We start from the raw sequence: 57671 nt of genomic DNA, 5'->3' as shown, positions 1-57671 counted from the left end.
GGCTGAACAAGCCTTGCACTGAGTGCCGACAATCCCGGCGCAGGCTCGGTCTGCGCCGTCACGGAGAATTGTGTATGGCCAGTTTCGCTCACACGGTCGGCGCCCAGACCTATCGCTTCGACAGTCTCAAGGACGTCATGGCCAAGGCCAGCCCGGCGCGCTCCGGGGACTTCCTCGCTGGCGTCGCCGCGCTCAATGACGGCGAGCGCGTGGCTGCGCAAATGGCGTTGGCCGACATTCCGCTCACGCATTTCCTGCAGGAAGCGCTGATTCCTTACGAGTCCGATGAAGTCACCCGGCTGATCATCGACACCCACGACAAGCAAGCCTTCGCCGTGGTCAGCCACCTCACCGTGGGTGGTTTCCGCGACTGGTTGCTCAGCGACGCCGCCGACGAAACCAGCCTGCGCAACCTCGCCCCCGGCCTGACCCCGGAAATGGTCGCCGCCGCATCGAAGATCATGCGCGTGCAGGATCTGGTGCTGGTGGCGCAAAAGATTCGCGTGGTAACCAAGTTTCGCGGCACTCTCGGCCTGCGCGGACGGCTGTCGACGCGCCTGCAACCCAATCACCCGACCGACGAACCGTCCGGCATCGCCGCGAGCATTCTCGACGGTCTGCTCTACGGCAATGGCGACGCGATGATCGGCATCAACCCGGCCACCGACAGCATCGCCTCGATCTGCGCGATGCTGGAGATGCTCGACGCAATCATCCAGCGCTACGACATCCCGACTCAGGCCTGCGTGCTCACCCACGTCACCACCTCCATAGAGGCGATCAACCGTGGCGTGCCGCTGGATCTGGTGTTCCAGTCCATCGCCGGCACCGAAGCGGCCAACGCCAGTTTCGGCATCAACCTCAACGTGTTGCAGGAAGGCTACGACGCCGGTCTGAGCCTGAACCGCGGCACTCTCGGGCAGAACCTGATGTATTTCGAAACCGGTCAGGGCAGCGCACTGTCGGCCAACGCCCACCACGGCGTCGACCAACAGACCTGCGAGACCCGGGCCTACGCCGTAGCACGACATTTCAAGCCGTTTCTGGTGAACACCGTCGTAGGATTTATCGGCCCGGAGTATCTCTACAACGGTAAACAGATCATCCGCGCCGGCCTCGAAGACCATTTCTGCGGCAAGCTGCTCGGCGTGCCGATGGGTTGCGACATCTGCTACACCAACCATGCCGAAGCCGATCAGGACGACATGGACACCTTGCTGACGTTGCTTGGGGTCGCCGGGATCAACTTCATCATGGGCATCCCCGGCTCCGACGACATCATGCTCAATTACCAGACCACTTCGTTTCATGACGCGCTCTACGCCCGGCAGACCCTGGGCCTGAAACCGGCGCCGGAGTTCGAGCAATGGCTGGCCAACATGGGCATCTTCACGCAAGCGGACGGCAAGGTTCGCTTTGGCAACAACTTGCCGCCGGCCTTCCGCCAGGCGCTGGCGCAACTGGGATGAGTCACATGGAAAAACCGCCCATCGACCCGCAAAACCCGTGGCTGGAACTGCGCCGCCTGACCCCGGCACGCATCGCTCTCGGCCGCACCGGCACCAGCCTGCCGACCAGCGCGCAACTGGATTTTCAATTTGCCCATGCCCAGGCACGTGATGCCGTGCATCTGCCATTTGATCATGCCGGACTCAGCGCGCAACTGAACGAGCGCGGACGCGAATCCTTGTTACTGCACAGCGCCGCCGTGGATCGCAACAGCTACCTGCAACGCCCGGATCTGGGGCGCAAGCTCAGCGAAGAATCGGCGCAGGCCTTGCGCGAGTACGCAGCGGCGCATCCGGGCGGTGTCGATCTGGCAATTGTCGTGGCTGACGGTTTGTCGGCACTGGCGGTGCATCGGCATACCTTGCCGTTTCTCACGCGACTGGAAGAGCAGATGAGCGCCGACGGCTGGTCGATGGCGCCCGTTGTTCTGGTGGAACAGGGCCGCGTTGCCGTCGGTGATGAGATCGGCCAACTGCTCGGCGCAAAAATGCTGGTGATGCTGATCGGCGAACGCCCGGGACTCAGTTCACCGGACAGCCTCGGTTTATATTTCACCTACAATCCAAAGATCGGCCTGACCGACGCCTACCGCAACTGCATTTCCAATGTACGGCTCGAAGGCTTGAGCTACGGCATGGCGGCGCATCGCTTGCTGTACTTGATGCGGGAAGCTTGTCGCAGACAGCTGTCGGGCGTGAATCTGAAGGACGAAGCACAGGTTCAGACGCTGGAGTCGGACGCCGGTGCGGACATGAAAGGAAACTTCCTACTCGGCCCGCCCCCTGCCTGAACCGTTTCCGCATTGCGTTTCTGCGCAGGTTTCAGGCAGGATCGATGCACGGCCGCACGGGTTTCCCATCGCCGTCAGAGCAGTTGAAGACAGCCACTTGAAGACGAGACCTATCATGCGGATTATTCAAGCGACCCTCGAACATCTGGATTTGTTGACCCCGTTGTTCGTCAAATATCGCGAGTTCTACGGTTCCCTGCCTTACCCGGATTCCTCCCGCGCCTTCCTCGAAAAACGCTTGCGCCGCAAGGAGTCGGTGATCTATCTGGCGCTGGCCGATGATGACGACAAGAAGCTGATGGGGTTCTGTCAGTTGTACCCAAGCTTTTCTTCGCTGTCACTCAAGCGCGTCTGGATCCTCAACGACATCTATGTCGCCGAAGACGCCCGCCGCCAACTGGTCGCCGATAACCTGATCCGCACCGCAAAAAAAATGGCCAAGGAAACCCAGGCGGTGCGTATGCGCGTCTCCACCAGCAGCAACAATGAAGTCGCGCAGAAAACCTACGAGTCCATCGGGTTCAAGGAAGACACCGAGTTCAAGAACTACGTGCTGCCGATCAGCGAAGAGCTCTGACCGCACAGGCAACGTGTGATGAGGGAGCCCGCTCCCTCAGCCACGCCGAATGCAGCCTGACAATTGTTCACATCCCGACATCCCCCGCTACAAAACCAACGCGCTTTTCATCCTTCAGACCGTATAATCCCGAGCTTTCCGGCTTGTAAGAAAAACTACACCCCGCTGTAGGCTTACACGAAGTCATCCGCACAGGCCTGCCGAGTCGGGCCGTCACACAGGTGCCCCCATGGATTTCAACCCGCTCGACCTTATCCTGCATCTCGATGTGTACCTCGATTTGCTGGTGAACAACTATGGGCCATGGATCTACGCCATCCTGTTTCTGGTGATCTTCTGTGAAACCGGTCTGGTAGTGATGCCCTTCCTGCCGGGTGACTCGTTGCTGTTCATTGCCGGTGCCGTTGCGGCTGGCGGTGGCATGGATCCGGTGCTGTTGGGCGGCCTGCTGATGCTCGCGGCGATCCTTGGCGACAGCACCAACTACGTGATCGGACGAACGGCTGGCGAGAAACTGTTCAGCAACCCGAACTCGAAAATCTTCCGTCGCGATTACCTGCAAAAAACCCACGACTTCTACGACAAGCATGGCGGCAAGACCGTAACCCTGGCGCGCTTCCTGCCGATCATCCGTACCTTTGCGCCGTTCGTCGCCGGCGTAGCGAAGATGCCATACCCGCGCTTCTTCGGTTTCAGCGTGCTGGGCACCATCCTCTGGGTCGGCGGTCTGGTGACGCTGGGCTACTTCTTCGGCAACGTACCGTTCATCAAGAAAAACCTGTCGTTGCTGGTGGTGGCGATCATTCTGTTGTCGCTGGTGCCGATGATCCTCGGCGTGGTTCGCAGCCGTTTCGGCGGCACCAAAGCCCAATCGCACTAAGCCGATGTGGTCGCTGAGCGCCTGGCGTCGCCGGCGCATTCTGGCCAGGCACCCGATTGCCGACGAGATGTGGCAGCGGGTGCGCCATCACCTGAGTTTCCTTGACGGTATCAGCGCTACCGAAGACCAGTGGCTGCGCGAAGCCTGCGTGCTGTTCCTCGAGGACAAACACCTGAGCGCCCTGCCCGGCGTCGAACTGCATCAGGAACAACGCCTGCTGCTCGCCGCCCAGGCGCAATTACCACTGCTGAATCTGGGCGACCTGAACTGGTATCAGGGTTTTCACGAGATTGTTCTGTATCCCGACGATTTCCTCAGCCCGCAACGTCATCGCGACGCCAGCGGTATCGAGCACGAATGGGACGGTGAACACAGCGGCGAAGCCTGGCAACAGGGGCCAATCATCCTCGCCTGGCCGGGCGTGATGGCCAGTGGTGGCTGGGAAGGCTATAACCTGGTGATCCACGAACTGGCGCACAAACTCGACATGCTCAATGGCGACGCCAACGGCCTGCCGCCACTGCATGCTGACATGCGCGTCAGCGACTGGGCCGAAGTGATGCAACACGCCTACGACGATCTCAACCGTCAGCTCGATCGCAATCCTGACGCCGAAACCGCCATAGATCCCTACGCCGCCGAGAACCCGGCCGAATTCTTTGCCGTTACCAGCGAGTACTTTTTCAGCGCCCCGGATCTGCTGCACGAGGCTTATCCACAGGTCTATGCGCAGCTACAGCTTTTCTACCGTCAGGACCCGTTGAGCCGGTTACGGCAACTTCAGGCCACAGACCCGGTCTATCAGGCGCACGACTAAGCTCTGCACGACTTTCGGTACATGGCGCCGACGGCAGAATATGCCTATAATCGCCGCCACTTTTTGGTCAATCCGGCCAAGTGTTTTTGGTCAACTACGGGGGCAACGCCCAATGAGCTACAGCAAGATTCCGGCTGGCAAAGACCTGCCGAACGACATCTACGTCGCGATCGAGATTCCGGCCAACCACGCGCCGATCAAATACGAAATCGACAAAGACAGCGATTGCCTGTTCGTTGACCGTTTCATGGCCACCCCAATGTTCTACCCGGCCAACTACGGTTACATCCCGAACACCCTGGCTGACGACGGTGATCCCCTCGACGTGCTGGTTGTGACCCCTTATCCGGTTGCGCCAGGCTCGGTGATCCGCGCGCGTCCAGTCGGCATCCTGAACATGACTGACGACGGCGGCGGCGATGCCAAAGTCATCGCAGTGCCACACGACAAGCTGTCCCAGCTGTACGTCGATGTGAAGGAATACACCGACCTGCCGCCACTGCTGATCCAGCAGATCGAGCACTTCTTCGCGAACTACAAAGATCTCGAGAAAGGCAAATGGGTCAAGATCGAAGGCTGGGCCGGTGCAGACGCCGCCCGCGAAGCGATCACCAAGTCGGTTGCCGCCTACAAAGGCTAAGCACCTGCGCTACGCGCGAGGCTTGAAGAAAACCCCGGTTGATCCGGGGTTTTTTGTGCTCGGCAAAAGCCGTCTTAAACAGAGTGTTTATGGCGGACTACAGAAAAGTTTTAGCCTGTGTAATTTCCCACAAGATCGTCTTACATCCCGTCGCAAAATTCAGCCCGTTTTTGAACGTCCGGTTTATTCAAACCGCTCTGGCACGGCCGTAGACTCCGTGTTTATGAGAAAGAACACTAGCGGTCCAAGATTCAAGGCACTCCTGGAAGCTGCGAACATCTCGACAACGGGTTTCGCAAAGTTCTGGGGCACGGAAGCCCAAAATGTCCACAACTGGTACACCCGGGGCGTCCCGGCGTATCGCATGGAAGAAGTCTCACGCCTGCTGTCCGTCAACAGCGAATGGCTGAAAACCGGCGAAGGCACAAAAGAGCTGCCGAGCCTCACTCCGCCTGCCAGCAACGGCGACAGCTTCGACGCCCACGATCCCCAGGGCGCCTACCGTTTTATCCATCCCAACGACATTGAACTGGCCTTCTTCAAAGAAACACCCCTGACCAACGGCTCCGACAAAACCCACGTCATTCAGGACCCGGACCTGTCCATCCGCCTGCTGCGTGCACCACTGGATCAACTGGAAATCCGCCACGCCGACGCCATCTGCGCGCACATGATCGGCAACAGCATGGCCGAACGCATCGAAGACGGCTCCATCGTCGCCATCGACCGCGGCCTGACAAAAGTGGTGGACGGCGAAATCTACGCCATCGAACACGACGGCATGCTGCGCATCAAATACCTGCACCGTATGCCCGGCAACGGCTTGCGCCTGCGCAGCCACAACAGCGCCGAATACCCGGACGAAGTGTTCCACCCGGCGCAGATTGAAGAGCAACGGATTCACATATTGGGCTGGGTGTTCTGGTGGTCGACGGTGAGCAAGCGGCGGCCGGTGGTGCCGTTTCTCTGACTTGATGCAGCTTTTCGAGTTCGCACTGAACCTGTGGGAGCGAGCCTGCTCGCGAAGAGGCCCGGACATTCGGTACAAATCCCGGATTTCTGACGCAGAAGTCGCTCTAAACCGCACTTCAGACTGGGAATCCCAAGCAAAACTCAGTATCCTGCGCCCCACATTTGCGCATCGACCCGCCCCGCGGCTCAGAGAGCGCCCGACGCGGCAGACCAACGTCTGACCAAGTCCCACAGCCGGACGCAGATCCGGATGTACGTTTTGAAGGCTGGCAAGGCTTACCAAAAATAGGCCAAGCCAGTCCCCGAGAAGCCGGCCACAAGCCGGCTTTTTAATGCCTGCAAAAAAACGTTTACCTTGGCGAGCTTGACTCAACACTTGCCAACCTCAACCCCTCAGTGCTAAATCCCGCCCAACACCCACCCCCTCTGTTTTTACCCGCATCCCCGACCCCGGCCGGATTCCGGTATTGAGCCTCACGGGAATCCATGGAATGGCCCTGCATATCCCGACCCTGTTGGTCGTTTCGGTCTTCGTCTTCTTTTTGATGGGGCTTTTGACGCTGCACGCCTGGTATCGCGAAACCCGCGAGCCGCCACTGGCGTACCTCGGAAGCATGATGCTGCTGGGCGCCTTGGGCGTGGTATTGGTCAGTTGGCGTGATCGAGGGGTCGACTTCATTCCCATTGTGTTCGGCAATGTTGTTCTGTTACTCAGTGCAGCGATGAACTGGACGGCCATGCGCACGCTGGTCGGGCGCAGACCGTCAGTGTCCGGCATTCTGGCAGGCGCGTTCGCCTGGCTGACCTTGTGTCTGATTCCCGCCTTCTACGAGTCGATGCCAAATCGGGTTCTGATCTACTCCTTGCTGGCATTCGGTTACGGCGTGCTGACAACGCTGGAGCTCTGGCGCAGCCGCCACACTCTGGACGTCGCGTTTATGCCGGCGCTGGTGCTGACCGTTCTGCACACTGTGTTCTACGCCGTTCGCAGTGCGACCGATGAAGGGCTGCCGGTGACAAAGGCGCTGCTGGGCACTGGCGAGGGTGTGCCGTTTTTCTCGTTCATGCTGTTCGAGTCGATGCTATATGTCATCGGCATTGCCTACATCACCCTGGCGATGGTCAAGGAACGTGCAGAGCTCAAGCTCAAAGCGGCGGCGTTCAGCGATCCGCTGACGGGCATTGGCAATCGTCGCGCGTTCATGATGAACGCCGGGGAGTTGCTTGCCGAAAGTCAGCAATACGGGGAACCGGCGGCGTTGTTGCTTTGCGATCTGGATAACTTCAAGCGTCTGAATGACACCTATGGCCATCCCGTTGGGGATCAGGCGTTGATCGCGTTCGGCCGGATCGTGGCCGAGAGCCTGCGTAAGGAAGATGTTTGCGGGCGGATTGGCGGTGAGGAGTTTGCCTGCCTGCTTAACGATTGCGATGAGCAGACTGCACTGGAAATTGCCGAACGGATCCGCCGTTCGTTCTCGCAATTGTCGATTCTTGAGCCGGGGCTGCTCAGCGTCAGCATCGGAGTTGTGACTACCCGTGAATCCGGCTACGACTTGTCACGCCTGCTATCGGAAGCGGATCAGGCGCTGTACGGCGCCAAAGACAAGGGGCGTAATCGTGTACAGACTTTGCGTTCGCTGTACTTGAGCCTTGCCGATAATTAATGCCCAACAAACGGCCATTTCAATAAGCCATTAGCACATCCGCCCTAATTGCCCCAGCCGGCACCCGCCACTAAATTTCCATTCTGTTTTTGTGCATTACAAAAGCGCCAAGGAATGGAGCAACACCATGTCATCATTTTTCAGATTGAGTAAATCCCTCGCTCTACTGACTGCACTCTTGACTGCCACCTCAGCGTCAGCGGAAGAGCCGAACCCCGTCGGCGACTGGTGGATCATTTACGGCAACGGCGTTCCGCACAAGAACATCATGTATGTCGCCGACAGCACATCAGTTGTGCCGTCGACGCTTACCAAGGGTGCGCAAATGCTGGCGGTGACGCTGGTGTATGAAGAGCCGGGCAAGCCAATGATCGATGCCTACAACCTGGAAGTTCAGTGCAAGACCAACAAGGTGCGGTTTGTTAATGGCCAGTCGGTGGATCGAATTGCCTACATGCTGCGGCACCTGAAAGTAAACGAGCAATGGCAACAGCCGAAAGAATTCTGGGTCCAGCGCGCTTTGGCTTTCGTTTGCACTCCAGAGAAAAAAGACATGATTGCATTGGGCAAGATGGAGCACTTGCTGATGATTCAGGGCATGCAGCAGATGTTCTTCAAACTTGCACCGATTCAAGAGAAAGGCCAGATGATGGACAACCTCGACTCGATACTGGGCAACAAGTAACAGCCTGATTTCTGGGCGCTGCAGCGCGCTATTTCGTCTCGCACATGACACCGGGAGTCATGATGAATCAATGGACTAAAACGTTACTGACGTTGCTGATAACAGCCACAGTCTCAATGATTAATGGCTGCCACCTGATTGCACAGTCGCGCTGGGAAGGACGGGATGTTCAGGAAGCACTCGATCTGTTCGGTAAACCTGACTCAATGAAAAAACAGACCGGTGCCAACGGCGAAAATCTGGCCGTCCTGACCTGGTTCAAATCCTCCAGCTGGACCACCACCGAAGCGGCCGGCACTTCAATGAATCACACCGGCAACGGCATGGTGTACACCGAGTACTACGAGACGGTCGGGCATAGCTCTGACTGCAAACTGGAAGCGACCGTCAATAAAGCCAAAAAGATCGTACTGTTCAGGATCGAGGACGGAAAAATCATTCATGGCAAATGCATCAACGTTCCGTTCGTACCCGGTTACATTCCGCCCGGTTTCTAGTGCTATCCCTGAGCGAGTACCTGCTCAGGGATAACTGAATGACTTCACCAGCGTCAGCTCTCCCACCGCGCGCATAGGGATCAGAAACGTCTCCATCTTCTCGCTCGGCGTACCTTCCTCAGTAATCACCGTGACCTGCGCCGTGGTCAGCGCCTGCACCGCTTCATCGCCGCCCTCGTCATCCCCGCGATAGCCACCGCCGTAGTAATTCACATACACCAGATACTGGCCCTTGATCGGCGCCGGCATGGCGAAGATTTCCGGGCCGTAGCCGGTGGTGACGTCGACGTCAAGCGCGGCACCGTTGGCGGCGCTGCGGTTGCCGTACCAGATGTGCGCGCCGTCGGGGGTGACGAGGTGCAGGTCGAGGTCGGTGCCATCGCTGTCCCATGCCAGCAGTACGCGCAATTTCGCTGGGGTGGCGCCGCCGCTGGTGTTGAGGAATTGCGTGCGGTGACGTTGCTGGCCGTCGGGGCTGCGCACTTCGACGCTGTTGCTGCCGTTGGGGAAGGAGAACGGGCGGTCGTAGCGGCCACTGTCGTCGATTTTCAGCGGCATGCTCACGCCGTTGACGATCAAACGACCGGGTTCGTTGTCCTTCCGCGCAGCTTTTATCTCGCCGCTGATGCGCGCGGTGTTGGCTTGGCCCACCGGGGTGCTGACCGATGAGGCCGGGTAGTTGACGGTCTGGCGGAAGCTTTCGCCCTCGCCTTCGGGAGCGCCACTGCGCCAGCCGCCGACCGGGGTGTCGAGTTTGACGCCACCGGCAGCGATGGCCGGCGAGAGCGCGGTCAACGTGCAGAGCAGCAGCAAGACCTGTGGATAACGGAGTGTCATGGTCTATTCCAGCAAAAGGTGACGGGCGAGCCCTTCGATGTAGGTTTCATCCTGGCCGTTGGGATGTGCTTCAAAAGCCAGGTGCAGATATTCGTGGGTCAGATCGAGGCGATCCTGCAGAGTCAGCACGCCGCGCACGTAGATGCGTTGGCGTTCACGGTCGACAAACGGGCGACCGAACGCCAGTTTGCACACGGCGAATGTGCTGACTTCGTTGTAGCCGGTTTCGCTTTCCAGCTTCGGACGCCAGCCGCGTCGCTGTTTCTGCAGCCAGTCTTGTGCGGCGGGCAGCGCTTCGCAGGAAGCGACGGGGTTGTCCCAGCGGCTGAGGCTGGCGCGCGGATAGGCGTGCAGCAGAATCGCGTCGTAACGTTGACCGGCCTTGGCTTGCTCGACAGCTTGTTGCCAGGCGAGTTTGTCCGGGCCGGGTTGATCGGAGTGATAGGTGACGGTGCTGCCGGCCAACACCAGGTCTGCGGTCCACGCCGCGATGTTGCGTGATTCCAACGAAGCTGGCCGTGGTGCGACGCGCTGGCGATTGCTGCTGTCGTCGATACTCAGGCAGTCGCCGTTGCGCGTGGCGTTTTGCAGCAGATACGTGCGAATCGCCACGGCCAACGCCTTGGCGGCTTCGGCAGGTTCGGGTTTGGCTTCACGTTCCAGTACTCTCGCGACGTATTCTTCGCGATCAAGCCTTGCGACGAGTTTGTCGTTGAGCAGAAACAGTTCGCCGTCGCTGTGGATATCCAGCGCGTTGCCGTTGGCGAATTCGACGCGGTAGTCGCCCTGCAACGGGCCGGAAGTGACCACCCGCTCGCCAGTCAAAACCCGCGAAACCGGATAGCGCGAGAACAATCTGACTTCAACACAACGCCCCGCCTCTGCTGGCCATGCCGCTGGCAACACCGTCGCCAATGCCTGTCCATAATGGCGCAAGACCATCTGGCTGGTGCCACGTCCGCCCGCCCAGATCGGAGCATCATCCGCCGTCCAACCAGCAAACCCGCCCTGCCGCGATTGTGGGTCCTGATCACCGAGCCAGCTCCAGGTTTTCACCCGCAAGCGCCCGCCCAGTTCACCAACGACATTGCCGTCCGCCGCGTTCAGCACCACGTCGAGTAGCACTCGACGCGCCTGATCCTGCGCCGGCAACGAGGCCATAACCTTCAGCAGTTCAACCACGGAAACCCGTTGAGCCGGTTGCACCGAAGGCAGATCCAGCAACCAGGACGGCGCCCTCCGCGCCTGCCAATAGGTTCGCCAATCCGCCGCCGAAATCCCTAACCGCGCAGGCTCGAAATACAACCCGCAGGATTTCACCAACGCCTGATCACGCTCGATCTTGCCACCCGCCGAGCAGCAATAAATCTCGTCTTTCGATTGCCCGCGACATTCATACGCCGGCTCCCGCGCTCCGGTATCCACCAGCCATGCGTAGACAAACAACTTCCACAGACTGCCCAGCGGCGTATCCAGCGATGACGGCAACGGTTCACGCTTGATCAGTTGCGTCTGACTCAACGACAACAATTCGCCCTTGTAGGCCACGCGCAACGGCTCGTCCTGCGCCGTTGCCAGCGCAGGGATCACACACATCAGCAGCCACAGCAGCGGCCGGCTCATGTCAGTTGACCGTGACCTGACCGAGGGCGGCTTTCGCTTCCTGGGCCTGATGCTGCGGTGCGTAGACTTGCTTGAAACGCACCGGCGGCAGGCTGAACTGGCCCTTCTGCGAGAAGCGCACCAGATGGCGCAGGCGCAATTCGCCGCTCAGCGCATCGACCGGCACGGCGTAGGCCAACTGGCCCGGTTCGAATCGCGCCTTCTCCAGCGCGGTCGGCTCGGTGCCGTCCTTGCCTTGTAACTTGATGCCCCAGGTGGTGCGCTCGACATCGGCGCCCGGTGGCAGCGGCACTTCAAGCATGCCGTAGCGCAGTGGTTTCGGCGCTTTGCTGGTGAGGATCACTTCGTCCAGATACAGACTGTCACTGGACAACGGCTTGGACCCGACCGGCTCCAGTTTGAAGGTGAAGGCTTCATCGCCCGGCACCAGTCGCGACAGGCGACGAGTGATGGTCACGGCCATCGGATCGACCGCCGGTTGCTGGGTCTGGAAGCTCAACGCCGCGCGCAGCGGACGCTCTTGCGTACCGGACACCGTCAACACGCTCGGCACCGGAGTGGCGCCTTGCCAAGTCCAGTACATCTCACCGGTAGCACCGTAGTTTTTCTTCCAGCCTTCACCCGGTGTCAGCGCGATGGTCGGCGATGCCTGGGCGATGCTGCGTTGCAACCAGGTCAGTGCCAGCGCACGTTCGAGGGTCGATTGCTGCGGCAACAGTCGTTGCAACAGCGCTTGCGCACGGGCCTGATCGAACGGTTGCAGCGACAGGTTCAGCGCTTCGGCAAACGGCTGCGAGCTGACCGACAGACGCTGTTGCGCCGAAGCCAGCTGACGATTGAACGCGTCAGGCAAGGCCACTTTCGATTGAGTGGCCAACGAAGCGGTCAACACCCGCGCCGCCGCCAGACCAAGCGCCGAATCCGGATCACTCATCACCAGACTGTCTTCGCCGTCGTCCATCAACGTCTCGGCGTTACCCTCACCGGCCTTGGCCAGATCGTCCATCAACCCGCTGAGCAAGGTGTTCACCGGCAAATGCATCTGCTTGGCAAACGACAGAATCAGCGCCCGTTGCAGCAATGGCGTGTTCGGCGCTTGCTTGGCGTACACCTCCAGCACCCGCTGCCAGTGCTCCGGTGGCAAGGTCAACTCCAGCACTTGGCTGGCATTCCAGTCGGCGTAGTAGGCGTAAGCAGTGAGGAACGCATCCGGCTCACCGTCGTAACCCCACCAGGTGAAGCTCGCCGATGGCCCGGCCATTTGCACCAGACGCAGACGACTGTTCTGCATGATCAGGCGCAAGCGATCGCGGATCTGCGGGTTCGACGCCAGCGATGGATAGGCGATGCTCAACGGCAACAGACGACTGGCCGTCTGCTCAACACCACCATACGGATAGCTGAGCAGATCATCGAGTGCGAAACGGAACAGCGCTTGCGGACTGTCATCCAGACGCAGGCGAATATCGGTGGCATCGGTCGGCAGACTCAACGGTGTGTCACCGCTGGCCACGTCGAGGCTTTGAGTCTGAGTGACTTGCCAGCCGTCACCGGTCGCACTCAGGCGCACGGCGAGGGAGTCGGCGGTCTTGCCGTCCTGCACCAACTCCGCCGTCCATTCGCCGGAAGCCAATGTGAACGCCGGCAGCGGCAGGTAGTTGATGCCGTTGTTCAGGGTCACCGGCAGACGCTGTTCGGCGCCCGCATAGTGAGTGACCAGTTCAGCCTTGACCGGCTTTTCGGCCTGACTGAACGCAAACACACCGAGTTGCGGCTGATCGCCCTTGCGGAATTTGCTCGGCCCACTCCACTTCAGGTACAGCGGTTTTTCCGAACGCACGAACTGCTTCTTCTGCCCGACCTGACCGTCATCGGCGATGGCGCGGGCGGTAATGCGCCAGCGGGTCAGCGAGTCTGGCATCTTGAAAGTGAAACGGGTTTTGCCATCGGCACCGGTCAACAACTCCGGCTGCCACGCAGCGGTGTCGACGTCTTCACGACGCGGCCGCTCCAGCACTTTCACCCCGCGCTCGCTGCGGTTGGCTTTGCCCGGTGCGCCGGGGCTGCCCGGTAACGCCACGTCGTAACTGATGAACGATAGGCTCGCACTGGTGCGCACGTTGTTACGGCGCGGGTGATAGAAGAACTGGTCGATGGTCGGCGCAACTTCGGGTTGCAGCGCGTAGACCATTTCGTCGACGACGCTGACCGTCAGATGCGCCGGAACGGCTTTGCCGGCGAACTGCGTGCTCAGGTCAACCGTGACCGTGTCGCCCGGCAGATACACCGCTTTGTCGGTGCTGATCGCCACGTCGATTTGCGGCGCGACCACTTTGATCCCGGCGTTCTGGAAGCTGTACTGACCGCCCTTGGTGTACAGCACCGAGAACGTAAGGTTCGGCGCAAAGTTGTCCTTCACCGGGATGCGTGCGCGGTATTGGGTGTCGCTGAGTTTTTCCAGTTTCAGCCAGTCGGCGCCCTTGGCCAGCAGCGCAGTGGCTTCGACCTTGTCGCGTTCCAGCGAGAGCAATGCGTCGCTAACCGGTTCCGGGAACGTGATCAGCGCCAGCGCTTCATCACCGGCCTTGTACTCAGGCTTGTCGAGGACGATTTCCACAGTGCCCGGCACCGCTTTCACACCGTCACCAGTGACCGAATGCCCGGTGGCACCGAGTACGCGACCGTGTTGATCTTTCAAGGTCAGGTTGTAAGTGCCTGGACGCTCGAAAGCGAGGCTGAAGCCTTTATCAGTCGCCGCAAGTTTGCCTTCGCCCGTGCTCTGGTCTTCCAGACGCACCCAGCCATACGTGCTCGGCGTCACCGCTTTGCCTGGCTCGCTGCCGCCCTCGTTGGCGTAGCTGAACGCAACCTTGTCACCGACCGCGCTGAAGCGTTGCGGCGCGTTCAAACGAAAGCTCGCCGCGCCACGGTCGATGAGGATTTCCTTGGTGGTCTTGACCCGATACGCCGCACCATCGCTGGCAAACACGGTGAGCATGTAGCGGCTCGGTTTGTCGGCGGCCGGCAGATCAAGGATCGCGTTACCTTTGCTGTCGGTGGTCAGTTCGGTGCTGGTCAGTTCCACCGGGAATTGCCCGAGGTATTGCAGCTCGTTGTCGACCATCGACAGTTGCTGGGCACGCAGGCTCAGGGTCAGTTTGGCGTTAGCCACCGGTTTGCCGTCCGGATACAGCAGCACCAGACTGCCTTTGACCGGCTCGCCGGTGCGGTAATCCTGCTTGGCCAGATTCAGCGAAATCTCGAAGTGCGGCTTGATGTACTCGGCTACACGGAAGGCGCTGCTGTAAGCCTGATCCTTGTAGTTGAAACGAATCTCGTAACCGCCCGCGACGGCGTTGTCCGGCAACTGGAAGCGGCCCTGAGTGCCAGCCTTCGAATCGAGTTTCAGGTCGAGATGCTGCAACTCGGTACCGGTGGCATCGAGCACGCTGACCGTGACATCTGCAGCGCCCGGCAACACCGAATCCCGCGCATTCTTGAATTCGCGACCGACGATCTTCAGCGATACCCAATCACCTGGGCGATACAGCGGCCGGTCGGTGAAGGCATAGAGTTTGGTGTCGTAGATTTCGCTGTCGTAATAGAAATTTTCCGAGACGAAGACGCCGCCCTCTTCATCCTCGCCAATCACGAACGAACGCTCCGGACTGACGTGTTTCAGACGCAGCAAACCATCGGTATCAGTCGCACCGCTGCTCATCACGCCGAGGCCGTCAGTCCACAACACATTGACCTTCGGTACCGAGCTGCCTTCGTGTTTGCGTGCGGCCCAGACCAGCAATTCATCGCCGGCAATCTTGCTCACCGCCACAGTGTTGGAAACGAAAACCATGGTGGTCGCGCGGTATTTACCGATCAGCGCTTCAACCAGATACAGACCCGGCTTCAGATTGCCCAGCGGGATGTAAACGTTACCCGGCGCGACACTGACGAAATCGCTCGAAGACCCGGCCAGATTGACCCCGGCCGGCGGTTGAATCGGCTTGGCCTGCCACAGCGGATAACGGAACTGGCTGACCACCGGCAGACCCGGGATCAGCGCAAATTGCGGCTGCGCGTCATACGGAGTAGGCGCGGCGATGGCGTTGCCCATCTTCAGTTCCGGCACTTCTTCGGTGACCTGTTTGCGCGATTCATAGGAGAACGCGCGCTGCATCACCCGCCGGGATTTGCGGTACCAGTTGTCCCACAGGTACGCGAGGGTGTTGGACAGGCCTTCGCCCTTGAACTGGCCATCGCTGACCACGCGGTGCAGGTTCTTCTGGCGCTTGAGGAAATCCAGCGGCTTGTCGATGCGGTACACACGAATGTCGGCGCCGCCATACGGTTCCATGCGGAAACGACGGTAATCACGGCCCGGCGCTTCGAGGCGCACCATCGCCTGTTCGTCGGCAGCGAAACTGCTATCGGCCAGCAGGAAGAAGCTTTCACCGGAGACCGGCGTGTAGCCGCTCGGCCCGACCGAATCTTCGGCGCTGACGGTAGCCACTGGCAGCAACAGCGCCAGCAGCAAAGGAATTCGGGAACAGAGTCGCAACATGCGGGCACCGGTCATTGGGAGAGAAAGTTCAGTCGATAGACGCCGATGAAGTTGGGGTTGGCTGCGTCGGGTATCCATCGGGTGTCCTTCCATGTCATGAGTTGCTGCAGGCTTGCCGAACGCATGCCGTTGTCAGTCGGGGTAGTGGTGCCGGTGTGATAGGCGATGTAACGGCCCATCCAGATCATCAAGTGCTGGTCGTCGCCCTGATCGAAAAACATCAGATCACCGGGCCGCGCCTGCGACACGTCGCGGCTGACCAGATGGCTGTTGAACTGAATCAGTTTGATCGCGTTGACGTACGGCCCGACCTTGCCGCCACCCTGCTGCCATTGCTGGGCGAACTTGCGCTGGTCATCGCTGAGCGACAGCTCCGGCGGCAAATAGCGATTGGACAGGCCATTGCTGCGCAGCCATTTTTCGTCATGGACTTTCAGCGCTTCGTTGGCGGCGAAACGCACCAGCCCGGCACAGTCCTGCTGATACCAGCGCGGGCTCGGCCCTTGGCTCAGTTGCTCTTGGGCGATGCGCACGAACCAGGCGCGGAACACCTGGGATTGCGCCGGATCCAGCGCTGGTGCTTCAACGGCTCGGGCGCCCGCACTGAGTAACAGCGCGAGCAGGCCGAGGCTGCGGATCAGTGTGGTCACAGCGCTTTCCATTCCAGCGGCAACCACTGCCAGTGGCCGTCAGGCTCGCTGCCTTCCGGCAGGGTCAGCGCGTATTTGCCGTAGCCACCAAGGGTGCGCAATTTCGGGATCAGATAGGTTTGCGCGGCGTTGTAAAACACCGGTTCCATGTCCTGCGGCAGGCTGTCGAGGGTTTCCTGCTGCATCAGTTGCGCCATCGAGTCCGGGCCGAAGTAGATCGGCATCAGCACGTCTTTGGGCAGCACGTCAGCCATCGGCGGGAAGCGTTTGTCGAGGGTGTCGAGGGCCTTGTCGACCAGTTTGTCGTCGAGGGAAAACAGCAGCGTCGAGCCGTGACGGGCGAGGCTGACTTTCATGAACGCCTTGCCGCTGATTGCGTCCGGGTTCTCGGCAGTCTTCGCCGCATACGGGCCGAAGTTGGAGCTGACCTGACGCTGCCAGACGTGGTTCTGACCTTCCTGTTTCTCGACCACGGGGAAGACGTTTTCTTCAACGTTGGCTTCGAACGCGCCGACCATCGAACCGAACAGTTTGCCGAGGTCACCATCGAGTTTGCTGCTGTCTTCGTCTTTAAGGCTGGCGACCAACAGCGGCGTATATAAACGCGAATCGGCGTACCAGCAAAGGCCCGCCGCGCCGGCCACGTGTTCGGTGAGGGTTTGCGCCACGGCTTCTTCGGCGCCGAGTTTTACCAGCAATGGTTTTTGCGGTTCGGCCGCGACCGGCAGGGTTACGCAGGCACTGGCGCCCAGCGGCATCGCTTGCCAGACCGGTTTGAAATCGAAGTCGGGCTGGTTTTCCAGTTCGTCCATGGCGAGGTAGCTGTGCCAACCCTTGTCATCCATGTCGAAGCGCAGCCCGGCGAAGTTCGGAATGAAGCGCTGATAGCCCATGGCGAGAACGCTGGAGTTGACCGACAGGCGTTGCTTGGTTTCCGCAGTTTTCGCCGGCAGACCGAAGGCTTCAGGGAACAGTTTTTCGCCATTGAGCAGCGCCGCCAGCGCTTGCGGTGAAACGTGGCCGGACTCTTCGGACACGCCGCTTTCCGGATCGTAGTACTTGGCCGGATTGGACAGCACCACCAGCTTGTCCCCGTGGGAGGCGAACAATAGGGCTTTGCTGGCGTTATAAGTCAGTTGGAACAGCGGTACGCTATCGCCGCCGACTTTGAGTTCGCCCATCTGACTGAGCTGCGTGTCATCCAGCGCGACTTTCGCCAACGGCTCGAGCAGTTTCGCCAGACCACCGCGATCCATCACCAGCAGGAAATCCTTCAAGCGACCATCCGCGCCACGCCACAGCGCGACATCGGCTGGCTGATCGAAAAGTTGCTCGATCAGGCTGTCCTGCAACTTCAGATCATGCTCGTAGATGATCCGGCGCAGACTGCCGATCAAGCCGAGGCGATCCGCATGGGTCTCGTAATAGAAGACGAAATCTTCGGTGAGCGTGGCCTTGAGGAACGGCACCGTCAGCAAGTCCTTGGGCAACTGGCTCAGCGAGCGGGTTTCCAGCAGTGCATCGGGGCGGCTCAGGCCAAGTTTGTCACTGGCCAATTCCGCCGGCGGTGCCTTGGGCTTGAGCAGCAGCCAGCCAAAACCACCCGCTACACCGGCCACCAGGCACAGCCCGGCCAGCAGCAACGGCCATTTCCGGGAAGGTTGAGTCGCTGGCGTATCGGCAGCTGGAGTCACAGTGTTATCACTCATCGTTAACAAAACCCGATTTCATCCGTGGCGGGATGCTTAATAGTTGAAAGTCTTGACCAGCAGCAGATCACCGATTGCCCGCAGGGGCACGATGAACGTTTCGCGTTTTTCGTCGACGGTGTTTTCGTTGAGCACCAGCGTGATTTGCGAGGTGATTACCTCGTTCTGGTTGCTGGTCTCCTCGAAGTTATAGCCGCCGTTGCCGAAGTTGCCCCAATAGTTGACGTAAACCAGATAGGTGCCGTGCAACGGCGCGGTCATGGTGAACATTTCCGGGCCGGGGCCATCAACGCCATCCGGGTCAAGACCGCCGCCATTGCTCAGCGCTGGCCGAGCCCAGAACGCATGCTGACCGTCGGGCGTGACAATGTGCAGATCGAGCTCGGCTTTCGGATCGTCCCAGCCCAAGACAAGACGAATCCGCGCCGGCGTGCGCAAATTGTTTGCTTCATAAAATTGCACACGCTTGAGCGACTGGCCTTCGGCGCTGATCACTTCGACGCTGTTGGAGCCAGCGCCGAACGCGTACGGCCGGGCAAAACGGCCCTGGTCGTCGGTGTACAGATTCAGTGGATTGCCATTCACCGCGAGACTGTGCGGCGGGCGCATATGGCCGATGGCCTTGAGCTGGCCCTGGATCATCGTGCGATTGCGCTGGATGCCGCGATCGATCGGCGGCGTCGGGTAGGCGACTTGCGGGTTTTCCGTGCGATCGAGCAAGCCGTGATAGCGCCAGCCACCCACCGGCTCCGATACCTCGGCCGTCGGCGCCGCCAGCAGCGCGGGCGCGCAGGCCAGGCCGATCAGCAGCCAAAGAAATGAACGCATGTAATGCCTCCTGCCATGCCTGAACGAAACCTTGCACCCGATCCTCGGTACTTCACAGCGGTGAAAACTGCGTTTCGTCTGAAAGACCCGTGACTAAGGGGTCGTAGAAGGCGCGAAGATTAGCGATTCGGCGGTTTTTTAACAATCGGATACATGTGCTATTGCTGTAGGAATCAAGCCAATCCGGTGGACGGTGAGCCGAATAGGCGTCATATTCGGCTCACAAAATGAGCCGAATAGCATTTCTATTCGGCTCACGGACTCAAGGCAGGCAACGAATGGCAACTTACTGGATCTGGCAGCAGCCCGATTGGCCCTACTTCAACTGGCAGGCGGAACGCCTGGCACCGTTGTTGCGCGAGTGTGTACAGGCCCAAGGTCAGTTGATGGGGATGGCCGGTTCAGTAGGTGACTCTTTGGGGGCTCAGACCGAACTGGACGCCCTTTTGCAGAATATCGTGACGTCTTCGGCCATCGAAGGAGAGCAACTGAATGTCGGCTCCGTGCGGTCATCGTTGGCGCTACGTTTGGGCCTGGAGTTGATCGACGGCGATAAAGTCAGCCAACGCAGTGAAGGTCTGGCGCAGCTTATGCTGGATGTCACCCGTCGATTTGCCGAACCGTTGACGCTGGAACGCCTTCTGGAATGGCACCAATGGCTGTTTCCCGATCAAGAGGCTGACCTTACTGCACGCCGCATGCATGTGGGTGCACTACGCGGTGACGAGCCTATGCAGGTGGTATCGGGTCGCATTGATCGTCCAACGGTTCATTTCGAGGCGCCACCTCGCCAAGGTATTGAGCAGCAGCTCGACCAATTTCTCCAATGGTTCGAGGCCAGCCAGCATCAGACAGCACTGGACCCGATGCTTCGTGCGGGCATCGCCCATTTCTGGTTCGTCACCTTGCATCCGTTCGACGATGGCAACGGCCGTCTGACCCGCACCATCACTGATCTGGCGCTGGCACAGGGCGAAGCGCAAGCCATCCGTTTCTACGCCATGTCGGCGAGCATTCTGGATGATCGGTCCGGCTACTATCGGATTCTTGAATCGAGTCAAAAAGCCACACTGGACATCACTGAATGGCTTACATGGTTCCTGCAAACCTTGCTACGCAGTCTGCAACAAGCCATCACCCGCATTGAAAGCGTGCTGGGCAAGACGCGTTTCTGGCAGGCACACCGCGAGTCCGAACTTTCGGCGGAGCAGGTCAAAGCGCTCAATCGTCTGCTCGACGGCGGCGAGCGGGGCTTTGAGCACGGCATCAGTGCCGGGCAATATCAAGCGGTGGCGAAAGTGTCGAAGGCCACAGCAACCCGACACCTTGCGGAGTTGCTGGAGAAAGGTTGCCTGCAACGCTTGCCGGGTGGGGGGCGTAGCACCCGCTATCAGATCAACTATCCCGACAGAGCTACACATTAATCTCACCCAGCACAGAGCCATTTCTGTCCTTGGGAGCCGGCCCGCTCATTTGCCCATAACCCCCCTATCTGCTAGTGTCGCGCCGGTTTAACGTCAACCGGAAATCGCCGCCATGGCCCGCAAAAAAGCTGCACTGGATTTCGAACAGTCCCTCGCCGACCTGCAAACATTGGTCGAGCGTCTGGAGAACGGTGAATTGTCGCTGGAAGACTCGCTGACCGCTTTCGAGCAGGGCATCGGTCTGACCCGTGACTGCCAGGCAGCGCTGGCGCAAGCCGAGCAGAAGGTGCAGGTGCTGCTGGAGCGCGATGGCGAACTCGCCGAGGAACCCTTCGACGCGGAACAGCCAGAATGATTGCAGCGTATACGGCGACCAGTCAGACCCGGGTTAACGCAGCGCTGGAAACCCTGTTCAACGCACCGTTGCCGGAGTTGGCGCGGCTTTACGAAGCCATGCGCTACAGCGTGATGAACGGCGGCAAACGCGTGCGACCGTTGCTGGCCTACGCGGCGTGCGAAGCGCTCGGTGGCAAGGCTGAGCAAGCCAACGGTGCGGCCTGCGCGGTTGAGCTGATCCACGCCTACTCGCTGGTTCACGATGATTTGCCGGCGATGGACGACGACGATCTGCGTCGCGGCCAGCCGACCACTCACAAAAAATTCGATGAAGCCTGCGCGATCCTGGCCGGTGACGGTTTGCAGAGTCTGGCGTTCAGCGCCCTGCTCGACCCGCGCCTGAGCGATTGCAGCAGCGACATCCGCCTGCAAATGGTCACCGCACTCGCCCAGGCTGCGGGCCCGGCAGGCATGGTCGGCGGTCAGGCGATCGACCTTGGATCGGTCGGCCTCAAGCTCGATCAGAAAGCCCTCGAGCAGATGCACCGGCACAAGACCGGCGCGCTGATCGAAGTCAGCGTCAAACTCGGCGCTCTGGCCAGCGGCCGTGCCGAGCAGGATGAACTCCGTGCCCTGCAGACTTATGCACAGGCCATCGGCCTGGCCTTTCAGGTGCAGGACGACATTCTCGACGTCGAAAGCGATACCGCCACCCTCGGCAAACGCCAGGGCGCCGACATTGCCCGTGACAAGCCGACCTACCCGGCGCTGCTCGGTCTCGACGCCGCCAAGGCATACGCCCTGGAACTGCGCGATCAGGCCCTGCACGCCCTGCGACCGTTTGACGCGGCCGCCGAGCCGTTGCGCGAGCTGGCCCGGTATATCGTCGAGCGGCGTCACTGATCAGCAATCGGTCAAAAAAGACCAACGCGTGGGCAGGGGGCGATGCATCAGGTAAACTGCCGCATCTTCTATACCTATAACGATTCGCCTGATGCCCACGACGTTTCATGAGATTCCCCGCAAGCGCCCGACCACGCCCCTGCTCGACCGCGCGAATACGCCGGACGGCCTGCGCCGGTTAGGCGAAGCCGAGCTGGAAACCCTGGCCGATGAGTTGCGCCTGGAATTGCTTTACACGGTCGGCCAGACCGGTGGGCATTTCGGTGCAGGCCTGGGCGTGATCGAGCTGACCATCGCGTTGCATTACGTCTTCGACACGCCGGACGACCGGTTGGTGTGGGACGTGGGTCATCAGGCGTATCCGCACAAGATCCTTACCGGTCGCCGTGAGCGCATGGAATCGCTGCGCCAGAAGGACGGCATTGCAGCCTTCCCGCGTCGCGCCGAGAGCGAGTACGACACCTTCGGCGTCGGCCACTCCAGCACTTCGATCAGCGCTGCACTGGGCATGGCCATCGCCGCCCGCCTGCAGAACAGTGATCGCAAGGCAATCGCGGTGATTGGCGACGGCGCACTGACCGCCGGCATGGCTTTCGAGGCGCTGAACCACGCGCCGGAAGTCAACGCCAACATGCTGGTGATCCTCAACGACAACGATATGTCGATCTCGCGCAATGTCGGCGGTCTGTCGAATTATCTGGCGAAGATCCTTTCCAGCCGCACTTACGCGAGCATGCGTGAGGGCAGCAAGAAAGTCCTGTCGCGCCTGCCCGGCGCTTGGGAAATCGCTCGTCGCACCGAAGAATACGCCAAGGGCATGCTGGTCCCCGGCACGCTATTCGAAGAGCTGGGCTGGAACTACATCGGCCCGATCGACGGCCACGACCTGCCAACGCTGATCGCCACGCTACGTAACATGCGTGACCTCAAAGGCCCGCAGTTCCTGCACATCGTCACCAAGAAAGGCAAAGGCTTCGCCCCGGCGGAAGTCGACCCGATCGGTTACCACGCCATCACCAAACTCGAACCACTGGACGCTCCGGCCGCCGCGCCGAAGAAGGCCAGCGGGCCGAAATACTCAGCGGTGTTTGGCGAGTGGCTGTGCGACATGGCTGCCGTCGATCCACGTCTGGTCGGGATTACCCCGGCGATGAAGGAAGGCTCGGATCTGGTGGCGTTCAGCGAACGCTTCCCACTGCGCTATTTCGACGTGGCGATTGCCGAACAACACGCCGTGACGTTCGCTGCCGGTATGGCCTGCGAAGGCGCAAAACCGGTGGTGGCGATCTACTCGACATTCCTGCAACGTGGTTACGACCAGTTGGTACATGACGTCGCGGTGCAGAACCTCGACGTGCTGTTCGCCATCGACCGCGCCGGTCTGGTCGGCGAAGACGGCCCGACACACGCCGGCAGCTTCGATCTGTCGTACCTGCGCTGCATCCCGGGCATGGTCATCATGACCCCGAGCGATGAAAACGAACTGCGTAAAATGCTCACCACCGGCCACCTGTACAACGGTCCGGCGGCTGTGCGTTACCCCCGCGGCAATGGCCCGAATGCGGCCATCGACAAAGATCTTGAGCCGATTGAAATCGGTAAAGGCATCGTCCGTCGTCAGGGCAGCAAAGTCGCCTTGCTGGTGTTCGGTGTGCAACTGGCCGAAGCGCTGAAAGTCGCTGAAAAAATCGATGCCACTGTGGTCGACATGCGTTTCGTCAAACCGCTGGATGAAGCGCTGGTGCGCGAGATTGCCGACAGCCACGAATTGCTGGTGACCATCGAGGAGAACGCGATCATGGGCGGCGCCGGTGGCGCGGTCAGCGAGTTCCTCGCGCGCGAGAATATTCTCAAGTCGATGCTGCATCTGGGCTTGCCGGATATCTACGTCGAGCACGCCAAGCCTGCGCAGATGCTGGCCGAGTGCGGGCTGGATGAGGCCGGGATCGAAGCGTCGATTCGTGAGCGTCTGGCCTTACTCGACAAATAAACGCATTACCCTTGTGGGAGCGAGCCTGCTCGCGAAAGCGGACTGTCAGTCAATACATTGCTGACTGATACACCGCATTCGCGGGCAGGCTCGCTCCCACATTTGATTTGTGTACATCTGAAACACCAGTGGACTGTCCATGAAACTCTCGCGCCTCGCCCTGCCCTTCTTCCTGCTGCCGACCGCCAACGCCCTCGCCGACACCTTCGAACGTGATCAAGCATTGAAGCTGCCGGACATGCTGATCTCCGCCAACCGCCAGGTCGAAGCCCGCAACGACAGCAGCGCCGCCAACACGGTATTCACCCGTGAAGACATCGACCGCCTGCAACCGAGCGATGTGCCGGACCTGCTGCGGCGCGTTCCCGGTGTGCAAGTGGCGCAGGCCGGCGGGCGCGGCAGTCTGCCAGGGATCTACATTCGCGGCACGCAGTCGGCGCAGAGTCTGGTGCTGGTCGACGGCCAGCGCATTGGCAGTTCGACGTCCGGCGACAGCAACCTGCAGCATCTGAACATCGAGCAGATCGAGCGGGTGGAAGTGCTGCGCGGTTCGCGTTCGGTGATTTACGGCAGCGACGCGATTGGCGGGGTGATCCAGATCTTCACCCGCCGCGGTACCGAGCAGGGTTTGCAGCCACGGATGCACGTTGGTTTCGGCAGCAACCAGACGTGGGAGCGTAGTCTCGGCTTGTCCGGCGGCGATGACAAAACCCGTTTCAACCTCGGCGCCAGCCTGGATGAAACCGCCGGAATTGACCGCACTCACGAGTCGTATCCAAGTGATGGCGATCATGACGCTTACCGCAATAAATCCGTCAGCCTGAGCCTCAGCCATGCGCTGACCGATGACATCGAAGTCGGCGCCAATCTGCTGGATAACCGGGGCAAGGGCGAGTTCGACAACCCGTTCGGCCGCTTCGACATGAACACTTTCGAATCGGTCCAACAGCAGCCCTACAGCGATTTCAACGTCAGCAGTGTCAGCAGTTACGTCGATGCCCGGGTCAACGAAATCTGGAAAACCCGCGTCGAGTTCGGCCATACCGAGAACCGCGAGAAGACCCTCGACAAGCTCAGCGACGAACGCACGGTGTTCAACACCTACCGCGACTCGGTGAACTGGCAGAACGACCTGACACTGGACGCACGCAACAGCCTGATCCTCGGCGGCGACTGGTACGAAGACCGCGTCAACAGCAGCACCGCATTCGACGAAGACAGTCGCTGGAACCGCGCCGCATTCATCCAGCATCGTTATCAGGCCGACAGCTTCTCCACCGAACTGGGTCTGCGTCACGACGATAACCAGCAGTTCGGTAGCCAGAACACTTGGAGCGGCACCTTCACATTGCCGCTGAACCCGGACAACGATCTGTTGCTGAGCTACAGCGAAGGTTTCCGCGCGCCGACCTTCAACGACTTGTACTACCCGGACTTCAGCAATCCGGATCTGAAACCGGAAACCTCGAAAAGCTACGAGCTGCAATGGCGCAGTCAGTTAAGCGACAGCAGCCGCCTGGAAGCGTCGATTTACCGTACCGACCTGGAAGACGCGATCATCTTCGGCAGCAACTCACGTCCGGAGAACGTCGCTTCGGCGCGAATCAACGGCTTTGAAGCAGCGCTGAAACAGGAACTGTTCGGCTGGCAGAGCAACCTCGGCGTGGCGATCATCGATCCGCGTGATCGCGATACCGGGCACACCTTGGCACGGCGTGCGCGGCGGACGTTGAGTTGGGATCTGGATCGACAGTTTGATCAGGTCAGCCTCGGCGCCAGTTGGCAGGCGGTCAGCAGCAGTTATGACGACCTGAAAAATGAGCAGGCGCTGGGTGGCTATGCGCTGTTCGGCTTGCGCAGCAGTTGGGCGCTGAACCGCGAGATCAAGCTGGATCTGAAGGTCGATAACCTTTTCGACAAAGGCTACAGCCGGGCGAATTACAGCTACGACGGCAGCCAGTATGGTTATCGCGAGGAAGGTCGGGTGTGGATGTTTGGTGTCACCTGGACTCCCGAAATCCACTGAAACCCCCTGTAGGAGCTGCCGAAGGCTGCGATCTTTTGATCTTGATCTTCGGCGATTCCGACTCAGTCAAACAGCAAAATCAAAAGATCGCAGCCTTCGGCAGCTCCTACAGGGTTACCTGTCCGGCGCGATCAATTGGCAGAGTTTGGCGGTAGCGCTGATCATTTGGCCACTTGGGCGCTCAAGGCCTTTGTCGGTGACCAACAGCAATTTCCCCTGTTTGACCGCGACTACTTGCGACCACGACTTCCAGGCATTCAACTGCGCCTGATCCCCCGCCAGAATCACCTCTGGATCGCGCTGCAACACCGCCTCAATACTCACCTGCGGCGCCGGCAGACTCAAATCAGCGAACACATTGCGCGCCCCGCACACTTCCAGCGCATCACTGATGATTTGCCCGCCACCGACGGTGTACAGCGGTTTGTCCCAGACCTGATAGAAGACCCGCAACGGCAGGTCCCGGCGATAGCGCTGGCGCAACTCCGTGAGTTGTTGGCGCAACGCCGCCGCCCGTATCACCCCACGTTCAGGTCGCCCCAATTGCGTGGCTATGGCTTCTATCTGGGTAGTGAGTTGCTCGAAGGAATGCGGCTCGGCGACGAAGGTCGGGATACCCAGACGGTTCAATTGATCGCGCTGCCCCGGGCCGACACTCCCGGGCCACAGCAACAACAAATCAGGCTGGAGGCTCAGCAGCTGTTCCATATCGAGTTGGCCATAGCGGCCGACAGAGGGGACGTTGGCAATTTCAGCAGGACGCTCCCCGGCATCGAGCACGCCGACCAGCAGGTCAGCCGAATCCAGCTCAACGACAATTTCAGAAAGCGACGGTGCGAGGCTGACCACCCGCAGTTGCGCCAGCGCAGGGCCACTGACGGCCAGCAGCAGAAGCGCCAGCCACAGACGACGCATCAGCCGAGTTGACGCGGGATACGGTAGAGATAAAACAGTACCGCCGTGGACAACGCCAGCAACATCAACGGTACGGCTTCAAGACCAACAAACACCGCCAGTGCGCCGATCCACGCTGGCAAAGCTGCCGCGAGAAAAGCCGCACGACGACGGGCTGCGAGGGCAATCCACGCGGCCGGTTCATCCGGGGTATCGAGGGCTTTTTGCGTGGCGATCAGCGCATGTTTATAGCGACCGAAAAACTTCAGGCTGACAAACATCGACGCGACGCCGGCAATGAAAAAGGGCATCGCCAGTACTGGCAGAAGCCCTTCGCCCTGACCAAACAGCGCGTTGAGCACGAACAACGGCACCAGCGCCAGCGCGAGGTATTTCCACCAATCGACCGACAATCGGCGCCGCACCTGACCGCGAGTCACGCGCGATCAACCTCGCCCTGATGCTCATTGCCCATCATGTGGTCGAGCTTGCTGGCCTTGGTCGCCAGGTAGAGCTTGTTGTGCGGGTTGTGGCCGGTGTGCAGCGGCACGCGCTCGGCGACGGTGATGCCCATGTCGGTCAAGGCTTTGACCTTGCGCGGGTTGTTGGTCATCAGGCGCAGGGATTTCACGCCCAGATGCTCGAGCATCGGCAGGCACATGGCGTAGTCGCGCTGGTCGGCGGCAAAGCCCAGACGTTCGTTGGCTTCAACGGTGTCGGCGCCGCCGTCCTGCAACTCGTAAGCACGGATCTTGTTCAGCAGACCAATGCCGCGACCTTCCTGACGCAGGTAGAGCAACACGCCACGGCCTTCACGGGCGATGGCTTTGAGGGCGCCTTCGAGTTGCGAGCCGCAGTCGCAGCGCTGGCTGAACAAGGCGTCGCCGGTCAGGCATTCGGAGTGCAAACGGCCGAGTACCGGGGCACCGTCGGCAATTTCACCCAGGCTCAGCACGACGTGCTCACGGCCGGTGGCTTCATCGAGAAAACCGTGCATGGTGAATTGCGCAAAAGGCGTTGGCAGCTTGGAAGCGGCGACAAAGACGACAGGCACCGGTGTGCTCCTGATCTAAAGAGTCTGAAAATTCGCAGGCCGGCATTGTAACAGCAGGTTCCTACCGGCGCTTAGGCTGAATTATCGGGCATAACGATCAAAAAGTTTGATAACTACCCGGTCGACATGGATCCCTGTAGGAGCTGTCGAGTGAAACGAGGCTGCGATCTTTTGATCTGGTTTTAGAATCAAGATCAAAAGATCGCAGCGTGCCGCAGCTCCTACAGGGGATTCGTCGCGCCCCTAGTGAAGGGATACGGCTGCTGCCACTTCTCAAAGATCGGCTTCAACTCGCCGCTCTTCACCAACTGCTCCATACGCTGGTCAAACAGCGCCATCAGCGCCCGTGCCTGTGGCGTGTCGGCAAAGCCGAGGAACAGCGGCAGCTCGGCCAGGTGCGAATAGCGATACTGTGCCGGATCGGCTGCGGTTTTCACCACCGCTTCAATCTCGGTCAGCGCATCGATGTAGTAATCCGCCCGCCCCTGCTTGAGCATCGACAGAATCCCGGTGCGACGCTCGATCTGGTTGTAGCGCTTGATGTTGGGCAAGTAGTTTTCGTAGCGATAACCGCGCACCCAGGCCAGTCGATACTTGCCCAGCGTCGCCTGGGTCGGCACCGGATTGCTCGCCAGGCCCAACGCGTAGATGTGGTCGGAATCGAAATTCCAGCGCGGATACAACACCTGCTCGGCTTCGTCGCGATAGGAACCGACCAGCGCGTCGACTTCCTTCAACTGCACCAGCCCGACCGAACGGGTGTAAGGCACGCTGCGGATATCGAGCTTGACCCCAGCCGGCTCGAACACCTTGCGTAGCACGTCCCAGCCTAGGCCATGGCCATCAGCGGCGGTGTAGTCTTCCCAGTCTTCACTGACCAGATGGATGACCGTCGGCGTCGGCGCGGCGTCCTGCGCACCGGCCACGGTGCTCAGCAAAGCCAAAACCACTAGCGCCAACCAGCGTCGAGCCATCCCTAGTCCCCTCACTTGCCCCTGATATCCCTTGGAATCAGGCGAAAATCCACACCAGACCCTGCATCGCCAGCCAGGCGAACACACCGGCCAGTACGTCGTCGAGCATGATCCCTACACCACCGTGGACATGCCGGTCGATCCAGCGAATCGGCCATGGCTTGAGAATGTCGAAGAAACGGAACACCAGAAAACCCGCGAGCAACCAGTACCAGCCTTCCGGCACCAGCCACAGGGTGATCCACATGCCGACCATTTCGTCCCAGACGATGCCTTCGTGGTCGTGGACCCGCAGATCGTCAGCCACTTTGCCGCACAGCCAGAAGCCGAACAGCATGGTGATCCCGAGCATCAGCCAGTAACCCCAGTCGGGCAGCATCTGCCACAACGGGATAAAGGGTAGCGCAACCAGCGAGCCCCACGTGCCCGGCGCCTTGGGCAAGGTGCCGGAACCGAAGCCGAACGCAAGAAAATGCCAGGGATTGCGCCAGACCGACGGCGGAACGAATTCGGCCGGAACCTGTTTCGGGTGATCTGTCACGGTGTCTCCTGAAAATGTTGATAACCCCGAATTTTCGGGGTGATGTCGTGCCCTTCGCGATCCAGCAGAACCACGCCCTGACCTTCTGATACGCGACCGATCACATGGATCGGCCAGCCATTGGCCAGCAGCGACGGCAACTCGACGGACGGTAGCGTAAACGCCAGCACGTAATCATCGCCACCGCTCAGCGCGGCACGCTCGGCGCCGCGCTGACCGAGAAACGCTACTAATGCATCCGACAGCGGTACGCGCTCGCGTTCAATCTCAAGTCGCACCTGCGACGCCAGCGCAATGTGGCCACAGTCGGCGAGCAAGCCGTCGGAGATGTCCAGTGCCGAGGTGGCTTTGCCACGCAGGGCCTGGCCGAGGGCCAGTTGCGGTTGTGGCGACCAGTAATGATCGAGCAGCGGTTGGGCGATGTGTGCTTCGGCCTCACGCTGACCGAGCACCAGTGGCAAGGCGCCGGCCGCATTGCCCAGCTCACCACCGACACATAACAAGTCGCCCGGTTGCGCGCCGCTGCGAGTCAGCGCCTGACCCGCAGGCACACGACCAAACACGGTTACCGTCAGGCTCAACGGTCCACGCGTGGTATCGCCGCCCACCAGCGCAACGCCGCAGCTCTGCGCCATGCGGTTCAAACCGTGGGCATAGGCTTGCAGCCAATCGGCGGTCACCGTCGGTACAGTCAGGGCAAGGGTAAAGGCAACGGGCGCGGCGCCCATGGCGGCCAGATCGCTGACCGCAACGGCCAGCGAGCGCTGACCGAGCAGAAACGGATCGCAGGGGTCGGCAAAATGCACGCCGGCCACCAGCGTATCGGTGGAGATCGCCAGCTGTTCCCCAGGGGGAACAGCGAGCAAGGCGCAGTCATCGCCGATTCCCAGAGCAACGCCTTCGCCGCCCTGCGCACAAGGCGCGGCGGCGAAGAAATTGCGGATCAGCTCAAACTCGCCCATGGCTGAGACAAAGGATTCAAGCGCCGATCAGCGCTTGAACGCCTTCACTTCAGCTTCACGCAGGCGCGGGGCCAGCTTGTCGAGTACGCCGTTGACGAACTTGTGGCCGTCGGTCGAACCGAAGACTTTCGCCAGCTCGATACCTTCGTTGATCACCACGCGGTACGGCACATCAACGCGCTTGAGCAGCTCCCAGGTCGACAGGCGCAGAACGGCCAGTTCAACCGGGTCGAGCTCTTCGATCGCCAGATCCAGGCAAGGCGTCAGAGCGGTGTCGATTTCAGTCTTGAACTGCGGAACCCCGTGGAGGATTTCGCGGAAGTAAGCACCGTCGACATCGGTGAAATCGTTATCAACGCGAAACTGCGCTTCGATCTCGTTCAGCGATTGCCGGGCCATGTGCCACTGGTACAGCGCTTGAGTCGCGAGCTGACGGGCTTCGCGACGCTTGACGCTTTTCGAGGGCTTGCCGGCATCCGCAGGTTTCGGATCGCGCGGGTTGAAACGATCGCTTTCGTCGCTAATCACTTGGCCTCCAACTGCGCCAGCAGGCTGACCATTTCCAGAGCGGACAGGGCAGCTTCGGCACCTTTGTTACCGGCCTTGGTGCCGGAACGTTCGATGGCTTGCTCGATGGAATCAACGGTCAGGACGCCGAAAGCAACCGGAACGCCGAACTCCATGGAGACCTGGGCCAGACCCTTGGTGCACTCGCCTGCCACGTATTCGAAGTGCGGGGTGCCGCCACGAATGACCGCGCCCAGCGCAATGATTGCAGCGAACTCGCCTTTCTGGGCGACTTTCTGCGCAACCAGCGGGATTTCGAAGGCGCCAGGTGCGCGGATGATGGTGATGTCGCTTTCGCTCACGCCGTGGCGAACCAGGGCATCAACTGCACCGCTGACCAGGCTTTCAACGACGAAGCTGTTGAAGCGGCCCACTACCAAAGCGTAGCGGCCTTTAGGGGCGATGAAGGTACCTTCGATGGTCTTCAGGGTCATTCGTCAGTTCTCTTAAAGAGCCGGGACGCGTCTGCTACGCGTCCCTCAGTGATTTATTTGCCGCGAATTCGGGTCCGGAAACAACCGGTCATTATTCGGAGGGCACGTATTCTACAACTTCCAGATCGAAACCGGATATCGCATTAAATTTCATTGGTGCAGACATCAAACGCATTTTGCGCACACCGAGGTCGCGCAGGATCTGCGAACCGGCACCGACGATGCTGTAAGTCGTCGGTTTTTTCGGCGCGGCCTGATCGCCGGTTTCACGGATATGTGCCAGCAGCACGTCGCCGTCGAGCGGGTGACCGAGCAACAGCACCACACCGCTGCCCGCCTCGGCAACCGCAGCCATGGCGGCGCGCAGGCTCCAGCGGCCCGGTTGCTTGACCATCAACAGGTCGCGCAGCGGATCCATGTTGTGCACGCGAACCAGCGTTGGTTCTTCGGCGCAAACAGTGCCCAGGGTCAGCGCCATGTGCACGTCGCCCTCCACGGAATCACGATAGGTCACCAGGTTGAATTGGCCCAGTTCGCTGTCCAGTGGCTGCTCGGCAATCCGCTGAACGGTACGTTCGTGGATCATCCGGTAGTGAATCAGGTCGGCGATGGTGCCGATCTTGATGTTGTGTTCAGCGGCAAACTCTTCGAGTTCGGCACGTCGAGACATGGTGCCGTCGTCGTTCATCACTTCGCAGATCACGCCACTTGGCTCGAAACCGGCCATGCGCGCCAGGTCGCAAGCGGCTTCGGTATGGCCGGCGCGAGCGAGGGTGCCGCCGGCCTGCGCCATCAGCGGGAAGATGTGGCCCGGGCTGACGATGTCTTCAGCCTTGGCATCCTTGGCGGCAGCCGCTTGCACGGTGCGCGCACGATCAGCGGCGGAGATGCCGGTGGTCACGCCCTCGGCGGCTTCGATCGAAACGGTGAACTTGGTACCGAAACCGGAACCGTTGCGTGGCGCCATCAGTGGCAGCTTCAACAGTTCGCAGCGCTCGCGGCTCATCGGCATGCAGATCAGGCCACGGGCGTGCTTGGCCATGAAATTGATGTGCTCGGCCTGGCAGCATTCGGCGGCCATGATCAGGTCGCCTTCGTTCTCGCGGTCTTCGTCATCCATGAGGATGACCATCTTGCCTTGGCGGATGTCTTCAACCAGTTCTTCGATGCTATTGAGCGCCACAAGGCACCCCCTTCAGTCAGGATTTGAGATAGCCGTTGGCGGCCAGAAAGCTTTCGGTGATGGTGCCGCCAGGCTTTTGTGACGAGCCCGATTCTGCAGCCTTGTCGCCAAGCAGAAGGCGCTCCAGATAGCGCGCCAGCAAATCGACCTCCAGATTCACCCGGCGACCCGGCGTGTACGACGCCATAATGGTTTCGCTCAGGGTGTGCGGAATGATCGTCAGCATGAACTCGGCGCCATCGACGGCGTTCACGGTCAGGCTGGTGCCGTCGACGGTGATCGAGCCTTTATGGGCGATGTACTTGGCTAATTCTTTCGGCGCGCGGATGCGAAATTCCACGGCGCGGGCGTTGTCGCTGCGCGAGACGATTTCGCCGACGCCGTCGACGTGACCGCTGACCAGATGCCCGCCGAGACGGGTGGTCGGGGTCAGGGCTTTTTCCAGATTGACCGGGCTGCCGCTTTTCAGGTCATTCATGGCGGTGCAGTCAAGTGTTTCACGGCTGACGTCGGCGGCAAAGCCGTCGCCCGGCAGCTCAACGGCAGTCAGGCAAACGCCGTTGACTGCGATGCTGTCGCCGAGTTTGACGTCGCTCAGGTCGAGCTTGCCGGTGGCGACGTGGACCCGCACATCACCGCCCTTTGGGGTCAGTGCGCGGATACTGCCGATGGATTCGATGATGCCGGTAAACATGGGGTTCTCCTTGAGAACTGAGCCAGCGCTAACGCGATGGCCGGGAATTATACGCTCGCCGGTCGAGCAGGGATGGCAGTGACTCGCCAGTCATCGCCCACCGCACGAATTTCAGTGATTTTCAGCTCGGGAGCGTCCTTCATATAGGCCAACGGCCAGTCGAGCAGCGGACGCGCCGAAGAACCGAGGAACTTGCCGGCGATGAAGATCACGAATTCGTCGACCAGACCAAGCTGAGCAAAAGCGCCGGCCAGACGCGGGCCGGCTTCAACCAGCACCTCATTGACGCCACGGTTGGCCAGTTCAATCAGCAACTGATGCAGATCGACCTGACCGTCATCACCCGGCACGATCAGGCACTCGGGGCCGTGAGCGTATTGCTCTTCGATCGCGACACAGGTGGCGACCAACGCCGGGCCGGCCTTGAAGAACGGCGCATCCAGCGGCACCCGCAGGCGGCCATCGATCAGCACGCGCAGTGGTGGACGGCTCATGGCCAATGCGGTTTGTTCGGCATCCAGACCCAACTCGTCGGCCCGCACAGTCAACCGCGCGCCATCGGCCAGCACTGTGTCGGCGCCGGTCAGCACCACGGCGGCCTGAGCGCGCAAACGCTGGACTGCCGAACGAGCAGCAGGACCGGTGATCCATTGACTCTCGCCGCTCTCCATTGCCGTGCGACCATCGAGGCTCATGGCCAACTTGACCCGCACGAACGGCAAGCCGTGTTCCATGCGTTTCAGAAAACCTTGATTGAGCTTGCGCGCTTCGGCTTCGAGCACACCGCTTTCAGTGGCGATGCCGGCATCGGTCAAGCGCTGCAAACCACGCCCAGCCACTTGTGGATTCGGATCACGCATCGCTGCGACCACGCGGCCTACGCCAGCATTCACCAGCGCATCGGCACACGGCGGTGTGCGGCCATGGTGGCTGCACGGTTCGAGAGTTACATAAGCGGTCGCGCCCCGGGCAAGCTCACCGGCGGCGCGCAGGGCATGGACTTCGGCGTGCCGTTCGCCGGCGCGTTCATGCCAGCCTTCGCCGACAATCTGCCCGTCACGCACCACCACGCAGCCAACCCGAGGATTGGGGTGAGTGGTGTAGTGACCTTTGCGCGCCAGTTCCAGCGCGCGCGCCATGAAGTGGGCGTCGAGGATGGCCTGCTCGGCGGCGGTGGTCATTCTTTCACCGGTTCGCGGGCGAGGCGGTCGATTTCTTCGCGGAACTCGTTGAGGTCCTGAAAGCGCTTGTACACCGAAGCGAAACGGATGTAGGCAACTTCATCAAGCTTTTGCAACTCGGCCATGACCAGTTCGCCGACCACGAGGGATTTGACCTCGCGCTCGCCGGTGGCGCGCAGCTTGTGCTTGATGTGAACCAGAGAGGATTCGAGGCGCTCGACGCTCACCGGACGTTTCTCCAGCGCGCGTTGCATGCCGGCGCGGAGTTTTTCTTCGTCGAACGGTTGGCGGCTGCCATCGGTTTTGATCAGGCGCGGCAACACCAGTTCGGCCGTCTCGAACGTCGTGAAACGTTCGCCGCAGGCCAGGCATTCACGCCGGCGGCGCACCTGTTCGCCCTCGGCGACCAGACGCGAGTCGATGACCTTGGTGTCGTTGGCACCGCAGAAGGGACAGTGCATGGTGGCTGGCAACAAAAAAAGGGAGGGCCATGGTAGCGCATCCCGGTGGCAAGACAAGCCATAGGCTTTGCGGTATACAGAACGGCATGATCGTTTGATCCATGGATTTCATTTTGCCGGAGCATCCAATGCCGTTACGTCCGCTCGTTTTGCTCAGTCTTTTCAGCCTGCTGGTGGCCTGTGGCAGCGATGCACCCAAGCCTCAGCCGCCAACGCCAGGCCCGGCGCCGCAGCAAGCGCAGAAAAAAGCCAAAGAGGCTGCCGAACTTGGCCCGCTGCCGGCCTATCAACGCGAACTGAGCGGCACCCTGCAAGGCGTGCCGGCCGGTGCCGAAGTGGAATTGGCGCTGCTGGTGATCGACGAAAAGGATCGCCCGCAACAATTGCTCGCCAGTTCCAGCCTGATCGGCAACAACCAGATCCTGCCATTCCGCCTGCGCTTCAACCCGGATGCTTTTCCGGCCGGTGCGCGGGTCGAGCTGCGTGGCCGCGCCAGCCAGTCCGGCCAGCTGATCCTGCATTTGCCGTCGCAAACCATCAGCCAGCCAACCACTCACGCGTTGGGCCAACTGCAATTTGTCAAAGCACCATGAATGCACCGCTCGACCTGCAACAGGCGCTGGGTGAATTGCTCGGCGACGCCAGACTCAAGGTCTGTGCCTTGCCCGACACTGATTTGCAGTTGTGGCTGATCGATGGCGACAACATGGATCGCGAATTCAGCCAGGAAGAAATTCAGCGAATTCTGCACGAGCCACCGTACTGGGGTTTCTGCTGGGCCAGCGGTCTGGCAGTGGCGCGCTATCTGGCGGAGTTTCCCGAGTGGGTGCGCGGCAAGCGTGTGCTGGATTTCGGCGCAGGTTCCGGGATTGCCGGGATTGCGGCGGTGAAAGCCGGGGCTCTGGAGGTGGTGGCGTGCGATCTCGATCCGCTGGCGATTTCCGCCTGCCGGGCGAATGCCGCGTTGAATGATGTCGAGATGGGTTATTCGACGGATTTTTTTGCCGAAGCCGATCGCTTTGATCTGATTCTGGTGGCGGATGTGTTGTATGACCGGGCGAATCTGCCGTTGCTCGATGCGTTTTTGAGCCGTGGGCGAGAGGCGTTGGTGGCGGATTCGCGGGTCAGGGATTTTCGCCATCCGTTGTATGAGCGCATTGAAATGCTTGAGGCGTTGACCTTGCCGGATCTGGCGGAGCCTGAGGAATTTCGGCATGTCAGCCTGTACCACGCGCGGCGTGATTGGAATCGTTAAAAGATCGCAGCCTTCGGCAGCTCCTACAGTGATCGGCTTTGTCGTCCATATTGCGGGCGGACGCTGAACCTGGAGCTGCCGAAGGCTGCGATCTTTTGCGCCACCGCTTATAGTGCGTTCATTAACGCTTTGACGAGATCCCCCATGAGCGAGCAAACGCCATACATCTTCGACGCCACGACGGCCGATTTCGACCAGTCGGTGATCGAGGCTTCCTTCAACAAACCGGTGCTGGTGGATTTCTGGGCCGAATGGTGCGCGCCGTGCAAGGCGCTGATGCCGATGCTGCAAAGCATTGCCGAGAGCTATCAGGGCGAGTTGCTGCTGGCCAAGGTCAACTGCGACATCGAGCAGGACATCGTCGCCCGCTTCGGTATTCGCAGCCTGCCAACCGTGGTGCTGTTCAAGGACGGTCAACCGGTCGACGGTTTTGCCGGTGCGCAACCGGAATCCGCCGTGCGTGCCTTGCTTGAGCCGCACGTGCAAATGCCGCCACCGGCCGCGGCCGATCCGTTCGAGCAGGCTCAGACATTGTTCGATGACGGTCGTTACGCCGACGCCGAAGCGGCGCTGGTGGTGATGCTCACCGAAGACAACACTAACGCCAAGGCGCTAATCCTCTACGCGCGCTGCCTGACTGAACGCGGCGAGCTGGACGAAGCGCAAACCGTGCTGGATGCGGTCAAGAGTGATGAGCACAAAGCCGCACTGGCCGGCGCCAAGGCGCAGATCAAATTCCTTGGCCTGGCGCGTGATCTGCCGGATGCCGCCGACCTGAAAGCGCGCCTGGCGAAAGATCCGCAGGACGATGAAGCGGTGTATCAACTGGCGATTCAGCAACTGGCGCGTCAGCAGTACGACGCGGCGCTGGATGCACTACTGAAGCTGTTCATCCGCAACCGCAACTATGGCGAAGGTCTGCCGCACAAAACCTTGCTGCAGGTGTTCGAGTTGCTGGGCAATGATCATCCGCTGGTGACGGTGTATCGCCGCAAGATGTTTGCTGCGCTTTATTAAGATCAAAAGATCGCAGCCTGCGGCAGCTCCTACATTGGGATCGTGTACACCCTTGTAGGAGCTGCCGCAGGCTGCGATCTTTTGCAACTCACTCGATCCAGCTGTAGAGCGGTGTATCCCCGCCGCTCACCACTTTCACGTCCGAGCTATGGCGCAAACGCACCAGCAAGCGCTTGCCCGCTGCCGCGCTGCCGGTCAGCCCTTCCAGCTGATCGAGCAGATCCGGCCCGCTCAGTTGCCCGGCCTTGCGCAACAGGTCCTTGGCGACCTGCCACAAGGCATCGTCCTGATTCAGCGGTTTCGCCGCCGGGGCTGATGCGACCGCCTCAGATTGAGCGACCGGCGCCTGCCCATTCAGCGCTGAACCGAGCTTCGCCCAATCGCCGTCATCCAATTCCACCGTCAAGTCCACCGGCACTTCGCCGACGGTTCCGCGTATCCGCAACATTGAGTTCGCTCCTGCACTTTTCTGACCTGCATGCTCCCACGGGACTTGTGCAACGCCAAGCGCACGGGCAAACTCTGCGCACTTTCGTTATAAGATTACATAACAAACTCTTCACTTTACTTCCCGGAGACCGCCATGCGTCGTCTGCTGCTCGCTTTGCCGTTTGCCCTGTTGCCGCTGGCCATCGCCCATGCTGCCGATGAGCATGACCACGATCACGACCATGAACACGGCAGCCTCGGCGCGCATGAACACGGCGTCGGTCGATTGAACGCGGCGCTCGATGGTCAAACCCTGGAGCTTGAGCTGGAAAGCCCGGCGATGAACCTCGTCGGTTTCGAACACGTCGCCACCAGCGATGCCGACAAGGCCAAAGTCGCTGCCGCCCGCGCGCAACTGGAAAAACCGCTGGCCCTGTTCAGCCTGCCCGCCGCTGCCGGTTGCAAAGTGGTCAGTCAGGAACTGGAAAGCCCGTTGTTCGGCGACAAGCCGGATGCCGATGATCATGACGACGATGAAGCGGACAAGGACGGCCACGAGCATCACCACGACCACAGCGAAATCCACGCGCACTATCAGTTCAACTGCGCCACACCGGGCGCGCTGAAGACCCTCGATCTGGCGAACGTCTTCAAGACCTTCCCGGCGACGCAGAAAATTCAGGTACAACTGATCAGCGCCAGCGGCCAGCAAGGTACCGAAGTGACGGCCAAGGCTGCAGCCCTGAAATTCTGATCACACCGTAAATCCCCTGTAGGAGCTGTCGAGTGAAACGAGGCTGCGATCTTTTGATTGTAAAAAACCAAGATCAAAAGATCGCAGCCTTCGGCAGCTCCTGCAGGGGGAAATGTGTTCACCTCATGAAACTGGTGCCATGACCCAAGCACTCATCGAACTGTCCGACCTGGGCTTCAACTGGCCCGGTCACCCACCGCTGCTGGACATCCCGGCGTTTCGCCTGGAAGCCGGCGAAACCCTGTTCCTCAAAGGCCCCAGCGGCAGCGGCAAGACCACCCTGCTCGGTTTGCTCGGCGGCGTGCAGAAACCCGGTCGCGGCAGTATTCGCCTGCTCGGCCAGGAGCTTACCGAACTCTCCGCCGGCGCTCGCGATACCTTCCGTGTCGATCACACCGGCTACATCTTCCAGCAGTTCAACTTGCTGCCGTATCTCTCGGTGCGCGAGAACGTTGAGCTGCCGTGCCACTTCTCGAAACTGCGTGCGCAGCGGGCGAAACAGCGCCACGGCAGCGTCGATCAAGCCGCCGCCACCCTGCTCGCGCACTTGGGTTTGAAGGACGAAAGTCTCCTCAGCCGTCGCGCTGACTCACTGTCAATCGGTCAGCAACAACGGGTCGCTGCCGCGCGTGCCTTGATCGGTCAGCCAGAGCTGTTGATCGCCGACGAACCGACCTCGGCGCTGGATTACGACGCCCGGGAAAACTTCATTCGCCTGTTGTTCGCCGAATGCCGCGAGGCCGGTTCCAGTTTGCTGTTCGTCAGCCACGACCAGAGCCTGGCGCCGCTGTTCGACCGTCACCTGTCCCTGGCCGAACTCAATCGCGCCGCCACGTCTGCCGAGGTCTGAGATGTATCTGTTTCGTCTGGCCATGGCCAGCCTGGCCAACCGCCGCTTTACCGCCCTGCTCACTGCATTCGCTATCGCCCTGTCGGTGTGCCTGCTGCTCGCCGTCGAGCGGGTGCGCACCGAAGCCAAAGCCAGTTTCGCCAGCACCATCAGCGGTACCGACCTGATTGTCGGCGCGCGTTCGGGCTCGGTGAATCTGTTGCTGTACTCGGTATTCCGCATCGGCAACGCCACCAACAACATTCGCTGGGACAGCTTCGAACACTTCGCCAATAACCCGAAAGTGAAGTGGGCAATCCCGATGTCCCTCGGCGACTCCCATCGCGGGTACCGGGTGATGGGTACCACCGAAGCCTATTTCGACCATTACCAGTACGGTCGCCAGCAACACCTGGCACTGGCCGACGGCCGCGCGTTTGCGACGGACCCGTTTGAAGTGGTGCTGGGTGCCGAGGTCGCAGATGCGCTGCATTACAAGCTCGGTGACAAACTGGTGCTGGCCCACGGCGTGGCCGCGATCAGTCTGGTCAAGCACGACGACAAACCGTTCACCGTGGTCGGCATTCTCAAGCGCACCGGCACCCCGGTCGATCGCACCTTGCACATCAGCCTCGGCGGCATGGAGGCGATTCACATCGACTGGCATAACGGCGTACCGGCGCGAGGTAACGGCCGAATCAGCGCCGATCAGGCACGCAACATGGACCTGACGCCGCAAGCGATCACCGCGTTTATGCTCGGCCTCAACAGCAAGATTTCCACGTTTGCGCTGCAACGCGAGATCAATGAATTCCGTGGCGAACCGATGCTGGCGATTCTGCCGGGCGTGGCGTTGCAAGAGTTGTGGAGCCTGATGAGTACCGCTGAAAAAGCGCTGTTCGTGGTCTCGTTGTTTGTGGTGTTGACCGGGTTGATCGGCATGCTCACAGCGATTCTCACCAGCCTCAACGAGCGTCGCCGCGAGATGGCGATTCTGCGTTCGGTCGGGGCGCGGCCGTGGCATATCGCGAGTCTGCTGGTGCTCGAGGCGTTTGCCCTGGCGCTGACCGGAGTGATTGCCGGCGTTGCGTTGTTGTACATCGGTATCGCCGCTGCGCAGGGTTATGTACAGGCCAATTACGGTTTGTACCTGCCGCTGGCGTGGCCCAGCGAGTATGAATGGACGCTGCTCGGTGGCATTCTGGCGGCCGCGCTGCTGATGGGCAGCGTGCCGGCCTGGCGCGCTTATCACCAATCCCTGGCCGATGGCCTGTCGATCCGTTTATGAGGATGTTCACCATGCCCCGCGCTGCACTCGCGCTGCTGTTGCTGATCGCCCTGCCCGTGTGGGCAGCAGCGCCGAAAGACCTGACGTGGTCGGAAATGATTCCACCGGACGCCGCGCCGGAAGTGCCGAACATGACGCCGCTGCACGACCTGTCGAAGATGGGCGATGCGTTGTCTGCCGAGTCCGCGCCAGCGGCGAAGCAGGACCTGCCGGACGCGCCGGTGGTGCAATCACTCGACGGGCAGAACATTCGTTTGCCGGGCTACATCGTGCCTCTGGAAGTCAATGAAGAAGGACGCACCACGGACTTTTTGCTGGTGCCGTATTTCGGCGCCTGCATCCACGTGCCGCCACCGCCGTCGAACCAGATTGTGCATGTGAAAAGCGAGTTGGGCGTGAAGCTCGATGAGCTGTATCAGCCGTATTGGGTCGAGGGACCGTTGCAGGTCAAGGCGTCGAGCAGCGAACTGGCGGATGCCGGGTATCAGATGGATGCCGACAAGATTTATGTGTATGAGCTGCCGGAGTGAATCCCGATAATTTTATGCTGTTTGTAAGGGCCCCATCGCTGGCAAGCCAGCTCCCACGGGGATCGAGTCGTTCACATATTTCGTGAACACCAACGGAACCTGTGGGAGCTGGCTTGCCAGCGATGGGGCCCTCAAGGTTGCACAGAAACCCGCCCCTTCACTGTTTCATTGAGCTGAGTCAAAAGACCGTATCAGTTGGCTTCGTACCATAGGACATCAGACATTTCTAACGTCCTTTCGGAGCCCCCATGAACAAGTCCTTGCTCAGCGCCTCGCTGTTTGCCCTCGCGCTCGCAGCCCCGCTCGCCCACGCCCACGAAGCCGGTGACATCCTCATCCGCGCCGGTGCGATCACCGTCAACCCGAAGGCCGACAGTTCCAGCGTCAAGGTCGATCAGGGTCCGTTGAGCGGCACCAATCTGGGCGGCAAGGCGACCATGAGCAGCGACACGCAACTGGGTCTGAACTTCGCCTACATGCTCACCGACCACGTCGGCCTCGAATTGCTCGCGGCGACGCCGTTCGAGCATGACGTCAAGCTCAAAGGCACTGCCCTGCCAGCGGCCAACGGCAAGCTCGGTACCCTGAAACACCTGCCGCCAACCCTCAGCGTCGTCTACTACCCGCTGGACTCGAAGTCGCCGTTCCAGCCGTATGTCGGTGGTGGTATCAACTACACCTGGATCTATGACGAACACGTCGGCAGCGAAGCGAGTGCCAACGGTTTCAGCAACTTCAAGGCGAAAAACTCCTGGGGTCTGGCCTGGCAGGTCGGTGCCGACTACATGCTGACCGACAACATCATGCTCAACGCCCAAGTGCGTTACATCGACATCGACACCCGCGCCACCGTCGAGAACAACGCCGTTGCCCCAGGCACACGCGCACGGGTAAATGTCGATGTCGATCCGTTCATCTACATGGTTGGTTTGGGCTATAAGTTCTAAGTCGAGTTATCGAACGTTCACGTGGTGGTGGATGAGGCTTGGTGGTGAGCAGGCATAGAACTGACGGCGACCGTACGCAGTTGATCGGGGGATAACATCCCCTTGCCACAGGAGTAGCGACATATTCCGGCCGTGAAAAAGGCGCCTGTCAAAGGGCGCCTTTTTCATGTCTGCCGCAAATGTTTAGCGTGAGTTGGATCATCCCCCTCACCCCAGCCCTCTCCCTCAGGGAGAGGGGGAAAGGGAGCCGATTTGTGTGCTCTTCAAAATCTGAGCTCAACCCGGTATCTCACGTCGGCGCATTTCTCACAAACGCTACGGTCAGTCCCCTCTCCCTCTGGGAGAGGGCTAGGGTGAGGGGCTTTTTTCAGGAGCGACCAAGCAACCGCGCCAAACCCACACTCATCGGCGTCTGCTGTGGCAGCTTGAAGCGTTCCAGCAGACGAGCGTTGTTCGCCCGCGAATGCCGGATATCACCGGAACGCGCCGGGCCATAGCTGATCGGCGGCAGCTCACCGACTACCGATTCAAGCGCCTGAAGCATCTGCTTGAGACTCATCGACTGATTCCAGCCGACGTTCACCGCACCGACTTCGACCTCAGACTTTTCGATCGCCTGCACCAGCAGATCGACCAGATCTTCGACGTACAGGAAATCGCGCGTCTGCTCACCATCACCGAACACCGTAATCGGCAAACCTTTCTGCGCACGTTCGCTGAAAATGCTGATCACCCCGGAATACGGCGAGGACGGATCCTGACGCGGGCCGAAGATATTGAAGAAACGGAAGATCACCGGTTCCAGGCCATGCTGGCGGCGATAGAAATCGAAATAATGCTCGCCCGCCAGTTTGTCCGAGGCATAAGGCGTCAGCGGCGCTTTGGACGTGTCTTCATCAATCGACTCGCCCTCGCCATTGTTGCCGTAGACCGCTGCGCTGGAGGCATACAACACACGTTTGACCCCGGCCAGACGCATGGCTTCGCAGACATTCAGCGTGCCAATGAAATTGCTCTGGTGTGTCTTCACCGGGTCATCCACCGACGCCTGCACCGACGCCACCGCCGCCAGGTGAGCGACCGCGCTGCAGCCCTGCATGGCCTTGGCCACCAGCGCCGCATCGGCGACATCACCGACAATCAGCTCGACCTTTGGATTGTCCAGCGGCAGGTTGCTGCGCTTGCCCGTCGACAAATCGTCGAGGATGCGCACCGAATGGCCTTGAGCAAGCAAGGCATCGGTCAGGTGCGAGCCAATGAAACCGGCTCCGCCGGTGATTAAAACAGTCCCTTCAGCCATGACGGTAGAACCTATCCAGTAAGCCCGGGAGTGCGGCACGCCAGGCGCGCGGCTTGATCCCGAAAGTGTGCAGAATTTTTTTGCAGGCCAGCACGGCGTGTTGCGGCTCTTCGCTAGCGTCCGGCCGCGCGGCGTGAGCCTGGGCGGTCGGCGCTTCGATGGCCAGAGCGTGCAGGCTGCGCGCTTCGGTCAGAATCGCCTGGCCCAGCGCCAGCGGCGTGGTCGCCTCGTGGCCTGCGTAATGGTAAGTGCCCCACAGCGGCGCGGCGCAATCGAGTTGCTTGAGCACCGAAATGATCACGCGCGCGGCATCGTCGACCGGGGTCGGATTGCCACGGCGGTCATCGGCCAGGAGCAATTCTTCTGGCTGCTCGGCACGAGCGAGGAAACGCCCGAGGGTGCCGTCCGGGCTGTCATCAAGCAGCCAGCCGAAGCGCAGCAGTACATGTTGCGGGCACGTGGCGCGAACGCTTTGTTCGATGCGCCACAATGCCTGACCGCGCAGACCCAGCGGCACCGGTTCGTCTTTTTCGCTGTACGCCGTGGCACGCGAACCATCGAACACCCGATAACTGGAAGGCTGGACGAGGACGATGTTGTGGTGCTGGCACAGTTCGGCCAGACGCTCGATCGCACGTTCCTGCCCGGCCATGCGGCTTTCGCTGACGGCCTCGGCCTGGAACCAGTCGAAATAGTAGGCGAGGTTGATCAACGCATCGGGACGGGTGTCGTCGAGCAGTTGCGTCAGGCTCGCGGCATCCCAGCCGTTTTCGGGCGGGCGGGGGGCGAGGAAACCGATGTCTTCCTCTGCACCGAGGCGAATCAGCGCCTGCCCAAGGGCATTTCCGCCGCCCAGTAACATAAGGCGCATTCGCATAGAGTCAGCAGGCCCAGTCTGATTGGAACGATGGCTTTAGCGACGGATCTCGTGGAACCGTCGTCGATAATTACCGGAATCGTTGCATTTTGCGGGTTTAGTGCGCAACCGTCATCCGTAAAGTGTAGATCGCCGGGATTTGTGTCGTGGCAACTGGCACCATCGCTGGCAAGCCAGCTCCCACAGGGTCCAGCGCTGATTACAAATTCTGTGAACGACATCAATCCGTGTGGGAGCTGGCTTGCCAGCGAAGAGGCCCGCCTAGACGCTGAAGATCCCAGCGGTACTTGCATCTTCCCACCCGCGCCCGCATAACTTAAGCCATGAATCTGCCCATCCCCACGGACGCGGACCTGGCAGGCTTTCACCCCGCCGTCAGCGCCTGGTTCAGCAACACGTTCCCGACGGTCACCGCCGCCCAGGCGCGCGCATGGCCGTTGATCCGCCAGCGCCGTTCGACGCTGATCGCCGCGCCCACTGGCTCCGGCAAAACCCTCACCGCGTTTCTCGCCGTGCTCGACGACCTCGTCCACCGAGGCCTGGACAATCCCGACGGTCTACCCGACGAAACGCTGGTGGTCTACGTCTCGCCGCTGAAGGCGCTGTCCAACGACATTCGCATCAACCTGCAAAACCCGCTGGCAGGGATCACCGGACAACTGCGGCAGATGGGTCTGCCCGAGCTGCAAATCACCACCGCCGTGCGCACCGGTGACACCCCGCAGAAAGAACGTGCGGCCATGCGCAAATCGGCGCCGCACATTCTGGTGACCACGCCGGAATCACTCTACGTGCTGCTCGGATCCGAATCCGGACGGAAAATGCTCGGCACCACACGGACAGTGATCATCGATGAAATCCACGCGATGGCCGCTGGCAAACGCGGCAGTCATCTGGCCCTCAGTCTTGAACGCCTGCAGGCGTTGTGCGCCGAACCGCTGACCCGTATCGGTCTATCCGCTACGCAGAAACCGGTCGAAGCCGTGGCGCAATTTCTTGTCGGCCATGAGCGTCCCTGCGAGATCATCGATATCGGCCACGCCCGGCCACGGGACCTTGGTATTGAGGTGCCGCCGGTGCCGTTGTCGGCAGTGATGGCCAACGATGTCTGGGAATTGGTCTACGACCGCCTCGCTGAACTCGCTCGCGAGCACCGCACCACGCTGATTTTCGTCAACACCCGGCGCCTCGCCGAGCGCCTGAGCCGGCACCTCAGCGAACGCCTCGGCAAGCACGCGGTGGCCGCGCATCACGGCAGTCTGGCCAAGGAGTTTCGCCTCGACGCCGAACAACGCCTCAAGCGCGGCGAACTGCAGGTATTGATCGCTACCGCCTCGCTGGAACTGGGCATCGATATCGGTGAAGTCGATCTGGTCTGCCAGATTGCTTCGCCGCGCTCCATCGCCGGGTTTCTGCAAAGGGTTGGCCGTTCCGGGCACCAGGTGGGCGGCACACCCAAGGGCCGATTGTTCGCCACCACCCGCGACGACCTGATCGAATGCGCCGCCCTGCTCGACTGCGTGCGCCGTGGCGAACTCGATACCTTGCACATCCCGGTCGCGCCGCTGGATGTTTTGGCGCAGCAGATCATCGCCGAAGTCAGTTGTCAGGAATGGCCGGAGGACGCCTTACTGGCGATGTTCCGCCAAGCCTCGCCTTATCGCGACCTCGACGAAAAACACTATCAGGCCCTGCTGAGCATGCTCGCCGAAGGCTACAACGGTCGCCAAGGCATTCGCAGCGCGTACCTGCACCGCGACGCCGTCAGTCGCACCTTGCGTGGCCGTCGCGGTTCACAACTGACCGCCGTGACCAGCGGCGGCACCATTCCCGATAACGCCGACTACAGCGTCATGCTCGAACCGCAAGGCCTGAACATCGGCAGCGTCAACGAAGACTTCGCCGTGGAAAGCATCGCCGGCGATGTGTTCCAGCTTGGCAATACCTCCTACCGGATCCTGCGCGTGGAAACCGGCAAGGTGCGTGTCGAAGATGCCCACGGCCAGCCGCCGACCATTCCATTCTGGCTCGGCGAAGCGCCGGGGCGCAGCGATGAATTGTCATCCGCTGTCGCACGTCTGCAAGCACAACTCGACGAGCTACTCGGTGCCAGCCCCGGCGATCTGCAACCGGCGCTCGACTGGCTGACGCAGACCCTCGGCCTCAACCGCGCCAGCGCCGAACAACTGGTCGAATACCTCGCTCGCGCCCGGCAAACCCTCGGCGCCCTGCCTTCGCAGGACACGCTGCTGATGGAGCGGTTTTTCGACGAGTCCGGCGGCACCCAACTGATCATCCATTCACCGTTCGGCAGCCGCATCAACCGCGCCTGGGGCCTGGCCCTGCGCAAGCGTTTCTGTCGCACCTTCAACTTCGAATTGCAGGCCGCCGCCAGCGAGGACGCCATCGTGCTGTCGCTGTCCACCAGCCACAGCTTTGAACTCGACGATATCTGGCGTTACCTGCACAGCAACAGCGCCGAGCACATCCTCATTCAAGCGGTGCTTGATGCGCCGCTGTTCGGCGTGCGCTGGCGCTGGAACGCCGGGGTGGCGCTGGCGCTGCCGCGTTTCACCGGCGGGCGCAAAGTTGCGCCGCAGTTGCAGCGGATGAAAAGCGAAGACCTGATTGCCAGCGTGTTTCCCGATCAGATTGCCTGCCTGGAAAACCTCGCCGGTGAACGCGAAATTCCCGAGCATCCGTTGATCGAGCAGACACTGGACGATTGCCTGCATGAGGCGATGGACAGCGAAGGCTGGCTCAATCTGCTGCGGCGCATGGAGCGTGGCGAGGTGCGTTTGATCAGCCGCGACCTGCCGGCGCCCTCGCCGCTCGCCGCTGAAATTCTCAGTGCGCGGCCGTACACCTTTCTCGACGACGCACCGCTGGAAGAACGCCGTACTCAGGCGGTGATCAACCGGCGCTGGAGCGATCCGCAATCGACCGATGATCTCGGTGCACTGGATGCGGACGCGATTGCCGCCGTGCGTGAAGAAGCCTGGCCGACGCCGAACGCTGTGGACGAAATGCATGAGGCGCTGATGAGCCTGGCGTGCATCAGCGATGAGGAAGTGCAAGCGAACGAAGGCTGGCGCGCATGGCTGGAAACCCTGGCCCGCAGCGGGCGCGCCTGCCGTTTGCAGATCGACTCCGAGCATTGTTTATGGCTCGCGCGCGAGCGCCTGACCTGCCTGCAAACGCTTTATCCACAGGCGATTCTGCAACCCGAGCTGGAGGCGTTGCCGGGATTCGCTGAAATCTGGACGTTCGATGCAGCACTGGTCGAGGTGATCCGCGCACGCCTCGGTGCCTTCGGACCGCTGCCGTTACCCGCGATTGCCGAACCGCTCGCGCTGCCGACCGCTCAAGTCCATCAAACCCTCGCGCAACTGGAACGCGAAGGTTATGTGCTGCGCGGTCAGTTCACGCCCAAGGTCAACGTTGAAGAATGGTGCGAACGGCATCTGCTCGCGCGCATTCATCGCTACACGGTCAAACGCCTGCGCCGGGAAATCGAGCCGGTGGCGTTGCAGGATTTCATGCGCTTTCTGTTCGACTGGCAGCATCTTTCGCCCGCGATTCGCGGTCAGGGCAGCGCCGTATTGCCTGCGATTGTCGGCCAGTTCGAAGGTTACGCGGCGGCGGCTTCGGCGTGGGACAGCGACCTTCTCCCGGCCCGTCTCAGGGACTATTCACCGAGCTGGCTGGATGACCTGTGCCGCAACGGCAAACTGGTGTGGATGCGCCTCAGTGCCCGGCAAAAAGTCAGTGGCACGGCATTGCGCAGCACGCCGATCGTGTTGCTGCCACGCAGTCAGGTCGGTTTGTGGAGCGCGTTGGCCGAACAGACCCCAGTGAGCGAACTCTCGCCGAAAACCCAGAAGGTATTTGAAGCTTTGAGTCAGCACGGTGCGCTGTTTTTCGATGAGCTGATTCATGAAGCGCACCTGCTGCGCACCGAGCTGGAGATCGCCTTGCAGGAGCTGGTCGGCGCCGGCCTGGTGAATGCCGACAGCTTCGCCGGCCTGCGCGCGTTGATCACCCCGGCAAGCAAGCGCCAGCAGCGCAGCAGTAGGCGTGGGCGCGGGGCGTTTATCGGTGGGATGGACGATGCCGGGCGCTGGGCGTTGTTGCGGCGTGGCGCGGCTGTGGATAACAGCGAGACGCTGGAGCACGTCGCGATGACGTTGTTGCGGCGCTATGGCGTGGTGTTCTGGCGCTTGCTGGAGCGTGAGGCGGACTGGTTGCCGAGTTGGCGAGAATTGCTGCGTACCTTTCATCGGCTGGAAGCGCGGGGCGAGATTCGTGGCGGGCGGTTTGTCAGTGGTTTGGCGGGGGAACAGTTTGCCTTGCCTGAGGCGATTCCGTTATTGCGCGAAGTCCGTCGGCGGCCGCATGACGGCAGTCTGGTAGCGGTGTGTGGGGTTGATCCGCTGAATCTGGCCGGGACATTATTGCCGGGGGTGAAAGTGCCGGCGCTGGTGAGTAATCGGCTGGTGTATCGCGATGGTTTGCCAGTAGCGGCGGAGATTGCCGGCAAGCAACAATTCTGGCTGGAGCTGGATCAGATTGATATGGAGCAGGTGCGCAGCAAGCTGATCCGGCATTGAGGGTGACTGTTCTGGCCTCATCGCTGGCAACCCAGCTCCCACAGTGATTTGTGGTATGCCTTCTATTCCAGCATCACCAAAAACCCTGTGGGAGCTGGGTTGCCAGCGATGAGGTCAGCACTAACACCAAAAAATCCACCGGTTAAGTCCGCGACTCCTGCGGCACCTCGCTCGCCACCACAGTCCCCTCCTGCTCCCGCTTTGGCAACAAAACCTGCTGTGGATAAGTCTGCGCGAAATGCACGGTCGCGGTGTTATCCACAAGCTTCTTCAAACGCTGGTTGAACGCCCGGCTCACCGCATACTGCCCACCGGACACCGTGCGGAACTGCGCCGTCAGCACCACGCCGTTCAAATCCATCTTGTCGACGCCAAACACATCCAGCGGCCCTTGCAGGTTGTACTTGAGGAACGGGTCTTCGCGGATCGAATCACCGGTTTCTCGAATCAGTTCGATGGCTTTATCCACATCCGTGTCATAAGTGAACTGCACCGAGAAAAACGCAAAGGCAAACTGCCGCGATTGGTTGGTCACTGCCTTGATCTGACCAAACGGCACCGAGTGCACAAACCCTTTACCGTCACGCAGACGCAGCGTGCGAATGGTCAGCCCTTCGACTGTACCGGCGTGCCCGGAATCGAGCACCACCCAATCGCCAATCGACAGGGTGTCTTCGATGATGATGAACAGCCCGGTGATCACGTCCTGCACCAGTTGCTGCGAGCCGAAACCGATGGCCAGACCGACCACCCCGGCTCCGGCCAGCAATGGCGCGACGTTGATCCCCAGATTGGCCATGGTGGTGATCGCACAGATCACCACGAGGATGATTTTGATCGCGTTGCGCAGCAGCGGCAAAATGGTTTTTACCCGCGTACTCGGCTGGCGCGCCGCGCGTTTGCTGAGCGGCGGCTTCAGCGCTTCCTGGATCGCCGTGTCGAGTACCACCCACAACAACCACGTCACCAGGAAGATCAAACCAATGCTGCTTAACGCGTTGCTGATTGCTCTTCCGACCGTGCTGCTCTGGGCAAAATCGAGCAACGACACGCCCCAGATCCGTCCGAGAATATCGATGAAGGCAATGGCGATGACGATCCGCAGCAACGCGTGAAGCAGACTGAGAAAACGTTCCTTGTAGGCGCTGCTGCGCTGGATCGCTTCGGCCTTTCGTGACTTGAACAAGTGCTGCAGGATCGTGCTGAGGAATACCGTGCCGATTAACAAAACCGTGGTGAACAGCGCGCAGCGCAGGGCTTTCTGATTGTCCTCGCCGATACCGATCAGATTGACCGCCGAGACCAGCACCATCAGCACGATCGGCCAGTACCACAGCCCGGAAAAGATCCGCAGCGACTCCTGCAACGAGGGTTGTTTCAAGCGCTGGCTCAGCGAACGATTGCGGATCAGATGCGCCACCGGGCGACGCAGGCGAATCACCAGCAGACCGAAAATCACCGAGGCGATCAGGCCGGTAAATACCGCGACGCTGCTGGTGATATTGCCGCCCAGTTGGCGGGCGATCTGCGGGCTGGTCAGCGCATCGCTGAGGGCGGCGAGAAAGCCGATCAGGAACAGCGGTCGCGGGCAGTAATTACGGATGATCCGCGCCGCCGGGCGTTTGTGGCCGACGTTGAACATCACCACCACACACAACAACATCGAGGTGGAAAAGATGCCGCTGCTGGTGGCGTAGGCCAGACACAGCGCCAGCGCGCGTCCCACCGAGGCTTGCAGAAAATGGCTGACGTAGAGGGTCAGCGGCAGGCAGATCAGCGCTGGAATGGTGTAAGGCAGCAAGTAACCAATCAGATCCTGACTACGCTGACGGGTACGCAACCAGCGACCCTCGCGCAGGCGTTTGGTCAACAGGCTGCCGAGCACGGTGAGCAGCGCGAAACTGCCGAGCCAAGTGCCGGACAAAGAGAGGAAATCCCCGGCGACGCTCCAGCCCGAGCGATTCGACGGCTGGTTGACCAGTTTGTCCACTTCATCGGCGGCGCGATCAGCGCGCAGGCGCCAGGCATCGACCAGGTGTTCGTTGAGATCGAGTTTGTCTTGTACATCATCGATGCTCGAACTGATCGCACCGAGCAGCCCGCCCTGCACAATCGGTTCGGGTTTGGCCGCTTCTTCGGTGGCGGCCGGGACGCCCGGCAATGCGGCGGCGTCGATTTCACTGGCGCCGAGAAACAGCAGTGCTCCCAGCAGAATAGCGATCCTGAACTTGCCCAAAACTCCGATCTCCCTTGGCTGAACCTGTAAGGAACTGATCAAGTTTTGTGTGGCAAGTTCAAGAGCCCCCTCACCCTAGCCCTCTCCCAGAGGGAGAGGGCTAGGGTGAGTTGCCTGATCCGGCTGCACCGATCTGAAAGTCCGGAGTCGAACTCAGACCCTGAAAACCATAAAAACCAGCTCCCTTCCCCCTTGTTTTTCGAACTCAAACCCTGAAAACCCTGAAGATCTGCTCCCATCCCCCTCGCCCCCTCTGGGGGAGAGGGTTGGGGTGAGGGGGAGCGCTTTTGATCTTTGCCTTAAAGACGTGTGACCGTCCGTAATGCCATCGAAACTTTCCCGAAACGCGCGCAGTCATCAAAAGATACCGGCAACACGAGGACTTTCGACGGGAGGGTGGCATGGCAACGATTCACATCGGTATTTCCGGCTGGCGCTACGAACCGTGGCGCGGGGACTTCTACCCCAAGGGACTGGCGCAGAAACGCGAATTGCAGTTCGCTTCGCGGGCGCTCAACAGCATCGAAATCAATGGATCGTTCTACGCCCTGCAACGGCCGGAGCGCTATGCGCAGTGGTACGCCGAAACGCCCGACGACTTCGTCTTCAGCGTCAAGGCGCCGCGTTTCATCACCCACATCCGCCGCTTGCGCGAGATCGAAAAACCGTTGGCCAATTTCTTCGCCTCCGGGGTGCTGGAACTCAAAGAAAAACTCGGACCGATCCTTTGGCAGTTTCCGCCGAACTTCAAATTCGAGCCTGAGCGCTTTGAACATTTCCTCGCACTATTGCCCCACGACACCGAAGCCGCCGCCACCCTCGCCCATCAACACGACGCTCACCTGCACGGCCACGCCAGCATGAAAGCCTGGCGTAAAAAACCACTGCGCCATGCTGTGGAAATCCGCAACGAGAGCTTCATCGACCCCGAGTTCGTACGCTTGTTGAAGCGCCACAACACCGCGCTGGTGATCGCTGACACCGCGAACAAATGGCCGTACCGCGAAGACCTGACCAGCGACTTTGTCTACCTGCGCCTGCACGGCGCCGAAGAACTCTACGCCAGCGGCTACACCGCACCAGCCCTCAAGCGCTGGGCCGAACGCATCGACGCCTGGCACCACGGCGAGCAACCAAAAGACGCGCACCTGATCGCGCCACGCTTGAAGCCGCGCGCGCGCAAATCCCGTGAAGTGTTCTGCTATTTCGACAACGACATCAAAGTCCGCGCACCGTATGACGCGCGCGATCTGTTGCATCGTTTCGAGCTGGACAAGGACCTCGCCACCACCCCCGGCGAACCCGCTGGCGAAGGAGTGTTGGCATGAGTATTCCAGAGCCGGTTGGCTTTACCGATGAGGGCTCGGTGGTTGCGCCGTCCGTGCGGACGTTCACCGTACTGACGGTCAATACCCACAAGGGTTTTACCGCACTGAATCGGCGCTTCATCCTGCCGGAACTGCGCGAAGCGGTGCGCAGCGTCGCGGCCGATGTGGTGTTTCTGCAGGAAGTCCACGGCACCCACGAGCATCATCCCAAGCGCTACAGCAACTGGCCGACAATGCCGCAGTACGAGTTTCTCGCCGACAGCCTGTGGCCGCAGTTCGCCTACGGGCGCAATGCGGTGTACCCGGAGGGCGATCACGGCAATGCGCTGCTGTCGAAATTCCAGATCATCCGCCACGACAATCTCGACGTGTCGATCAGCGGCCACGAAAACCGTGGCCTGCTGCATTGCGTGTTGCGCCTGCCCGGTGATGGCACCGAAGTGCATGCGATCTGCGTGCATCTGGGCCTGCGCGAAAGTCATCGCAACGCGCAACTGGATTTGCTCATGCAACGCCTGGCGGAGTTGCCCAACGACGCGCCAGTGATCGTTGCCGGCGACTTCAACGACTGGCGCCAGCGCGCCGATGCACAACTCAAACCCTGCGGCTTGCGCGAAGTATTCGCCGAGCACCAGGGCAAACCGGCGCGCAGTTTTCCGGCACGTTTGCCGGCGCTGCGGCTCGATCGTATTTACGTACGCAACCTCAAGGCCAGCCAACCGAAGGTCCTGGCCAACCGTCCCTGGTCGCACCTTTCCGACCATGTCCCGTTATCGGTGGAGATCGAACTATGAGCAGCGCGCCGCTGGAGAAATCCGCCGTGGAACCGATCGCCATCAACCCGCCGATCCGTGAGCCCGGCCATGTTGATGTCGAGTACAGCTGGCAGGGCAACAACCGTGTGCAATTACTGGAAAACGGCGAGGAGTATTTCCCTCGTGTGTTCGAAGCGATGCGCGCAGCGAAAAGTGAAATCCTCCTCGAGACCTTTATCGTTTTCGAAGACAAGGTCGGTGCCGAGTTACAGGAGATTCTGATCGACGCTGCCCGGCGTGGCGTGCGCACCACGGTCAGCCTCGACGGCTTTGGTTGCGGCGAGTTGAGCACCGGTTATCTGACCGCGCTGAGCGAGGCCGGCGTGCATCTGCAAATCTTCGATCCGGCACCGAAACGCCTGGGCATTCGCACCAACTGGTTCCGGCGTTTGCACCGCAAGATTGTGGTGGTCGACGGCCTGATCGCGTTTATTGGTGGGATCAACTTTTCCGGCGATCACCTGGCCGATTTCGGCCCCGAAGCCAAGCAGGATTATTCGGTGGAAATTCAGGGCCCGGCGGTCGCCGACATCCATCATTTTGCCCTGCTGCAAAGTGGTCGGCCGGGCCGTGCGCGGTTCTGGTGGCAACGTCGGCGTCAACGTCGCGCGGAGATGGCTTTCGATGACCACGACGGTCAGGTGCGCCTGGTATTCCGCGACAACGACCAGCACCACTCCGATATCGAAGATGTGTATTTGCAGGTACTGCGCCGGGCCAAGCGCCGCGTGGTGATCGCCAACGCCTACTTCTTCCCCGGTTACCGTTTGCTGCGGGAAATCCGCAACGCGGCACGTCGCGGGGTCGAGGTGCGCCTGATTCTGCAGGGTCAACCGGACATGCTGGTGGCCAAACTGGCGGCGCGCATGACCTACGACTACTTGCTCAAGGCCGGCGTGCAAATCCACGAATATTGCCAGCGCCCGCTGCACGGCAAAGTGGCGCTGGTCGACGAAGAATGGAGCACGGTCGGCTCGAGCAATCTCGACCCGCTGAGCCTGTCGCTGAATCTGGAAGCCAATGTGCTGATCCGCGACCGCGCTTTCAATCAGCATTTGTTCGAACGCCTCGACGACCTCAGCCAGAACCACTGCAAAGCCATGGACGCCAGCAAGTCCCCGCGCGGGCGCATCTGGCACATGACCGTAGGGTTTCTGGTGTTCCACTTTCTGCGGCATTTCCCGGCGATGGCCGGATGGTTGCCAGCACATAAACCACGGCTCAAGCCATTTCGAGGGAACACGCCATGAGCCACTCCGAAGCGCACCCGAGCGGCCATGCGGCGCCAGCCACCCATTCGAAATGGAGTCGCTGGAAGCGCCCGTTGACCCTGCTGTTTTTCCTCGCGCTGATTGTCTTGCTGACGATGTTCGCCACGCGCATCGAATGGGCCGAAGTCCTGCAAACCCTGGCCGACTTCAAGGTGCGCACGTTGATCATCGCCGCTGGCGTGACTTTGCTGAGCTTTCTCACCTACGCCAGTTTTGACCTGATCGGCCGCACTTACATTCGTCAGGACCTGACCTGGAAACAGATTCTGCCGGTGGGGATCATCAGCTATGCGTTCAACTTGAATCTGAGCGCGTGGGTGGGCGGCATCGCCATGCGCTATCGGCTGTATTCGCGTCTTGGCGTGAGCAAAAGCAACATCGCCAAGATCCTCGGTTTGAGCCTGGCGACCAATTGGTTTGGCTACATGACCATTGCCGGCGTGGTGTTCAGCAGTGGATTGGTGACAATGCCACCGGGCTGGAAAATCAGCAGCAGTGCGCTGCAAGGCATCGGCGTTCTGCTGCTGTTGATCAGCGTCGGCTATCTGGCCGCTTGTCAGTTTTCCAAACGCCGCGAGTGGTCGATCCGCGGCGTGGAAATCAACCTGCCGTCATTGCGCATGGCGGTCTTGCAACTACTGCTCGGCGCGTTGAACTGGTCGCTGATGGCGGCGGTGATTTTCACCTTGCTGCCGAGCAAACTGGATTATCCGTTGGTGCTGGGCGTGTTGTTGATCAGCGCGATTGCCGGGGTCATTACGCATATTCCGGCGGGCCTTGGGGTGCTGGAGGCGGTGTTTGTGGCGTTGCTGCAACACGAGGCTTCACGCGGCAGTCTGGTGGCGGGATTGCTGGCGTATCGGGCGATTTATTTTCTGTTGCCGTTGTTGATCACGGTGGTGATGTATCTGGTGGTTGAGGCCAAGGCCAAGGCGCTTCGGATCGAGAAAAACCCCTCTTGAGTTAGTTTTTGAATTCGAAATCGCTATCGCGAGCAGGCTCACTCCTACAAGTGAACGCATTCCAAAATGTAGGAGTGAGCCTGCTCGCGATAGCGTTCGAAAGAACACTAAAAAATCATGCTGATTGAATAATGCTCAACCGCTCGCCCACAACCATCTCGGTAATCCAGTCCACCAGAATCGAGGTGTAAGCCTGCTGCGACACCGGCTCGCTCAACGCATGATCGGCGCCGTCGATAATCCGGTGCGTCAACGAATGCGTCTGCTGGCACGCCGCGCGGTAACTCATGATCGCCGCGTGGGGCACGTAGTCATCGGTTTCTGACTCCACCAGCAACACATCCCCGGTGAATTGCGAACACGCATGCAGCGCCCGATTGGTGTCCGCGCGCACCAGCGTGCTGCGGTAATCACGCAAATCGGCCTTGTCCAGCTCACGCTTGGGCGTATGCCATTGCTCGTCGCGATACAGCGCCGGAACGCGCAACGCCAGCCAGCGCACCGGGCGCAGCGAGGTGAGGATCGCCGCCAGGTAACCGCCATAACTGGTGCCGACCACGGCGATCGCCGAGGTATCGAGTGCTGGATGCGCGAGCAAGCGGTCATAGGCCGCGAGCAAATCACGCAGGTTATCTTCGCGGGTAACGCGGGTCAGCGGAATCCCGGTGCCGCCGGTATGCCCGCGCAAGTCGAAGGTCAGGCACACACAACCTAGACCGGCAATGCCTTTGGCGCGCTCAAGGTCGCGCTCCTGGCTACCGCCCCAACCATGTACAAACAACACCCCCGGCACTTTCGATTTGGGACTGAGAAAGGTCCCGCTCATCTGTTCATCATCAATGTCGATTTGAATGCTTTCGCTTCTAGCCGTCATAGGATTTGACCGTTACGTATTTGAGGAGAAATTCGCTGTTCTCAGCCGGGCCGCGATAGACCTCGATGGCGTCCGCCGGCAGCGGCTGATCGATATAGGTTTCCACCGATGACACGCGAATCGCACGCATCCCCGGATCGTTGACGAAGCTTTGCAACGCCGCGACTTCAGCACTGCTGGCGCCGCCCATGCGCCAGGATTGTTCGAGCACGCCGCTGCGGGATTTACCGTTGCTGTCCAGGCCCTGGGCAATGTCGTAATTGCGTCGCGAGGCGTAGAAGCGTGGGTAAGCCTCATCGGCGGCAGCGTCGAAAACCTGCGCCTGCTCAATGGCCAGACGCACATCGTCGGGCAGGTTCAACTTCAGCAGTTCGTCATAATCACCCTGCACCACCAGCAGATTCGAGCCGCCGTAGACCTCTTCGCCGTGGGCATCCTTGGTCAAGTATTGATCACCGCAGTAACTCAGCACCTTATCGCCGATGAATGACTGGCCGACGCTGTGGGTGACCACGTCGCTCAAGTCCTGTTCCAGCACCACACCCTCACTGAACTGTTTTTCAATGTCAGGGCGGGCAAGAATGTCGTCGAAGGCATCAAGGCTCTTGATCACTTCCTGGCCACGACCGGCGCAGGCGTGAACCGGCTTCAAGCGGATCGGGCCGTTGTACAGTAAGTGCTCGGCAGCGGGCCGCGCGTCTTCCAGCGCAAAAACGCTGAGGCCATCAAGGACCACGTTACGCACGCGCTCGGAAAACAATGGCGACCAGCCTTGCGGCGCGTGCGCCAGATGACTGCGCAGGCCGTGGCTGATGGCTTTGGTGCAGATGAAGTCGTGTTCGACGAACCCGCCCCACAGATCCTCCGGTCCCTTGATACCGAGTGCGCGAGCGCTGGCCGGGCCGACAATGGTTTGCGTCGGCAGTAAATACAGATCACGACCCTGGTGTTTTTCAGCGTCATAGCTGCCGCCGAACTTGCACCCGAGAATCTGCGCCAGCCAGCGGGCCAGCGCTTTGTTGGTCTGTACTTCGTGTTGTGGCGCGTCGGGGCGCACCGAGTGGGCGACGACGATTTTCCTGCGGGGTGTCGGGGTCATGCGTTCCCCTTCCATCGGTTCGATGACTGTAGCGGTGAGAGGTGCAGAGATCAGGCCAATGACCGATCTCCGAAAATTCTAGGCCAATCAGAAACTTGCCAGAATCGTGCTGGCACCACGCCTGTTTCAATCTGCACGACCGCGCGCAAAACCCCGGCAATTTGCACGATCTATAGTCCTGTGGAGTTCAATGTGGGAGCTAGCCTGCTCGCGAAGGCGTCGTGTCAGTCGACATCAAAATTACAGCCCCCACCGCTTTCGCGAGCAGGCTCGCTTGTATGGTAGGACTTGAAGGGAGGAGGAGGGACAAGGCTCGATTCTGACTGTTGACGCAGCACAGACCGTGGGAGATTTCGCCCCTCCTCCTTTCACCCAAGCGCCGAT

The 57671-nt window shown here is 60.5% G+C and carries 53 protein-coding genes (1 of these 53 running past the window's edge); 29 read left to right on the top strand and 24 right to left on the bottom strand.

What is annotated here, in order from left to right:
• The 11 genes from eat to CKW38_RS23565 form a co-directional block, all read left to right on the top strand.
• A protein-coding gene (eat, locus tag CKW38_RS23615; RefSeq protein WP_095114016.1) for an ethanolamine permease crosses the window boundary here: on the top strand, positions 1-22 show its 3' portion. 1430 nt of this gene lie to the left of the window's left edge; the window shows 22 of its 1452 coding nt (coding positions 1431-1452); the start codon falls outside the window, past its left edge; its stop codon occupies positions 20-22.
• Between the two features lie 52 nt (positions 23-74).
• Positions 75-1469, top strand: coding sequence for an ethanolamine ammonia-lyase subunit EutB (locus CKW38_RS23610; protein WP_095114015.1), 1395 nt, complete (start codon positions 75-77; stop codon positions 1467-1469).
• A 5-nt stretch (positions 1470-1474) separates the two neighbouring features.
• A complete protein-coding gene (gene eutC / locus CKW38_RS23605) occupies positions 1475-2299 on the top strand; it encodes an ethanolamine ammonia-lyase subunit EutC (protein WP_095114092.1) in 825 nt (274 codons plus the stop codon).
• A gap of 115 nt (positions 2300-2414) precedes the next feature.
• Positions 2415-2876, top strand: coding sequence for an N-acetyltransferase (locus CKW38_RS23600; RefSeq protein WP_007910890.1), 462 nt, complete (start codon positions 2415-2417; stop codon positions 2874-2876).
• Positions 2877-3105: 229 nt separating this feature from the next.
• Positions 3106-3756, top strand: coding sequence for a DedA family protein (locus CKW38_RS23595; protein WP_007910892.1), 651 nt, complete (start codon positions 3106-3108; stop codon positions 3754-3756).
• 4 nt (positions 3757-3760) lie between these two features.
• Entirely contained in the window at positions 3761-4573 is an 813-nt protein-coding gene (locus tag CKW38_RS23590; protein WP_095114014.1) for a zinc-dependent peptidase, read from the top strand.
• A 112-nt stretch (positions 4574-4685) separates the two neighbouring features.
• The gene (gene ppa, locus CKW38_RS23585; protein WP_003205933.1) at positions 4686-5213 is read left to right on the top strand and encodes an inorganic diphosphatase; all 528 of its coding nucleotides are present in this window, start codon (positions 4686-4688) and stop codon (positions 5211-5213) included.
• A 223-nt stretch (positions 5214-5436) separates the two neighbouring features.
• Positions 5437-6183 carry a helix-turn-helix transcriptional regulator gene (locus CKW38_RS23580; RefSeq protein ID WP_042704877.1) on the top strand — a complete coding sequence of 249 codons (747 nt, stop codon included), beginning with the start codon at positions 5437-5439 and terminating at the stop codon, positions 6181-6183.
• Positions 6184-6676: 493 nt separating this feature from the next.
• Positions 6677-7852: a diguanylate cyclase gene (locus CKW38_RS23575; RefSeq protein ID WP_095114013.1), complete on the top strand. Its 1176-nt coding sequence runs from the start codon at positions 6677-6679 to the stop codon at positions 7850-7852.
• Between the two features lie 127 nt (positions 7853-7979).
• Positions 7980-8537: a hypothetical protein gene (locus tag CKW38_RS23570; RefSeq protein WP_095114012.1), complete on the top strand. Its 558-nt coding sequence runs from the start codon at positions 7980-7982 to the stop codon at positions 8535-8537.
• Between the two features lie 62 nt (positions 8538-8599).
• A complete protein-coding gene (locus tag CKW38_RS23565; RefSeq protein ID WP_007910907.1) occupies positions 8600-9034 on the top strand; it encodes a hypothetical protein in 435 nt (144 codons plus the stop codon).
• A 24-nt stretch (positions 9035-9058) separates the two neighbouring features.
• Here the strand turns inward: CKW38_RS23565 and CKW38_RS23560 are convergent, their stop codons facing one another.
• From CKW38_RS23560 to CKW38_RS23535, 6 genes are read right to left on the bottom strand one after another with little or no spacing between them, the layout of a single operon-like run.
• Positions 9059-9871 (bottom strand): YfaP family protein, encoded by an 813-nt coding sequence (locus CKW38_RS23560; protein ID WP_095114011.1) that lies wholly within the window; start codon positions 9869-9871, stop codon positions 9059-9061.
• 3 nt (positions 9872-9874) lie between these two features.
• Positions 9875-11494 (bottom strand): DUF2300 domain-containing protein, encoded by a 1620-nt coding sequence (locus CKW38_RS23555; RefSeq protein ID WP_095114010.1) that lies wholly within the window; start codon positions 11492-11494, stop codon positions 9875-9877.
• Position 11495: 1 nt separating this feature from the next.
• Entirely contained in the window at positions 11496-16070 is a 4575-nt protein-coding gene (locus CKW38_RS23550; protein WP_095114009.1) for an alpha-2-macroglobulin, read from the bottom strand.
• Positions 16067-16717 (bottom strand): DUF1175 domain-containing protein, encoded by a 651-nt coding sequence (locus CKW38_RS23545; protein ID WP_007910912.1) that lies wholly within the window; start codon positions 16715-16717, stop codon positions 16067-16069. The genes CKW38_RS23550 and CKW38_RS23545 overlap by 4 nt, the downstream gene beginning before the upstream one ends.
• Positions 16702-18414: a DUF2138 domain-containing protein gene (locus tag CKW38_RS23540; RefSeq protein WP_095114008.1), complete on the bottom strand. Its 1713-nt coding sequence runs from the start codon at positions 18412-18414 to the stop codon at positions 16702-16704. The genes CKW38_RS23545 and CKW38_RS23540 overlap by 16 nt, the downstream gene beginning before the upstream one ends.
• 36 nt (positions 18415-18450) lie before the next feature.
• Positions 18451-19242, bottom strand: a complete 792-nt coding sequence (locus CKW38_RS23535; RefSeq protein WP_007910916.1) for a YfaP family protein — start codon at positions 19240-19242, stop codon at positions 18451-18453.
• A gap of 278 nt (positions 19243-19520) precedes the next feature.
• Between CKW38_RS23535 and CKW38_RS23530 the strand changes: the two genes are divergently transcribed.
• The 5 genes from CKW38_RS23530 (at position 19521) to CKW38_RS23510 (ending at position 25921) form a co-directional block, all read left to right on the top strand.
• Positions 19521-20666, top strand: a complete 1146-nt coding sequence (locus tag CKW38_RS23530; RefSeq protein WP_095114007.1) for a Fic family protein — start codon at positions 19521-19523, stop codon at positions 20664-20666.
• A gap of 112 nt (positions 20667-20778) precedes the next feature.
• Positions 20779-21021, top strand: a complete 243-nt coding sequence (locus CKW38_RS23525; RefSeq protein ID WP_003228627.1) for an exodeoxyribonuclease VII small subunit — start codon at positions 20779-20781, stop codon at positions 21019-21021.
• On the top strand, positions 21018-21905 hold the full coding sequence (gene ispA / locus CKW38_RS23520; protein WP_095114006.1) for a (2E,6E)-farnesyl diphosphate synthase: 888 nt from the start codon (positions 21018-21020) through the stop codon (positions 21903-21905). The genes CKW38_RS23525 and ispA overlap by 4 nt, the downstream gene beginning before the upstream one ends.
• A gap of 91 nt (positions 21906-21996) precedes the next feature.
• Positions 21997-23895, top strand: coding sequence for a 1-deoxy-D-xylulose-5-phosphate synthase (dxs, locus tag CKW38_RS23515; RefSeq protein ID WP_095114005.1), 1899 nt, complete (start codon positions 21997-21999; stop codon positions 23893-23895).
• 139 nt (positions 23896-24034) lie between these two features.
• A complete protein-coding gene (locus CKW38_RS23510; RefSeq protein WP_095114004.1) occupies positions 24035-25921 on the top strand; it encodes a TonB-dependent receptor domain-containing protein in 1887 nt (628 codons plus the stop codon).
• 114 nt (positions 25922-26035) lie between these two features.
• On the opposite strand, the gene CKW38_RS23505 is transcribed toward CKW38_RS23510, so the two are convergent.
• From CKW38_RS23505 to nrdR, 12 genes are all read right to left on the bottom strand, one after another.
• The gene (locus CKW38_RS23505) at positions 26036-26836 is read right to left on the bottom strand and encodes a cobalamin-binding protein (protein WP_095114003.1); all 801 of its coding nucleotides are present in this window, start codon (positions 26834-26836) and stop codon (positions 26036-26038) included.
• Positions 26836-27255 (bottom strand): MFS transporter, encoded by a 420-nt coding sequence (locus CKW38_RS23500; RefSeq protein WP_095114002.1) that lies wholly within the window; start codon positions 27253-27255, stop codon positions 26836-26838. Before CKW38_RS23500 ends, CKW38_RS23505 begins: the two co-directional genes overlap by 1 nt.
• Positions 27252-27869, bottom strand: a complete 618-nt coding sequence (ribA, locus tag CKW38_RS23495; protein WP_016984117.1) for a GTP cyclohydrolase II — start codon at positions 27867-27869, stop codon at positions 27252-27254. Before ribA ends, CKW38_RS23500 begins: the two co-directional genes overlap by 4 nt.
• A gap of 221 nt (positions 27870-28090) precedes the next feature.
• Complete coding sequence (locus CKW38_RS23490) at positions 28091-28843, bottom strand: ABC transporter substrate-binding protein (protein WP_095114001.1); 753 nt, start codon at positions 28841-28843, stop codon at positions 28091-28093.
• Positions 28844-28880: 37 nt separating this feature from the next.
• On the bottom strand, positions 28881-29384 hold the full coding sequence (locus CKW38_RS23485; protein ID WP_007910933.1) for a phosphatidylglycerophosphatase A: 504 nt from the start codon (positions 29382-29384) through the stop codon (positions 28881-28883).
• Entirely contained in the window at positions 29381-30346 is a 966-nt protein-coding gene (thiL, locus tag CKW38_RS23480; protein WP_095114000.1) for a thiamine-phosphate kinase, read from the bottom strand. The genes CKW38_RS23485 and thiL overlap by 4 nt, the downstream gene beginning before the upstream one ends.
• 27 nt (positions 30347-30373) lie before the next feature.
• On the bottom strand, positions 30374-30874 hold the full coding sequence (nusB, locus tag CKW38_RS23475) for a transcription antitermination factor NusB (protein ID WP_007910937.1): 501 nt from the start codon (positions 30872-30874) through the stop codon (positions 30374-30376).
• Positions 30871-31347, bottom strand: coding sequence for a 6,7-dimethyl-8-ribityllumazine synthase (ribE, locus tag CKW38_RS23470; RefSeq protein WP_003228649.1), 477 nt, complete (start codon positions 31345-31347; stop codon positions 30871-30873). Before ribE ends, nusB begins: the two co-directional genes overlap by 4 nt.
• Positions 31348-31438: 91 nt before the next feature.
• Positions 31439-32530, bottom strand: a complete 1092-nt coding sequence (gene ribBA, locus CKW38_RS23465; protein WP_007910939.1) for a bifunctional 3,4-dihydroxy-2-butanone-4-phosphate synthase/GTP cyclohydrolase II — start codon at positions 32528-32530, stop codon at positions 31439-31441.
• 16 nt (positions 32531-32546) lie between these two features.
• On the bottom strand, positions 32547-33224 hold the full coding sequence (locus CKW38_RS23460) for a riboflavin synthase (RefSeq protein ID WP_007910941.1): 678 nt from the start codon (positions 33222-33224) through the stop codon (positions 32547-32549).
• Positions 33225-33271: 47 nt separating this feature from the next.
• The gene (gene ribD / locus CKW38_RS23455) at positions 33272-34405 is read right to left on the bottom strand and encodes a bifunctional diaminohydroxyphosphoribosylaminopyrimidine deaminase/5-amino-6-(5-phosphoribosylamino)uracil reductase RibD (RefSeq protein ID WP_095113999.1); all 1134 of its coding nucleotides are present in this window, start codon (positions 34403-34405) and stop codon (positions 33272-33274) included.
• Positions 34402-34866, bottom strand: coding sequence for a transcriptional regulator NrdR (gene nrdR, locus CKW38_RS23450; protein WP_007910946.1), 465 nt, complete (start codon positions 34864-34866; stop codon positions 34402-34404). Before nrdR ends, ribD begins: the two co-directional genes overlap by 4 nt.
• Positions 34867-34994: 128 nt before the next feature.
• Here nrdR and CKW38_RS23445 point away from each other — a divergent pair, with 128 nt between their 5' ends.
• From CKW38_RS23445 to trxA, 3 genes are all read left to right on the top strand, one after another.
• Positions 34995-35459, top strand: coding sequence for a YbaY family lipoprotein (locus CKW38_RS23445; RefSeq protein ID WP_095114091.1), 465 nt, complete (start codon positions 34995-34997; stop codon positions 35457-35459).
• Positions 35456-36121, top strand: coding sequence for a methyltransferase (locus CKW38_RS23440; RefSeq protein ID WP_095113998.1), 666 nt, complete (start codon positions 35456-35458; stop codon positions 36119-36121). The genes CKW38_RS23445 and CKW38_RS23440 overlap by 4 nt, the downstream gene beginning before the upstream one ends.
• A 144-nt stretch (positions 36122-36265) precedes the next feature.
• Positions 36266-37138 carry a thioredoxin gene (gene trxA / locus CKW38_RS23435; RefSeq protein WP_095113997.1) on the top strand — a complete coding sequence of 291 codons (873 nt, stop codon included), beginning with the start codon at positions 36266-36268 and terminating at the stop codon, positions 37136-37138.
• A gap of 88 nt (positions 37139-37226) precedes the next feature.
• Here the strand turns inward: trxA and CKW38_RS23430 are convergent, their stop codons facing one another.
• The gene (locus tag CKW38_RS23430; RefSeq protein ID WP_095113996.1) at positions 37227-37586 is read right to left on the bottom strand and encodes a hypothetical protein; all 360 of its coding nucleotides are present in this window, start codon (positions 37584-37586) and stop codon (positions 37227-37229) included.
• A gap of 135 nt (positions 37587-37721) precedes the next feature.
• On the opposite strand from CKW38_RS23430, the gene CKW38_RS23425 reads away from it, so the two are divergent.
• The 5 genes from CKW38_RS23425 to CKW38_RS23405 all read left to right on the top strand — a co-directional run bounded on the left by CKW38_RS23425 (position 37722) and on the right by CKW38_RS23405 (position 41915).
• The gene (locus tag CKW38_RS23425; RefSeq protein WP_007910957.1) at positions 37722-38321 is read left to right on the top strand and encodes a DUF2796 domain-containing protein; all 600 of its coding nucleotides are present in this window, start codon (positions 37722-37724) and stop codon (positions 38319-38321) included.
• Between the two features lie 139 nt (positions 38322-38460).
• The gene (locus CKW38_RS23420; RefSeq protein ID WP_095113995.1) at positions 38461-39171 is read left to right on the top strand and encodes an ABC transporter ATP-binding protein; all 711 of its coding nucleotides are present in this window, start codon (positions 38461-38463) and stop codon (positions 39169-39171) included.
• A 1-nt stretch (position 39172) separates the two neighbouring features.
• Positions 39173-40438 carry an ABC transporter permease gene (locus CKW38_RS23415; RefSeq protein ID WP_095113994.1) on the top strand — a complete coding sequence of 422 codons (1266 nt, stop codon included), beginning with the start codon at positions 39173-39175 and terminating at the stop codon, positions 40436-40438.
• Positions 40439-40449: 11 nt separating this feature from the next.
• Positions 40450-40968: a DUF3299 domain-containing protein gene (locus CKW38_RS23410; protein ID WP_095114090.1), complete on the top strand. Its 519-nt coding sequence runs from the start codon at positions 40450-40452 to the stop codon at positions 40966-40968.
• A gap of 248 nt (positions 40969-41216) precedes the next feature.
• Complete coding sequence (locus CKW38_RS23405) at positions 41217-41915, top strand: OmpW family protein (protein WP_007910962.1); 699 nt, start codon at positions 41217-41219, stop codon at positions 41913-41915.
• 367 nt (positions 41916-42282) lie between these two features.
• Here the strand turns inward: CKW38_RS23405 and CKW38_RS23400 are convergent, their stop codons facing one another.
• A complete protein-coding gene (locus CKW38_RS23400; protein ID WP_095113993.1) occupies positions 42283-43215 on the bottom strand; it encodes an NAD-dependent epimerase/dehydratase family protein in 933 nt (310 codons plus the stop codon).
• Positions 43208-44092: a sugar nucleotide-binding protein gene (locus CKW38_RS23395; protein WP_095113992.1), complete on the bottom strand. Its 885-nt coding sequence runs from the start codon at positions 44090-44092 to the stop codon at positions 43208-43210. Before CKW38_RS23395 ends, CKW38_RS23400 begins: the two co-directional genes overlap by 8 nt.
• Positions 44093-44415: 323 nt before the next feature.
• Between CKW38_RS23395 and CKW38_RS23390 the strand changes: the two genes are divergently transcribed.
• Entirely contained in the window at positions 44416-48702 is a 4287-nt protein-coding gene (locus CKW38_RS23390; RefSeq protein WP_095113991.1) for a DEAD/DEAH box helicase, read from the top strand.
• Positions 48703-48844: 142 nt separating this feature from the next.
• Here the strand turns inward: CKW38_RS23390 and CKW38_RS23385 are convergent, their stop codons facing one another.
• Positions 48845-50938, bottom strand: a complete 2094-nt coding sequence (locus CKW38_RS23385) for a mechanosensitive ion channel family protein (protein WP_007910972.1) — start codon at positions 50936-50938, stop codon at positions 48845-48847.
• 401 nt (positions 50939-51339) lie between these two features.
• Between CKW38_RS23385 and CKW38_RS23380 the strand changes: the two genes are divergently transcribed.
• From CKW38_RS23380 to CKW38_RS23365, 4 genes are read left to right on the top strand one after another with little or no spacing between them, the layout of a single operon-like run.
• Entirely contained in the window at positions 51340-52266 is a 927-nt protein-coding gene (locus CKW38_RS23380; protein WP_095113990.1) for a DUF72 domain-containing protein, read from the top strand.
• On the top strand, positions 52263-53060 hold the full coding sequence (locus CKW38_RS23375; RefSeq protein ID WP_007917196.1) for an endonuclease/exonuclease/phosphatase family protein: 798 nt from the start codon (positions 52263-52265) through the stop codon (positions 53058-53060). The genes CKW38_RS23380 and CKW38_RS23375 overlap by 4 nt, the downstream gene beginning before the upstream one ends.
• A complete protein-coding gene (gene clsB, locus CKW38_RS23370; protein ID WP_007917197.1) occupies positions 53057-54331 on the top strand; it encodes a cardiolipin synthase ClsB in 1275 nt (424 codons plus the stop codon). The genes CKW38_RS23375 and clsB overlap by 4 nt, the downstream gene beginning before the upstream one ends.
• On the top strand, positions 54328-55314 hold the full coding sequence (locus CKW38_RS23365) for a lysylphosphatidylglycerol synthase domain-containing protein (protein ID WP_007917199.1): 987 nt from the start codon (positions 54328-54330) through the stop codon (positions 55312-55314). The genes clsB and CKW38_RS23365 overlap by 4 nt, the downstream gene beginning before the upstream one ends.
• A 115-nt stretch (positions 55315-55429) precedes the next feature.
• Here the strand turns inward: CKW38_RS23365 and CKW38_RS23360 are convergent, their stop codons facing one another.
• Together CKW38_RS23360 and CKW38_RS23355 are read right to left on the bottom strand one after the other, a co-directional pair.
• Complete coding sequence (locus tag CKW38_RS23360; protein WP_007917206.1) at positions 55430-56188, bottom strand: S9 family peptidase; 759 nt, start codon at positions 56186-56188, stop codon at positions 55430-55432.
• Positions 56178-57287 (bottom strand): DUF3182 family protein, encoded by a 1110-nt coding sequence (locus CKW38_RS23355; protein WP_095113989.1) that lies wholly within the window; start codon positions 57285-57287, stop codon positions 56178-56180. Before CKW38_RS23355 ends, CKW38_RS23360 begins: the two co-directional genes overlap by 11 nt.
• Positions 57288-57671 lie beyond the last annotated feature (384 nt).

The organism is Pseudomonas sp. Irchel 3H7 (assembly GCF_900187605.1).
Lineage (GTDB): Bacteria > Pseudomonadota > Gammaproteobacteria > Pseudomonadales > Pseudomonadaceae > Aquipseudomonas.
The sequence above is the reverse complement of the archived record's forward strand: the minus strand, read 5'-3'. Positions and strand labels throughout refer to the sequence as shown.

What these genes read in the sequence shown, in the direction of transcription:
- CKW38_RS23395 (WP_095113992.1), bottom strand. Translation starts at nt 44,092, where the DNA reads ATGCGAATGCGCCTTATGTTACTGGGCGGCGGAAATGCCCTTGGGCAG.
- dxs (WP_095114005.1), top strand. Translation starts at nt 21,997, where the DNA reads ATGCCCACGACGTTTCATGAGATTCCCCGCAAGCGCCCGACCACGCCC.
- CKW38_RS23600 (WP_007910890.1), top strand. Translation starts at nt 2,415, where the DNA reads ATGCGGATTATTCAAGCGACCCTCGAACATCTGGATTTGTTGACCCCG.
- trxA (WP_095113997.1), top strand. Translation starts at nt 36,266, where the DNA reads ATGAGCGAGCAAACGCCATACATCTTCGACGCCACGACGGCCGATTTC.
- CKW38_RS23565 (WP_007910907.1), top strand. Translation starts at nt 8,600, where the DNA reads ATGAATCAATGGACTAAAACGTTACTGACGTTGCTGATAACAGCCACA.
- CKW38_RS23460 (WP_007910941.1), bottom strand. Translation starts at nt 33,224, where the DNA reads ATGTTTACCGGCATCATCGAATCCATCGGCAGTATCCGCGCACTGACC.
- CKW38_RS23390 (WP_095113991.1), top strand. Translation starts at nt 44,416, where the DNA reads ATGAATCTGCCCATCCCCACGGACGCGGACCTGGCAGGCTTTCACCCC.
- eutC (WP_095114092.1), top strand. Translation starts at nt 1,475, where the DNA reads ATGGAAAAACCGCCCATCGACCCGCAAAACCCGTGGCTGGAACTGCGC.
- ribD (WP_095113999.1), bottom strand. Translation starts at nt 34,405, where the DNA reads ATGACCACCGCCGCCGAGCAGGCCATCCTCGACGCCCACTTCATGGCG.
- CKW38_RS23510 (WP_095114004.1), top strand. Translation starts at nt 24,035, where the DNA reads ATGAAACTCTCGCGCCTCGCCCTGCCCTTCTTCCTGCTGCCGACCGCC.
- CKW38_RS23535 (WP_007910916.1), bottom strand. Translation starts at nt 19,242, where the DNA reads ATGCGTTCATTTCTTTGGCTGCTGATCGGCCTGGCCTGCGCGCCCGCG.
- CKW38_RS23505 (WP_095114003.1), bottom strand. Translation starts at nt 26,836, where the DNA reads ATGCGTCGTCTGTGGCTGGCGCTTCTGCTGCTGGCCGTCAGTGGCCCT.
- CKW38_RS23490 (WP_095114001.1), bottom strand. Translation starts at nt 28,843, where the DNA reads ATGGCTCGACGCTGGTTGGCGCTAGTGGTTTTGGCTTTGCTGAGCACC.
- ispA (WP_095114006.1), top strand. Translation starts at nt 21,018, where the DNA reads ATGATTGCAGCGTATACGGCGACCAGTCAGACCCGGGTTAACGCAGCG.
- CKW38_RS23590 (WP_095114014.1), top strand. Translation starts at nt 3,761, where the DNA reads ATGTGGTCGCTGAGCGCCTGGCGTCGCCGGCGCATTCTGGCCAGGCAC.
- clsB (WP_007917197.1), top strand. Translation starts at nt 53,057, where the DNA reads ATGAGCAGCGCGCCGCTGGAGAAATCCGCCGTGGAACCGATCGCCATC.
- CKW38_RS23400 (WP_095113993.1), bottom strand. Translation starts at nt 43,215, where the DNA reads ATGGCTGAAGGGACTGTTTTAATCACCGGCGGAGCCGGTTTCATTGGC.
- CKW38_RS23530 (WP_095114007.1), top strand. Translation starts at nt 19,521, where the DNA reads ATGGCAACTTACTGGATCTGGCAGCAGCCCGATTGGCCCTACTTCAAC.
- CKW38_RS23570 (WP_095114012.1), top strand. Translation starts at nt 7,980, where the DNA reads ATGTCATCATTTTTCAGATTGAGTAAATCCCTCGCTCTACTGACTGCA.
- CKW38_RS23360 (WP_007917206.1), bottom strand. Translation starts at nt 56,188, where the DNA reads ATGACGGCTAGAAGCGAAAGCATTCAAATCGACATTGATGATGAACAG.
- CKW38_RS23380 (WP_095113990.1), top strand. Translation starts at nt 51,340, where the DNA reads ATGGCAACGATTCACATCGGTATTTCCGGCTGGCGCTACGAACCGTGG.
- CKW38_RS23365 (WP_007917199.1), top strand. Translation starts at nt 54,328, where the DNA reads ATGAGCCACTCCGAAGCGCACCCGAGCGGCCATGCGGCGCCAGCCACC.
- ppa (WP_003205933.1), top strand. Translation starts at nt 4,686, where the DNA reads ATGAGCTACAGCAAGATTCCGGCTGGCAAAGACCTGCCGAACGACATC.
- CKW38_RS23405 (WP_007910962.1), top strand. Translation starts at nt 41,217, where the DNA reads ATGAACAAGTCCTTGCTCAGCGCCTCGCTGTTTGCCCTCGCGCTCGCA.
- CKW38_RS23375 (WP_007917196.1), top strand. Translation starts at nt 52,263, where the DNA reads ATGAGTATTCCAGAGCCGGTTGGCTTTACCGATGAGGGCTCGGTGGTT.
- CKW38_RS23540 (WP_095114008.1), bottom strand. Translation starts at nt 18,414, where the DNA reads ATGAGTGATAACACTGTGACTCCAGCTGCCGATACGCCAGCGACTCAA.
- CKW38_RS23545 (WP_007910912.1), bottom strand. Translation starts at nt 16,717, where the DNA reads ATGGAAAGCGCTGTGACCACACTGATCCGCAGCCTCGGCCTGCTCGCG.
- CKW38_RS23445 (WP_095114091.1), top strand. Translation starts at nt 34,995, where the DNA reads ATGCCGTTACGTCCGCTCGTTTTGCTCAGTCTTTTCAGCCTGCTGGTG.
- CKW38_RS23420 (WP_095113995.1), top strand. Translation starts at nt 38,461, where the DNA reads ATGACCCAAGCACTCATCGAACTGTCCGACCTGGGCTTCAACTGGCCC.
- CKW38_RS23415 (WP_095113994.1), top strand. Translation starts at nt 39,173, where the DNA reads ATGTATCTGTTTCGTCTGGCCATGGCCAGCCTGGCCAACCGCCGCTTT.
- nrdR (WP_007910946.1), bottom strand. Translation starts at nt 34,866, where the DNA reads ATGCACTGTCCCTTCTGCGGTGCCAACGACACCAAGGTCATCGACTCG.
- CKW38_RS23355 (WP_095113989.1), bottom strand. Translation starts at nt 57,287, where the DNA reads ATGACCCCGACACCCCGCAGGAAAATCGTCGTCGCCCACTCGGTGCGC.
- CKW38_RS23550 (WP_095114009.1), bottom strand. Translation starts at nt 16,070, where the DNA reads ATGACCGGTGCCCGCATGTTGCGACTCTGTTCCCGAATTCCTTTGCTG.
- CKW38_RS23555 (WP_095114010.1), bottom strand. Translation starts at nt 11,494, where the DNA reads ATGAGCCGGCCGCTGCTGTGGCTGCTGATGTGTGTGATCCCTGCGCTG.
- ribE (WP_003228649.1), bottom strand. Translation starts at nt 31,347, where the DNA reads ATGACCCTGAAGACCATCGAAGGTACCTTCATCGCCCCTAAAGGCCGC.
- CKW38_RS23410 (WP_095114090.1), top strand. Translation starts at nt 40,450, where the DNA reads ATGCCCCGCGCTGCACTCGCGCTGCTGTTGCTGATCGCCCTGCCCGTG.
- CKW38_RS23440 (WP_095113998.1), top strand. Translation starts at nt 35,456, where the DNA reads ATGAATGCACCGCTCGACCTGCAACAGGCGCTGGGTGAATTGCTCGGC.
- CKW38_RS23580 (WP_042704877.1), top strand. Translation starts at nt 5,437, where the DNA reads ATGAGAAAGAACACTAGCGGTCCAAGATTCAAGGCACTCCTGGAAGCT.
- CKW38_RS23595 (WP_007910892.1), top strand. Translation starts at nt 3,106, where the DNA reads ATGGATTTCAACCCGCTCGACCTTATCCTGCATCTCGATGTGTACCTC.
- CKW38_RS23425 (WP_007910957.1), top strand. Translation starts at nt 37,722, where the DNA reads ATGCGTCGTCTGCTGCTCGCTTTGCCGTTTGCCCTGTTGCCGCTGGCC.
- CKW38_RS23560 (WP_095114011.1), bottom strand. Translation starts at nt 9,871, where the DNA reads ATGACACTCCGTTATCCACAGGTCTTGCTGCTGCTCTGCACGTTGACC.
- CKW38_RS23610 (WP_095114015.1), top strand. Translation starts at nt 75, where the DNA reads ATGGCCAGTTTCGCTCACACGGTCGGCGCCCAGACCTATCGCTTCGAC.
- CKW38_RS23430 (WP_095113996.1), bottom strand. Translation starts at nt 37,586, where the DNA reads ATGTTGCGGATACGCGGAACCGTCGGCGAAGTGCCGGTGGACTTGACG.
- thiL (WP_095114000.1), bottom strand. Translation starts at nt 30,346, where the DNA reads ATGGGCGAGTTTGAGCTGATCCGCAATTTCTTCGCCGCCGCGCCTTGT.
- CKW38_RS23525 (WP_003228627.1), top strand. Translation starts at nt 20,779, where the DNA reads ATGGCCCGCAAAAAAGCTGCACTGGATTTCGAACAGTCCCTCGCCGAC.
- CKW38_RS23575 (WP_095114013.1), top strand. Translation starts at nt 6,677, where the DNA reads ATGGCCCTGCATATCCCGACCCTGTTGGTCGTTTCGGTCTTCGTCTTC.